The organism is Anaerolactibacter massiliensis, assembly GCF_900290205.1.
GTDB lineage: Bacteria > Bacillota_I > Bacilli_A > Erysipelotrichales > Erysipelotrichaceae > Bulleidia > Bulleidia intestinalis.
On the sequence record NZ_OLMH01000001.1, the window covers coordinates 1 to 55141 of the forward strand.

Below are 55141 nucleotides of genomic sequence, written 5' to 3' on the forward strand. Positions count from 1 at the left end.
CCAGGATCAAACTCTCCATTTGATTTGACTCTATTCTTCGCTGACTTTCGTCAGTCTTCTTTCCTTATCGGAATTTGACGTTCTTTTTCGTTGCTTAATTCCTGTTCAGTTTTCAAAGATCTCTCGCATCGGCTCTCGCCGTGCAATTCAAGAGATTATCACTTCTGCACGCCCCTGTCAATTACTTTCTGAGAAATTTCTTCCTCTTTTGTCCTTGCCCCAGGCTCTCTCGCCGCGTGCTCAAAGAATATAGCATCCCTCTCTCCCTTTAGTCAATTAGTTTTTTTCATTTTTTCAATAAGTGATTGGGTGGCCAATTGCTCAGGCTTTCCGGGTATATGAAAGGCCGGTTTCCCGGCCTCATGATTCATGATTAATTCTTCAGGCTGTTGATCGGGGATGGAATCCTTCCGCCGCGGCTGATCATCACTGCCGGGCTGACGGTTCTGACCGCCATCACCGGTCCGTATCCCATCAGGCCGCCGAACTCGAGCGAATCGCCTGCTTTCTTCCCGATTGCAGGGATGACGCGCACTGCAGTTGTCTTCGTATTGATCATGCCGATCGCAGCTTCATCCGCAATCATCGCGCTGATTGTCTCAGCTGGCGTATCTCCCGGAATGATGATCATATCCAGGCCCACCGAACATACCGCAGTCATCGCTTCCAGCTTTTCCACTGACAGGATGCCTTTTTCAGCTGCTTCGATCATGCCTGCATCTTCTGACACCGGAATGAACGCACCGCTTAAGCCTCCTACGGAAGAACTAGCCATGACGCCACCTTTCTTGACGGCATCATTGAGCATCGCCAGGCATGCAGTCGTGCCAGGTCCGCCAGTGCTCTCCAGCCCGATCTCTTCCAGGATGCGGGCAACTGAATCGCCGACAGCCGGCGTCGGGGCAAGGGAAAGATCTACGATGCCGAATGGCACATTCAGCCGTCTGGCTGCTTCGGTGCCGACGAGCTGACCCATGCGGGTAATCTTGAATGCGGTCTTCTTGATGACTTCGGCAATCTCATCCATCGTGCAGTCTTTTCCGGCTTTGCGGACGGCTTCGCGCACGACGCCAGGTCCGGATACGCCGACATTGATGACGCAATCCGGTTCTGAGATTCCATGGAACGCACCTGCCATGAATGGGTTATCTTCTACGGCATTGCAGAACACAACCAGCTTAGATGCGCCGAAGCAGTTATTGTCCTTGGTCCGTTCTGCACATTCCCGGATGATGGGGCCCATCATCTTCACAGCATCCATGTTGATGCCTGCTCTGGTAGAACCGACATTGACGCTGGAGCAGACGACGTCTGTTTCGCTTAGGGCTCTAGGAATGGAGCGGATCAGTTCTTCGTCTCCCTTCGTCATGCCTTTCTGAACCAGTGCAGAATAGCCACCGATGAAATTGACCCCGAGGTCTTTCGCTGCCTTGTCCAGGGTCTTTGCATAGAGGACCGGATCCCCGCCGCTGACGCTCTGCAGCAGGGCTATCGGGGTGACGGAAATCCGCTTGTTCACGATCGGAATGCCATATTCTCTGGAAATCTCTTCGGCCGTTTCTACTAAGTGCTCAGCTTTGGTGGTGATCTTCCGGTAGATCTTCTCGCAGGATTTCTCAATATCCGCATCCGCGCAGTCCAGCAGCGAAATGCCCATGGTTACCGTACGGATATCCAGACATTCCTCATCGATCATGTGAATGGTTTCCAGAATTTTCTCTTCTCTGATCTGCATCGTTTCTTTCCTCAGATGGTATGCATCGCATTGAAGATATCTTCATGCATGAGATGGATCTTCAGGCCCTGTTCTTCGCCAGCCTGCTCGATTTCTTCCGTGAGCCTTCCGAAGTTGGCTAAGTCTTCCGGAATATTCACGATCATGACCATTGTGAACATATCCTGCAGGATCTTCTGCGTGACGTCTTCGATATTGATATTGCGGTCTGCGCACTGATTTGCCACAAATGCAAGAATTCCCGGGCGATCCTTGCCCACTACTGAGATAACTGCCTTCATCGTTCCATCCTCCAGTCTGGTCAGTCTGCTTCCTTCTGCAGGTCATTCAGCGATACCCCGCAGTAATACAGCTCCATGATAAAGAAATTGCGCACGGTTTTCATCATCTCGACGACATCTTCATCGCATCCGTCGGTATACACCCCGCTGCTGAAATCAATGCTGCAGGAACTGCCGAAACCGCCGTAATCCCCTTTCCAGTTGTAGACATACGAAGTGGAATAATTGCGATAGATGAACTGGTCGTGCTCGAAATCAATCTCATACGATTCATTGTCATTGAATTCGGTGTAATACATGCCATTGTCTTCGACTTCATATCCGAGCCTGGAAATCAGGCGTTTGCGGAAGGTCTCGGTGGCGGTGGATGCCGGTGCATCTGCTTCCAGATCAGCATCGGAAATTGCTTCGGTGTCGATATCGAGATAGCTCACATACGTATCCGGATTCTCTGTGATTTCTGAAGGGATTTCCACTGCGGTCTCATTGCGCATGGAATATTCCAGCGAGGTATCTGTCTTCAGGGCAACCGGACTTCCTTGCACCGAAAAGGTGCACTGGAACTCTGAAGTGCGGCGAATCAGTTTTCCTTCGGAGTCATAGGTTTCTTCAATGACTCCGGAATTCATCTCCAGGTTCTCGTACTGGCTGAGATTGTTCTGGTCATATTCGCTGAGATAGAGACTGAGAGCTGCTTCCGTGGTCAGCGTGATCGATCGGGTATGATCTGTGCCTTCTCCGGAATTCTCTTCCGAAGCGATCTCGTCATCGGAATAGGTTTTCTCTCCGATCGGCACGAGCAGCATCTTTTCGAGATTGCTGAGGGTGAGGTCTTCATAATAGTTCACGCTGTTATACGTGTTATAGAGACGGCCGCCGGTGTACCATCCTTCCATCTTCGATTCCAGTCCGTTGGCATTGATATTCAGAAGCAGATGGGCGTCCGGATTGTCGGAAACGCTGGCTGCTGCCAGCATGCCGTCGAGATCAAACGTCTGCATCGTTCCGTCTTCAAAATCAAATTCTTCTGATCTCTGCACGGATACGGTCCAGGAATCCGGAGACTCGACTATATCTGCTGATGGCTCCTGTGAAGAAGAAGCGGATGAAGATGGAGAGGCAGAAGAAGACGGTTCTGAAACCTGCGTGCATGCACATAAAGAAAGACATAGAACCGCAGGAAGAAGACGCTTCATTCGGATACCTCCGGATAGAGAATCACCGGAACTGCGGCTTCATCATGCATCATGCCTGCATGGTTTCCGCGGAGGTCGGTTCCTTTTCCATAGCATAGCTGCAATGGGGTAACCGCAAAGGCCAGATAGTCTCCTAAGAATGCTTCAAAGTGCTCGGATGGCCTGCCTGGTCCGAACATTGCCTGTGCTTCGGGATCGCTGCTTGGCTTCAGAATGAACTGATCGCCGAAGCGTTCATGGAAGAATTCCGGGAAGCCTGCTTTCTTCTCTTCTCTGATGAAAAAGGCCACGGTTCTTGCTTCAAGAGAAGGGGCTTTGCGGAAGAAGGAACATAATTCTGCATCGTTCTTCATGTCATAACTCTGGACATCGATCTGGCCATGATCGGCAATAATCAGGAGACCAGTATCTTCCGATAGCTTTTCTGCAAAGGATCTGGTCGCTGCGTCGAGATCGTTCAGCATCTCCTTAGTTCCGGGGCTTGATGGCCCGTATGCATGCATATACGAATCCAGTTCGTCCCAGTAGCCGTAGAGAAAACGCATCTCAAAGCCTGATGCTTTCTGAAGGAGATTGTTCAGCAGGTCTTCATAGTCTTTCGAAGGGTTATGGGGTGCCCAGGATGGCCATACGCTGTCAGCCTTGATGCCATTGGCATTGAGCTCGTCATAGATCTTCCGGATCGGCAGATGACGTTCGGCAAAGTCATCCGGATATTCTGCCGTTCCGTACTCGCTGTGATGGCGGAAGAGGATGATCTGATCATCTTCCTCCGCAAAGTACTGATTCCATCCGAGCCAGCCGTTTTCCCTCGGACTTTTTCCAGTCAGAAAAGAAGTCGTTGCGGCAGTGGTGGTCGGCGGATATACCGTAGAAACCGAATCAGAGAGAAAGGTGCGGAAAAAAGAGTTCTCTTTCAGTTTCGGTTTCAGGATCTCAGTCCCCATGCCGTCGATGAGCAGAGCGATGATAGTGCGGAAGTGATGCTGGTTCAGCCATGCATCAACGGATCTGTTTCCTTCATATTCTGATGGCAGGCCATACCAGCGGTGCAGGCTGGCGCTGACGTTCAGAAGATTATGTTCATAATCCCATTTCATTTCGCTGCTCCTTTCTTCCTCCTGATGCTTCTGGCGATCTGATATGCAGCGTCGCAGAAGACGAATACATACAGGGTCAGGCGCGAGAGCCTGATCATGTTCTTCCGGAGAGAAGTTCCTTCATAGGAAAGGACAATCGTGCTTTCACTGTCAAGACCGTCGGGAAGTTCGAAGACGACCTCGCCGGTATCCGGATCGGCACTGGTCTCCGTGGTCTGGTACAGAATGGTATCTCCTTTTTCCACCGTGACGGCGAATCCGTCATACCAGGTCTTCGGGAAGCGGTAGATACCACCGCCGTCATAGTGCCAGGCAAGAGAATTATAGGTTTCATCGAATACGCTGTCGGTCATATCGCCATGGACGATCGTGCGCTTGTCTTCAGAATAGACGATGGATTTGTCAGAAGGAAGATAGTCCGGCGTGGAGAGCTCCATGATGGAATACCATGCATTATCCACGTTGTAGGCAAAGGCATCATTGGTCTTCAGCTGATCCGGAGTCGTGGCATCGGTGAACGAACCACCGTAGCTGTACTGCGAATTGACCTGCAGCAGCATCAGTATGACTGCAGCACCAGTGATGCTGAGACGGATATTTCTGACATCTGCTGCCGGGAAGGGAAACCAGGCAAAGCCATAGCCGGAGGCCAGGGCGAGGAATGGGGCACTGATCGTGAAGAAGCGGTGTGGAAACTGCATGAAGCTCATGAACGGGAACAGGACCCATGGGAAATACTTCAGTGTCATGGCTAACATGACGTAACCGGAAATTGCGATGATCCGGATATAGCGGGATCCTTTCCGTTTCGGCGTGAAGAAGACCAATACAGGCATCAAGAGGAGGCAAACGCCGCAGGTTGCGGTTAAATGATCATGGTCAAACGGAATCAGCGTCAGAAGCCCCGTAAGCGTGTTTCCAAGGCTCTGCAATGACTCGCCCTGGTTGAAGTACGTGCTGATGCGGTAAAGGCCTGTATTGAGCTGCTGCAGCATCGGCAGCGAGAACCATGCAGTAAGCAGGAAGCCGAGGATTCCGGCACATAGAATCTTCACGAGAATCTTCGGATGGCGGATCAGCCTTCTGATATGCAGCAGACAGAAGATCACGAAATAGATCAAGGTCAAAAAGAAGGAGATGTTATGAGACAGCAGCAGTCCGGCAAATCCGAATGCGAGTCTCAGCCATCCTTTCTGACCGCGATAGAAGAGCGTATACGAGGCCTGAAGGACGAGAGGGATAAAGATACCAGCCAGGGCTTCGCCGACGGCTCCGCGGTTGTACAAATCGCTCCAGCAGTAGGTGCAGAAGAGATACAGAGCTGCGGTCAGCACATAAGAAAGCCGGTTCTTCCTGATCACGGTCTCTGCACAGCCGTACATTGTCCAGGCACTTGCAAAGAAGATCAGATAGCAGAACAGACGATAGGCATCCATCATGGACACGCCGTTCATACGGAACCATGCGGGAATGGATAAGAAGAAACTGGAATAGAAAAGCGGGGAGCCATAGCCCCACCCGTAATTCTGTTCCCAGAAAATTCCGGGAAAATAGTCATGATTGGAAAAAGCAGTATAAAGCGCTTCGATCCGGTTGAGATGGAAGGCGGTATCGCTGCCCATCACGATCGAGCCGTTGAGAAACGGAAGCCAGGCCGCAAAGGCCAGGATGGCTGCTGCCAGAAACCGGAAGAGAAATGCTTTTGCTTTTCTGCTTCTATCCGGGTTTCCGGATAAAAAAATAAAGCCTGTTTTCACAGGCTTTATTGTACTAGATCAGTTCGATGATTGCCATCTCTGCAGCATCGCCGCGGCGGACGCCGGTCTTTGTGACCTTGGTGTATCCGCCCTTGCGGTCAGCGTACTTCGGAGCAACTTCATCAAACAGCTTCTTCAGAACAGTCTCTTTCTCAGTCTTGTCAGTATAGACATCACGGAGATAAGCAGCTGCCTGTCTGCGAGCTGCAAGATCGCCCTTCTTGCCGAGTGTGATCAGCTCATCGACAACAGAACGCATATCCATTGCCTTGGAGTAAGTTGTCTCAACTCTGCCATAGAGGATGACCGAAGTAGCGAGATTGCGCATCATCGCCTTGCGGTGATCGGCTGTTCTGCCGAATTTACGATTCCACATGTTGATTTCCTCCTGATTAATCGAAGGACTTGAAGCCCAGACCGAGTTCGGTGAGCTTGTCCTTAACCTCTTTTAAAGACTTCTTTCCGAGGTTGCGGACTCTCATCATCTCATCCTCGGTCTTCTGTGTCAGCTCATCCACGGTCTGGATGCCAGCCCGCTTCAGGCAGTTATAGGAACGGACAGAGAGATCGAGATCTTCGATCATCATCTGCTGTCCCTTATTCGGAGCTTCTGCGCCGCCTTCCTTGATGACGTTGTCCATAGCCAGGACTTCATCATTGATGCCGGCGACGATATCCAGGTGGTCAATCAGAATCTTCGCAGCCAGGGCAAGTGCCTTCTGCGGATTGATGGAGCCATCTGTCGTGATCTCCATTGTCAGTTCATCATACTTGGTGTCCTGACCGACACGGGTCGGTTCTACATCATATGCAACTTTCTCAATCGGAGTATAGATGGAATCGGTGAATACGGTTCCGATTCCCTGAGAGCTTCCCTGATTCAGCTGCTTGTTCAGATCGCTGCCGACATAGCCGCGGCCGTTCTTGGCCTTCAGCTCCATCTCGAGGGTAGCGCCCTTTTCGAGGTGGGCAATCGGCAGATCCTTGTTCAGGATCTCGACCTGGGCCGGGCAGATGATGTCACCAGCGGTGACTGTGCACGGACCCTTTGCAGAAATCTGCAGGGAATAAACTTCATCATCTTCGATCTTCATGATCAGCTGCTTGATCTGCAGGATGATCATGGATACATCTTCGCGGACACCCGGGATTGTAGTGAACTCGTGGTAAACTCCATCTACCTTGATGGAAAATACCGCAGCTCCCGGAAGGGAGGACAGCAGGACTCTGCGCAGTGCATTACCGATCGTGGTGCCAAATCCTCTCTCAAGCGGAGAAAGGACGAACTTCCCATAGTTTTCAGATTCAACGTATTCCTTAACTTCAAAATCGGCGCGTTCGAACTTTTGCATGCAACAATCCTCCTGTTCTATAGATTAACCACGCGGCCTCTTCGGCGGGCGGCATCCGTTATGCGGGATCGGAGTCACATCATTGATTGCAGTGATCGTCAGTCCGGCAGTAGCCAGGGAACGAACTGCAGCTTCACGTCCGGGACCCGGACCTTTGACATTGACTTCAACAGTCTTCATGCCCTGCATAACAGCAGCCTTGGCAGCTGCTTCGCCGCACAGCTGTGCGACATACGGGGTAGACTTTCTGGATCCTTTGTAACCCAGTGCTCCGGCAGAGCTCCAGGAGATGACATTACCCTGTTCGTCTGCAATCGTGACAATGGTGTTATTGAATGTGGAATGGATGTGTGCAACACCCTTGGCCACATTTCTTCTGTTCTTCTTCTTACGAACAGCTGCGCTCTTAGCAGCGGTCTTCTTTGTGTTTGCCATTTTACGACCTCCTGATTACTTCTTCTTGTTCGCAACCGTACGTCTCGGTCCCTTACGGGTACGAGCATTGGTACGCGTACGCTGACCGCGAACCGGTAAGCCTCTTCTGTGGCGCATGCCTCTGTAGCAGCCGATTTCCATCAGACGCTTGATATTGAGAGCGCGCTCACGGCGAAGGTCGCCTTCGGTCTTGATCGCATCAATCTGCTGACGGATCGCAGTCTCCTGCGCATCAGTCAGATCCTTGGTACGGATGTCGCCGCTGACACCAGCTGCTGCGAGAATCTTCTTCGCAGTGGTCGGGCCGATGCCGTAGATATAGGTCAGGGCTACTTCGACTCTCTTGTTAGCCGGAATATCCACACCTGCAAAACGTGCCATATGTGTTCTTCTCCTCCTGAATTAACCCTGACGCTGTTTATGCTTCGGGTTCTCGCAGATGACCATTACAACGCCCTTGCGCTTGATCACTCTGCACTTGTCGCAGATCGGTTTTACGGATGGTCTTACTTTCATGATTGTGCCTCCTGGACTACTTGTGTCTGTAGGTAATACGCCCACGTGTTAAGTCGTAAGGTGAAATCTCCACGGTGACCCGATCTCCCGGTAAAATGCGAATGTAGTTCATACGGATTTTACCAGCAACGTGGGCACGGATCTCCATGCCATTCTGGAGTTTCACTTTAAAATTGGCATTAGGTAGTGTCTCTTCAACAATGCCGTCCATTTCAATGACGTCCTGTTTTCCCATTGATTCTCTCTTTCTTCATAAAACCAGCGCCGATGCGGGTCACTTTATATGTTACCCGCATCACTGCTGATTATGCAACCTTTCCTAAAGCCTTTCGGATCTGTGCAAAGGTAGTATCCCGTTCCCCGGAAGCGTCGATCACCGTCACGAGACCGCGGTCTGCATAATACTGAATCACCGGCTTCGTGCTGCTCTCATACTCTTCCATGCGTACGTTCAGCTGTTCAATGGTATCATCCTTGCGCTGAACAAGCGCGCTGCCGCACACGTCACAGATGCCTTCTCTGACAGGCGGGTGGTTCGGAATGTGATAGATTGCCCCGCACTTCGGACAGATCCTTCTGCCCGTAATGCGCTCCTTGAGGATTTCATAATCGACCTGGAGTGCGAGAACTGCCTGAACCGGGCGGCCGATCCGGGAAGAAATCTCATCGAAGGCCTGCGCCTGCACGAGTGTGCGGGGGAAGCCATCAAGCAGATATCCCTTCTCGCAGTCTGGTTCCTGCAGCCGTTTCTCAACCATGGCATTGATCACTTCATCCGGAACAAGATGACCGGCCTCCATATAGGATCTGGCCTTCTCACCAAGTTCCGTATGGCTGCGCACGTTCTCACGGAGCATATCTCCCGTGGAAATGTGCGTAATGTCGTATTCCTTGAGAATCAGGTCGGACATCGTGCCCTTGCCTGCTCCCGCCGGTCCCATGATCAGAATGTTCATCTCATTGCCTTTCCCGGATTACTTGAGGAATCCGTGGTACTGCTTCTGAGTAAGCTGTCCCTTCAGCTGTGCCATGGTTTCCATGGCAACACCGACAACGATGATGATTCCGGTTCCGCCGACGGATACGCTGGTAGGCAGCGAAGTGAACATCGGCAGCAGATACGGAATCACTGCGATCACAGTCAGGGCTGCAGCACCCAGAACCGTGATGCGGTTGAGAACTTTGTGGAGATACGTACGTGTCTCGGAACCCGGCCGGATGCCCGGAATATAAGCACCGGACTTGCCGAGGTTCTCTGCTACTTTATCCGGATCTACCTGCAGGTCTGTATAGAAGAACGTGAACAGGAAGGTCAGCACTGCATAGATGATCAGTCCTACCGGCTTCTGCAGACTCAGGAAATTGCTGAGTGCTGTGTACTTTTCCGTATCAATGAAGCTGAGGATGATCTGCGGTGCGGTCATGATCGAAGATGCGAAGATGACCGGGATGACAGAAGCAGAATTGATCTTGAAGGGCAGGTAGGTAATGTCCCCTGCTCCTCTCACATTCGAGCTGGAAGTATACTGGATCGGAATCTTGCGGACCGCCAGTTCCATGATGACAACACCGACGATGATCGCAAAATACAGAACACAGTAGAGTACGAACTGAAGCACGCCGGAGAAGACTGCTCCCTGCTGAGAGCCGCTTACCAGAATACTCCAGACTTCCGCGAAGCTGGCCGGCATATTGGAGACGATACCTGCGAAGATGATGATCGAGATACCATTTCCGATACCGAACATGCTGATACGATCGCCGATCCAGACGAGGAACTGCGTTCCTGCGGTCAGGATGGTTGCCGTATACAGATACTGAGACATTGCGGAATTCGTCAGAATTCCATACTGCTTATCGAACCCGTAAACCATGGAGTAGGCCTGAACGAAAGCCAGGACTACTGCCAGATAGCGGGTGATCTTATCCATCTGGATTCTTCCGGTTTCACCGGACTTTGCCATTTCGGTAAGAGCCGGAATGACATCCATGGAAAGCAGCTGGATGATAATGCTTGCGGTAATATACGGAGTAACGCCGAGTGCGAATACGGACATCCTCTCGAAGGCGCCGCCTCCGAGAAGATTCATCATATTCAGGATCGAGTTGTCCGCAATGGAAGATGACAGCGCAGCGCTGTCAACTCCTGGTACCGGGATTGCCGAACCGATGCGATAGATCAGCAGCATTGCCAGAGTAAAGAAGATCTTCTTGCGGATTTCCTTATTCCGGAACAAGCTGGCGAACGTATGCATCATCTCAGAGTACCTCGGCTGTTCCGCCTGCTTCTTCGATAGCTTTCAGAGCTGTCTTGGAGAACTTTGCTGCCTTGACCGTCAGCTTCTTCTCAAGCTTGCCCTGACCGAGGACCTTAACCCCGTCAAGCTTCTTGCCGACCAGTCCTGCAGCCTTCAGTGCATCGTAGTCGACCGTAACGCCTTCGTCGAACTTGTTGAGATCCTCAACATTGACGATTGCGTACTCCTTGCGGGTGTAATTCGTGAAGCCGCGCTTCGGGAATCTCTTGAAGGCAGGGGTCTGGCCGCCTTCAAATCCGATTGCGACGCCTCCGCCGCTTCTGGAGTTCTGACCCTTCTGTCCTTTGCCGGAAGTCTTGCCGGTACCGGATCCGAGGCCGCGTCCGATTCTCTTTGAAACGAAACGGGCTCCTTCAGATGCTTTCATTTCATTCAGTTTCATCTAGAGTCCCTCCTCAGCGAATCTCGCTGATCTTCTTGCCGCGCAGCTTTGCAACTTCTTCAACCGTGCGCATGCTGCGGAGTGCATCCAGGGTAGCATACACAACGTTGACGCTGGTACGGCTTCCGATAACCTTTGATACGACATCAGAGACACCAGCCAGCTCCAGAATGGAACGGACAGCGCCGCCTGCGATGACTCCGGTTCCAGGAGCAGCCGGCTTCAGCACAACACTGGTTGCACCATGCTTGCCAAGCGCATCAGACGGAACTGTGCGGTTGTTATCTGTAAGCTGTACACGGAACACATTCTTGTTAGCAGCTTCTGTTGCCTTCTTGATTGCATCCGGTACTTCTGCAGCCTTGCCCATGCCGAATCCTACTCTGCCTTTATGATCGCCGATGACGACCAGTGCAGCGAAACGCATTCTGCGTCCGCCTTTCACGGTTTTGCTGACACGGTTGATGGAGACTACAACATCATCGAACTCTTTCGGTTCGCGAGGTCTTCTGAACGGTTTCTTTCCTTCGTTTGCCATCTCTGTATTCTCCTTTCCCCTCAGAACTTGAGCCCTGCTTCACGAGCACCGTCAGCCAGTGCCTGGACTCTTCCGTGATAGACATACCCGCCGCGGTCAAAGCGTACGGATTCGATGTTTGCTTCCTTGCACTTCTTCGCAATGTCTTCGCCAACCTTGCGGGCAGCTTCGACGTTGCTGCCGTTCTCAAGCTTCAGCAGAAGGCTGCTGGATGCAGCCAGCGTACGGCCGGTCGTATCATCGATGACCTGCGCATAGATCTGCTTGTTGGAACGGTATACATTCAGTCTCGGGCAGTCGGGAGTTCCGCTGACCACTCTCCGTACACGTGCATGTCTGCGGAGACGTTCTTCATTCTTCTTTGTCTTCTTCAGCATATTACTCTCTCCTTCCCATTACTTCTTGGCAGCAGCAGTCTTGCCTTCCTTACGGCGGACATGCTCATCCTTATAGCGGATTCCCTTTCCTCCATAAGGCTCCGGCTTCTTGTGCGCTCTGACTTCAGAAGCGAACTGGCCGACTCTCTGCTTATCAATACCATTGATGACGATCGTGTTCGCATCCGGGCATGTTACGGTGAGATCAGACGGGACCGTCATCTCAACCGGATGAGAGAATCCCAGTCCCATCGTGAGCTTGTTTCCGGACAGGGATGCACGATAGCCGATACCCACAATCTGGAGGGTCTTCGTATAGCTCTGGTGTACACCTTCAATCATTGTTGCGATCAGAGCTCTGGTTGTTCCATGAAGCTGCTTGGTGGTCTTTTCTTCGTTAGGACGTTTTACTGTGACAGTGCCGTCCTTAGCTTCAATGGTCATCAACGGAGAGAATGTTCTCGTCAATGTGCCCTTCGGACCCTTAACCGTCACCTCATTCCCTTCAGCGACAGTAACTTCGACGCCTTCAGGAATGGTAATCGCTTTATTACCGATACGTGACATTTCTTTTTCCTTTCTCTAATTACCAGACGTAGGCAATGACTTCGCCGCCTGCGTGCTTTTTACGTGCTTCCTTGTCGGTCATCATGCCTTCGCTTGTGGAGATGATAGCGATTCCCAGTCCATTGAGGACAGTCGGGACATTCTCCTGCTTTGCATAGACACGCAGACCCGGCTTGGAGATACGCTTAATGCCGGTGATGACGCTCTTCTTGTCATCTGTGTACTTCAGAGTGACGGTAAGCTTCTTATCAATGCCTTCGCCGCTGACTTCATACTTAGCGATGTAGCCTTCCTCTTTGAGGATGCGGGCAATCTCCAGCTTGACTTTGGAGACCGGAGCAACATCGACTGTGTCCAGGTGAGCACCGACGCCATTGCGGATTCTCGTGAGCATGTCGGCGATTGGATCTGTCATATTCATCTTAGTGTTCCTCCTCTCCTGATTACCAGCTTGCCTTCTTCACACCCGGGATCTGGCCCTTGTAAGCCAGCTCGCGGAAGCAGATACGGCAGACGCCATACTTTCTCAGCACGGAGTGCGGACGGCCGCATCTCTGGCACCGTGTGTATTCTCTGGTGGAATACTTAGCAGGACGGCTCTGCTTTACCTTTAAACTTGTCTTTGCCATAGGTTTCAGGCCTCCTTCTTCGCAAACGGCATGCCGAGCTGAGCGAGCAGTTCATATGCCTCTTTATTGGTCTTTGCTGTGGTCACGATGACGACATCCATGCCGCGCACCTTGCTGACCTTATCAAAGTTGATTTCCGGGAAAATCAGCTGTTCCTTGACGCCGAGCGTATAATTGCCGCGGCCGTCGAATGCTGTCGTGCTGACGCCGTGGAAGTCACGGACACGCGGCAGCGAGATGTTGAACAGCTTGTCCAGGAAGTCATACATGCGTTCGCCGCGGAGCGTAACCTTGGTTCCGATTGCCATGCCTTCACGGAGCTTGAAGTTTGCAATGGACTTCTTAGCCTTCGTGATGACCGGCTTCTGGCCGGAGATCTGCGTCAGTTCGCTGACTGCTTCTTCCAGAGCCTTCGGATTCGTGATTGCGTCGCCGACGCCGAGGTTGATGACAACCTTTTCGAGTTTCGGGCATTCCATGACGGAAGTGTATCCGAATTCCTTCATCAGGGAAGGCTTTACAGTTTCCTTGTATTTCTGCTCAAGACGGTTCATTACTTCTTCTTGCCCTCCTTGATTTCCTTGCCGGTCTTCTTGTTCACGCGGACCTTGGTTCCGTCCTCATTGACCTTGTATCCGATGCGGCAGGTTTCCTTTGCCTTCTCATCATAATACATGACATTGGATACATCGATCGGAGCTTCGTGCTCGACGATCTGTCCTTCCGGATTAGCCTGCGTAGGCTTCACGGACTTCTTGATCATGTTGACGCCTTCGACGATGATCTTTCCCTTGGCCGGGGAAACTGCCTTGACTTCGCCGATGGTTCCCTTGTAGCGGCCAGTGATTACTTTGACCTTATCGCCTGTTTTGATTTTCATCAGACTGACCTCCTTACAGTACTTCCGGTGCCAGGGAGACAATCTTCATGTATCCCTTGTCACGGAGTTCTCTTGCGACCGGGCCGAAGATACGGGTTCCGGCCGGAGTGTTGTCATCCTTGATGATGACTGCAGCATTCTCATCGAACTTGATGTAGCTGCCATTAGCACGGCTGATTCCGTAGACAGTGCGGACGATGACCGCCTTGACTACCTGACCCTGCTTGACAGAGCCGTTCGGAATCGCAGACTTCACGGAGCACACGACAACATCACCGATGTTGGCGCTCTTGCGTGTGGATCCTCCCATGCAGTGGATCACGAGGAGTTCCTTAGCACCGGTATTGTCAGCGACCTTCAATCTTGTTTCATTCTGGATCATTGCTTTCTCCTCCTAGTGCTTAAAGAACAACTGCTTTCTCAACGACGCGGACCAGACGGAAATGCTTATCCTTGGACAGCGGGCGGGTCTCCATGACTTCGACGATATCGCCTACATGTGCTTCATTGTTCTCGTCATGAGCCTTGAACTTCTTGGAATACTTGACGTGTCTTCCGTAAAGCGGATGGCTCTTGGTGGTATCGATCTCAACAACAATCGTCTTATCCATCTTGTCGGACACGACGGTGCCGCGGATTACCTTACGGTTATTTCTCTCTTCCATCATTCATGTCCTCCTTACTGCGCATCCTTTGCGTTTGCACGCTCGGTCTGAACAGTCTTGATCCGGGCGATTGTCTTCTTGATATCCTTCATTCTGGAAGGATTCTCAAGGCTTCCGGTAGCCTGAGCGAAACGCAGGCTGTAGAGTTCCTCAGACAGGGAGCTGATCTCCTTGGTGAGTTCCTCATTGCTCATATCTCTGATTTCCTTAACGTTCATGGCTTACTTTACCTCGCCTTTCTTTGCAAAGCGGGTTTTGACGCCGAGCTTGTTAGCGCCAAGTCTCAGAGCCTCACGCGCGGTAGCTTCATCGACGCCGCCGATCTCGAAGAGAACACGGCCTTTCTGAACAACTGCTACCCAGTGATCCGGAGCACCTTTACCAGAACCCATTCGTACTTCGAGCGGCTTCTTTGTCTTAGCAAGCTGCGGGAATACTTTGATCCAGACTTTGCCGCCACGATCCATATAACGTGTCATGGCTACACGCGCAGCTTCCAGCTGGTTGCTGCTGACATAAGCACCTTCCATCGCAACAAGTCCGTATTCACCGAACGTGATGTCACGGCCGGCCTTGGACTTGCCTTCATAGCTGAGACGGTGAGGTCTTCTGTACTTTACTCGATTCGGCATCAACATAATCAGTTCTTACCTCCCTGTGCTGCTTCAGGAGCTGCTGCCTTGCCGGCATCTGCCGGTTTTGCTGCAGGTGCAGTTCCGTTCGCAGGACGGCGGCCGCTGAAGCGTCTGTCATTGCGTCCGCGGCCATTGCGGCGTCCGTCTCTTGCCGGACGTTCCGGAGCCTTCGGTTCTTCAACCATCTTTCCAGGAAGAACTTCACCGCGGCAGATCCAGACTTTCACGCCCAGCTTGCCATAAGTGGTATGTGCTTCCTCGCATGCGTAGTCGATATCGCTGCGCAGGGTATGCAGCGGAACGACACCCTGGGAATAGCCTTCCTTGCGGGCAATTTCTGCACCGCCCAGACGGCCGGTAGCCAGAGTCTTGATTCCCTTTGCACCAGAACGCATCGTCTGCTGAATTGCCTTCTTCTGGGCAATCCGGAAGGACTGACGTGCTTCCAGCTGTTCGCAGATCTTGCGGGCAACCAGATGAGCATCCAGATCCGGATTGGCAACCTGCACGAAGTCAATCTTGACTGCCTTGCCGCCCGTCAGCTTGACGAGCTGCTGCTTCAGTGCGTCTGCCTTGTCCTTGCCATCAGCATCCTTGCCGACTGCTGCACCAGGTCTTGCACAGCGAACGATGATGTGGCAGTCCTTCTTGGAAGTACGCTCAATCTCGATGCGGGAAACATATGCATCCTTGAGGGTCTTCTCGAGGAACTTACGGATCTTGACGTCTTCGTTCAGAAGATTCGCGTAGTCTGCTTTATCAGCGTACCATCTGGACTCCCAGTCGCGGATGACGCCGACGCGCATTCCGATCGGACTTACTTTCTGTCCCATATTTCGATCTTCCTCCCTTTATCTCTCATCCGATACCACAACTGTGATGTGGCTCGTTCTCTTCAGAATCTGTGCTGCGTTGCCCTTAGCTCTCGGCATGAAGCGCTTCATCACAACGCCGCAGTCTGCGTAGCAGCTCTTGATGTAGAGCTTGCTCTCATCGAGCTGATTGTTATGCACTGCATTAGCTGCAGCACTCTTCACGACCTTCTCCACAGCTCTTGCTGCTTCGTTCGGTGTGAACTTCAGGATTGCCAGAGCTTCTTCAACGCTCTTGCCTCTGACATTGTCCAGTACCAGGCGTGCCTTGCGCGGAGTGACACGAACGGTTTTTGCGGTTGCTTTTACATCCATGCTGTTTCTCCTCCTTACGCCTTCTTGTCAGCTGCAGCAGCGACAGATGCAGCTGCAGCTGCAGCACCAGCACCGCCAGTGCTTACCTTGCCATCGCCGTGTCCGCCGAACTTGCGGGTTGCAGCGAATTCGCCGAGCTTGTGGCCGACCATATCTTCTGTGACATAGACCGGAACGAATTCCTTGCCGTTGTATACCGCGAAGGTATGCTCAACGAAACTCGGGTAAATGACTGAACGGCGGGACCATGTCTTGATGACTTCTTTTTTATTTGCTGCGTTCAGTGCATCAACCTTTTTCAGAAGGTAGGCATCACAGAACGGGCCTTTTTTAATGCTTCTTGACATCTCTTCTCTTCTCCTTTCAGTTATTTACCATTGCGTCTGGTCATGATCAGCGCATTGGAAGCGAGCTTATGCTTGCGGGTCTTGACACCCATAGCCTTCTTTCCCCAAGGGGTCATCGGGCTCTTGCGGCCGATCGGGCACTTGCCTTCGCCGCCGCCGTGCGGGTGATCAACCGGGTTCATCGCAGAACCGCGGACCGTAGGACGGATGCCCATCCATCTGGAGCGGCCTGCCTTGCCGAGGTTGACAAGGGAATAATCTTCGTTGCCGACGATGCCGACCGTAGCACGGCACTGGGAACGGACCTTGCGGATTTCACCGGAGCTCAGACGGAGCGTTGCATACGGGCCGTCAAAACCGAGGATCTGTGCGGAGCATCCGGCAGCACGTGCCATCTGTCCGCCCTTGCCCGGAACCAGTTCAACGCAGTGAACGAAGGTACCTTCAGGCATGTTTCTCAGTTCCATGGCATTGCCGACCTTGATATCTGCTGCTTCGCCGGAGACAACCTTGGAACCGACTGTGAGCTGCTGAGGAGCGATGATGTAGCGCTTCTCACCATCTTTGTAATTGATCAGAGCAATGTTGGCATTGCGGTTCGGATCGTATTCGATTGCAGCAACCGTTCCTTCGACATTGTCCTTGTTTCTCTTGAAGTCGATGATTCTGTACTTCTGCTTGACGCCTCCACCCTGATGACGAGTTGTGATGCGGCCGGTGTTTCCGCGTCCGCCCTTGCTCTTCTTCGGAGCCAGCAGGCTCTTTTCAGGAGTGGTCTTGGTAATGTTAGCCCGGGAGAGGCTGCTCATATTGCGGCGGCCGTTGCTCGTAGGCTTATACTTGATGATTGCCATTTTCCTTTATTTTTCCTTTCGCAGATTTTCCGGAGATAGCGATGTTCCTCCGATAGTTTGAGAACGATTACTTGTTCTCGTCATTGAACAGGCTGATGTCCTGTCCTTCCGGCAGTTTCACGATTGCCTTGCGGACTGCATTCGTCTTGCCGACGTAGCGTCCCATCCGCTTGGTCTTCGGGCGGACATTCACGATGTTCACCTTGACCGGCGTGATGTTGTAGATTTCCTTGACTGCCATTGCAACCTGCGTCTTGTTAGCGCCTTTTGCAACTTCGAATGTAATCTTATTGTCCTGATCGTTGAGCTTCATGGACTTCTCAGTAACGATCGGGCGGATAATCACGTCACGTGCGTTCATTATGCCAGTACCTCCCCAGCTGTTTCTGCAGCCTTCTCGGTGAAGACAATCTTGTCCGCATTAACGATGTCATAGACATTGAGATCGCTGACCGAAATCACGAGTGCATTCGGAATGTTGCGGAAGCTCATGAATGCATTGTCGTAATCCTCAGAAGCGTCGGCGACCAGCAGCGTCTTGCGGTCGAAGCCGAAGGCACCGAGCAGTGCGACTGCCTTCTTTGTCTTGATTTCATCAAAGCTCAGATTCTCAACCACCGTGAGGCTGCTCTCCTTGACCTTCTCACTCAGAGCAGACTTCAGAGCCAGACGGCGAACCTTGCGGTTCAGCTTGATGCTGTATGTTCTCGGATGAGGTCCGAAGGCGATTGCGCCGTGTCTCCACTGCGTAGCTCTTGTGGAACCCTGACGAGCACGGCCGGTTCCCTTCTGACGGAACGGCTTCTTGCCGCTTCCGGAAACGAAGTGTCTGGTCTTGGTGGAATGCGTTCCCTGTCTCAGGCCCGCCTGATAAGCGAGGACTGAGTCATAGATTGCCTGCTGATTCGGTTCGATTCCGAATACGGCGTCGGACAGCTCCATCGACTTCACGACTTTAGCTTCCTGATTGTAAACATCAATCTTGGACATTAGTTAACCTCTACTTTCCCTTGCGGGCTTCGCTTGCAGCCTTCTTCTTGGCAGCTTCAATAGCTTCCTTCTCTGCTGCTTCCTTAGCGAGCTCCTCGTTGATTGCTTCAGAGACCTTGTTCAGCTCATCCTGGACAGAGCCGCCCTTGTAGCTGATGAGTTCTTCGGTGCTGACCTTCTTGACAGGCTTGACTGTCGTGCGGATCTCAACCAGTCCCTTGCGCGGTCCTGGAACGTTGCCCTTGACGAGGATGTATCCCTCTTCTGCGTCAACCTTGACAACCGTCAGGTTCTGATTGGTTGTGGTGTAGCCGCCTTCGTGGCCAGGCATCGGAGCGTTCTTGTTGACGACACCGTTGTTACGGCCGTTGGTAGCCAGGGAACCGACATGACGATGATGTCCGGATCCATGCGACTTCGGTCCGATCGTTCCGTTGTTGCGGACGATGACACCGTTGAATCCCTTGCCCTTGGAGGTGCCGGTGATATCGACAACATCGCCTGCAGCGAAGATGTCTGCCTTTACCTCTGCACCAAGCTCGAGATCGCCGAGCTCTGTTTCGTCAAACTCACGGATGAACTTCTTCGGAGCGGTGTTAGCCTTCTTTGCATGGCCGATCGCTGCCTTGGTAGCTCTCTGTTCCTTGACGTCTTCGTAGCCGAGCTGGATTGCTTCGTAGCCGTCCGTCTCCTTCGTCTTCTTCTGAAGAACGACATTCGGCTTCACTTCGATGACAGTGACCGGAATCAGCGCACCGTCAATGGTGAATACCTGAGTCATCCCCAGTTTTCTTCCTAAGATACCCTTCATTCTTTAATTGCCGGTCCTTTCTTTTTAAAGCTTGATTTCAATGTCGACTCCGCTCGGAAGATCCAGTCTGCTCAGCGCATCAATGGTTTCAGCGCTCGGGCCGATGATCTCGATGAGTCTCTTATGCGTGCGAAGCTCGAACTGCTCACGGGAGTCCTTGTACTTGTGTACTGCTCTCAGAACCGTTACCACTTCTCTGTCAGTCGGCAGCGGGACAGGTCCAGTGATCTTCTTCGCGCCGTGGCTGTTCGCTGTTTCCACAATCTTCTTTGCGGCAGCGTCCAGACTTCTGTTCTCGTAAGCCTTCAAGCGAATTCTTACAGAATTTTTTGCCATGAAATTTTCCTCCTTTATTTCACTCTGTCTCACGACAGATCGCTCGATGTGAGTTCCCCGGTTATCACGGTAGAGTGACAACGTCTCTCAGCGTGCCGGCAATCTCCCATGTCTACGCGAGTGCCTTCCTATAGTAGCATCCGAAAAAGGCCATTGCAAGCATATTTTTCAATATTTTCGTTGGTTCTGAGGCAGGTCGGAAACCGGCCTGTTTTTCATGAAAGATGCTTTCAAATTCTCTCTGATGATTTAAATTTTCATGAATTTCCGGCTATTTGAGAATGGCTCAGGGATATGTAAGCGTTTACTTCTTGCTGTGTAAGGTGCGGAAGCCTCATAAACGGTATAATACTGTTCCTAAGTGAGGATTCTCCATGAGCGATATCAGTCTTGGAACCATGATCGGCATTCCTGCCATTCTTCTTTATTTTGCGGCACCATTTCTGAACAATGCACGGATGGCACTGATTTTCCGGATCCTGAGTGAAGGATTCTGTGCCATGGTGTTTCTTTCTTACGGCTATCTGGCGGGAGTCTCTTATTATGGATTTCTCTTGCTTTCCGTGCTGTTTGAGAAGAAGATCGAGCAGAATCATAGGTTCTCGCTTCTCTTCGGCATTCTTGCGGCAGCCGTCACGATTGCAGTGAACAACAGCGGAGTTACGGGCATCGTGCTCGGCCTGTCGCTGATCCTCGTATTTCTTCATGTCGATGAAGAGAAGATGCTGATGACCTCCAGCTATCTGGAAGTGCTGACTGCACTGATTCTGGCCTGGTACTGCATAGATGCCAAAATCACGGTCATGACGGTGTTTGCTGTGATTCTGCTGATCTTTGCGATCGTCGGCATGATTTCTTCCATCACCCTTTCCCGGCGGCGGTCCGGGCAGAGCAGGCAAAGCTGGCGGCAGAAGCTGCGAAGAAGACAAAGAAAAAGAAGAAGCACTGAACTTCTTCTCATTCATTTCGAAACTGAATCCGCAGATGCGGATTTTCTTCTGCGCTTTTTCCTAATACCATCAGTACCTTATAGGCATAGGGATTCTGGCAGATTGCGTGCACTGCGGCAGGAGTCAGGACAATTGCTGTATCATCTTCCAGTTCCGAGAGAGAATCTCTCAGCGCATCGAGATTCGTGATTCTCTGATCCGGAAAGAAGGTCTGAGTCATGTATTCAGACATGCTCGTCTTATCTCGGATCTTTTCCGGATCCAGTTCAATCGTCCGTTTCATTCGTCATCTCCATATACCAGTTCAAACGAATCATAGTGATCCTGGGTGTAATAAATATTCAGATCTCCGGAAGAATAGATCAGCCGTTCAGAACCGCGGCTGTCTGCACCGATCGTATTCAGATCGCATTCATAGTAGGTTCTTCCGGAAACTTCCGGGAGCTGTTCTTCAAAATTTCCGAACACGTCTCCGCCGATACACCTGCCGGGGACGACTTTCCAGAGCGGGCCGCCTTCCCAGCCATAGCTGCGTGCTTCTTTCTTGGTCATGTAGTTATCCGGAAGATGGTCATAGGTGATCAGATATTCTGTCACGCATGCCTGATCATCGCAGGTCGTATCCTCTGGAAGGACTGATGCAGAAAAAGATGGAACAGCTGCGGGAACTGATGCGGAAGCAGTACTGCTCAAAGATCCGGATGGTGCACATGCATACAGGAAACACGCCAGCAGGCATGCGAAGAAGCGTTTCATTTCAGAAAGATCTTCCTCAGGTCATTGAAGTCATGAGCCTGCAGAACGTTCCACATCGTGACGACGCGGTGTTCATTGTTATACCACACCGGCAGCATCCCGGCTTTATAAGCACCAAGGATATCAGTATCGAAGGTATCTCCCACAAAAGCTATTTCCTCATTGGGAAGATGCAGTTCATGGGCGGCTTCGTCATAGATGGATCTTTCCGGCTTATCAGCTCCGAAGTCATGCGAGATCAGGATAACCTCGAAATACTTCCGAAGATCCAGCACATCGATCTTGCGGCTCTGCAGGCGGCCGTCACCATTGGAGACAATACCGAGTCTGTATTTCTGCAGCAGTTCCTGCAGAACAGGTTCTGCATCGGGCAGCAGTTCCTGGTAGTTGTGGAAGTTCTCATACCAGCGCGGGATCCAGCTTTCCACGTCCAGATCCGGTGCCCATTTCTCTTTGATCTTATTGAATACGTGGCGTTTGTTGATCGTGCCATATTCATCCCAGAGCATGCATCGCTGGACTCTTGCCTCGAAGTCGATGGAATTGACATCCATGTCCGGAAAGATTTCATGGAGACACCAGCGGTACATGTAGTATGCAGATTCCAGCCGGTTGGAAAGGGTGCAGTCAAAATCAAACAGAATTCCTCTGATCATGTTCAATACTCCTGAATGATGTCATTGTAGCATAAGCATGAATCAATGAGGTTTTAACACGCAAGATCGAAACGTAAGCAGAAAATGCACGAAAAGCCTTTATTCATCATATTTTCGGAAACATATTATCCGGATAACTGTCAAACAGAGAAAAAAAGACTACCAGCAGATGATGCCGATAGTCTTGATTCAGTCTGTTAAGAGTGATTACTTAACGATTTCGGTGATGGAACCGGAACCGACAGTACGTCCGCCTTCACGGATGGAGAACTTTGTTCCGACTTCCATAGCGATCGGAGCCAGCAGCTTGACATCCATGACGACGTTGTCGCCCGGCATGCAGAGCTCAGTTCCTTCCGGCAGAGTGATGACGCCAGTGACGTCAGTTGTACGGAAGTAGAACTGCGGACGATAGTTGGAGACGAACGGAGTATGACGGCCGCCTTCTTCCTTGGTCAGAACATAAACCTGAGCCTTGAACTCCTGGTGCGGAGTAACGGAACCCGGCTTGCAGAGAACCTGTCCACGCTCGACTTCATCACGGTTGATACCACGGAGCAGAGCACCGATGTTATCACCAGCCTGAGCATAGTCGAGAGTCTTGCGGAACATTTCAATTCCGGTGACGACAGTCTTCTTGGTCGGCTTGATACCAACGATTTCAACTTCATCGTTCATGTTCAGCTTACCACGCTCAACACGTCCGGTAGCGACAGTTCCACGGCCGGTGATGGTGAAGACATCTTCGATTGCCATCAGGAACGGCTTGTCGAACTCATGAACCGGAGCCGGGATCCAGGTGTCAACTGCATCAAGCAGTTCCTTGATTGCCGGTTCCCACTTCGGGTCGCCTTCGAGAGCCTTGAGAGCGGAACCGCGGATTACCGGGGTATTCTCGCCATCGAAGCCATATTCGGTGAGCAGATCACGGACTTCCATCTCAACGAGATCGATCAGTTCCGGATCGTCAACCATATCGCACTTGTTCAGGAATACTACCATCTTCGGAACACCGACCTGACGGGAGAGCAGGATGTGCTCACGAGTCTGAGGCATCGGTCCATCGGTAGCAGCGACAACAAGGATAGCACCATCCATCTGCGCAGCGCCGGTGATCATGTTCTTGACATAGTCAGCGTGCCCTGGGCAGTCAACGTGTGCATAGTGGCGCTTCAGCGTCTGATACTCAACGTGAGCGGTGTTGATCGTGATACCACGAGCCTTCTCTTCCGGTGCACCATCGATCTGGTCATAAGCTTCGTAAGTAGCCTTGCCAGCTTCCGGATGCGTGGAAAGATACTTGGTGATTGCTGCTGTTAATGTAGTTTTGCCATGATCGACGTGACCGATCGTGCCGATATTTACATGTTCCAGCGTACGGTCGAAATGCTGCTTTGCCATAGTGTAATTTTCCTCCAGTTTTTTAGATTTAGACCGCTATCATTTTATGATAAACAGCCTTGGTTTTCAATGCTTACTTTGATTCGGTAGAACGCGATTCAATGATGGTCTTGGCGATGCTCTTCGGTACTTCTTCGTAATGATCCATATGCATCATGTAGACGCCGCGGCCCTGAGTGAAGGAACGCAGGTCAGTGATGTAGCCGAACATTTCTGCCAGCGGAACGAATGCCTTGACCTTGATGGCGTTGCCGGTTTCTTCCTGTTCACGGATCTGGCCGCGGCGCTTGGTGATGTCGCCCATGACCGCACCGAGGTATTCGGACGGAGCCGTGATATCGACTGCCATGATCGGCTCGAGGATCGTTGGATCGCAATGCTTTGCAGCTTCCTTCAGAGCGAGGGATGCAGCGATCTTATAAGCCTGTTCGGAAGAGTCAACTTCGTGATAGCTTCCATCGAAGAGCTGTGCCTTGATGTCAACAACCGGATAGCCTGCGACAAGACCGTTGTTCAGCGCATCTTCAAGACCCTGCTGGGTAGGCTTGATGAATTCCTTCGGAACGGAGCCGCCGACTGTCACATCCTCAAACTCGAAGCCTTTGCCCGGATTCGGGATGAAACGGATCCATACGTCACCATACTGACCATGACCGCCGGACTGACGGATGAAGCGGCCTTCGACTTCTGCCTGCTTCTTGATGGTCTCACGGTAAGCAACCTGCGGAGCACCTGCGGTTGCCTCAACCTTGAACTCACGCTTCATACGGTCGAGGATGATATCGAGCTGAAGTTCGCCGACACCAGCGATGATCGTCTGGCCGGTTTCTTCATCAGTGTAGGTCTTGAAGGTCGGATCTTCTTCTGCAAGCTTCTGCAGTGCGGAGTCCATCTTCTGTGCGTCTGCCTTGGTCTTCGGTTCGACGGACATCTGGATGACCGGATCCGGGAAGACCATGGATTCCAGAACGATCGGTGCATTCTCATCGCAGAGCGTATCACCGGTTGTGGTGTACTTCAGACCGACCGCACCGGCAATGTCGCCCGTGTAGACATCTGTGATATCAGCCCGGTGATTTGCATGCATGCGGACCAGACGGCCGAAGCGCTCTTTCTTGTTCTTCGTGGAGTTGAGAACATAGGAGCCTGCAGCTGCGTGACCGGAATAGACACGGAAGTAAGTCAGACGGCCGACGAACGGATCGGCAGCGATCTTGAATGCCAGGGAAGAGAACGGCTGATCATCACGCGGATGACGTGCTTCTTCCTTGCCATCTTCCGTATGTCCCATGATGGACGGAACATCGGTCGGAGCCGGCAGGTAGTCAACGACTGCATCGAGCAGCAGCTGAACGCCCTTGTTCTTGTATGCGGAACCGCAGAGAACCGGGAAGAATTCAGAAGTCAGGACACCCTTGCGGATTGCCCGCTTCACTTCTTCGATGGTAGGCTCTTCGCCTTCGAGGACCTTCATCATGACATCATCGTCATAGTCTGCGATTGCTTCGAGCATCGCCTGATGCATTTCCTTTGCCTTATCGAGGAATTCCGGCTGGATTTCCTCGGTATGGATATCCGTTCCGAGATCGTTCTCGTACATTTCCTGCTTCATAGTGACGAGATCGATGATGCCGCGGAAGGAAGCTTCACTGCCTACCGGCATCTGAATTGCAGCGGCTTTCGCACCAAGACGGTTGCCGATGGATGCGACGGACATATCGAAGTCAGCGCCTGTAGCGTCCATCTTGTTGGAGAAGACGATACGCGGAACCTTGTATTCTGTTGCCTGTCTCCAGACGGTTTCCGTCTGCGGCTCAACGCCGGCTTTGGAGTCCAGGACGGTGACAGCACCATCCAGTACGCGGAGGGAACGTTCTACTTCAGCAGTGAAGTCGACATGCCCTGGGGTATCGATGATATTGATCTGGCAATCTCTCCAGTGGCAGGTGGTAGCAGCGGAAGTGATGGTAATACCACGTTCCTGCTCCTGAGCCATCCAGTCCATCTGGGAAGCGCCGTCGTGTGTCTCACCGATCTTGTGAATTTTTCCTGTGTAATACAGAATACGCTCAGTCGTTGTGGTCTTGCCTGCATCGATGTGAGCCATGATTCCGATGTTGCGGATTTTTTCAATCGGGAACTCTCTCGGCATAAATCATTCCTTTCCTTATTGGTTCTGTCCAGATTACCAGCGATAGTGAGCGAATGCTTTGTTCGCTTCTGCCATCTTGTGGGTATCTTCCTTCTTCTTCACGGAAGCACCGGTTCCGTTTGCAGCATCCATGATCTCTGCTGCCAGACGTTCTTCCATGGTCGGCTCATGACGGAGTCTTGCATAGTTGACGATCCAGCGCAGACCCAGCGTGAGTTTGCGCTCTGCAGATACTTCTACCGGGACCTGGTAGTTGGCACCGCCGACTCGGCGGACCTTGAGTTCAAGCATCGGCATGACGTTGCCGAGTGCCTTTTCGAATACTTCCATCGGATTCTGCTTGGTCTTCTCTTCAATGATGTTGAATGCATTGTAGAGAATGTTCTGAGCAGTTCCGCGCTTGCCGTCGATCATGATCTTGTTGATCAGTTTTGTGACGAGCTTGGAGTTATAGATCGGATCCGGAAGTACATCACGCTTTGCTACATAACCTTTTCTTGGCATCTTCTTTTCTCCTCTCTATTACTTGGAAGCCTTCGGCTTCTTAGCTCCATACAGGGAACGGCCCTGGTTGCGTCCGTCAACGCCTGCGCAGTCGAGCGTACCTCTGATGATGTGGTAACGAACACCCGGGAGGTCCTTGACACGGCCGCCGCGGATCATAACGACAGAGTGTTCCTGGAGGTTATGTCCGACACCCGGAATGTAAGCAGTGACTTCCATGCCGTTGGAAAGACGGACACGGGCATATTTACGAAGTGCAGAGTTCGGCTTCTTCGGTGTCATGGTGCCGACACGAGTGCAGACTCCTCTCTTCTGCGGGCTGTTCAGTTTGGTCGGGGCACTCTGCAGAGAGTTGAATCCCCTGTTCAATGCCGGTGATTTTGACTTGTAGACTTTATCGGTACGTCCCTTGCGTACCAGCTGGTTAATTGTAGGCATTCCCTACTCCTTTCCTCATATGCACACGTCTCCGTGTGTTTCCTATCTCAGCCTTAATTTAGGCTTTGCGCATGGCAAAGCCTTTTTTCCGCTAAGCACGAAGATCATATATCAATCTGATCAGGCATGTCAATCATTTTTCTGCAAAATCCACGGGTCCGAGTGGTTCTTAATGAATTCCTGTACGGCTCTGCGGTTTGGAATGCCGGTTCTGCCGCCTGGCTTCAGGCTTTTGAGGGCTGCGGCTGCTTCGGCGAAGGCAATGCAGTCTTCCAGGGGCTGATGTTCCAGATACGCCGTCAGAAATGCTCCGTGAAAGACATCTCCGCAGCCGGTGGTATCAGCTGCCTGTACCTGAAATGCAGGAAAGTGAACCACCCTTCCGTCCATGACTGCATAGCAGCCATCTGCACCATGGGTCGTGATCACGACCTTGCAATGCCGGGCGTAGAACAAGAGTGCTTCTTCCATGGACAGGCCGGTGGTCATCATCGGATATCTGGCATTCATGATCAGAACATCAGCCATGCAGGCAAGGCGGATGTCTTTCTGATGGTCTTCCTGCATATGGCATCCATCCAGAGAAATCAGCACGCCTGCTTCCTGGGCAATCTTGGCAGCGGCGAAGGCATTGTCATAGCGGGTGCCATCCAGATGGATCGCATCGGAGGTACGGATCATGTTCTGGCAGGTTTCATTCCAGTCAATCGACGGCAGGGTATTGTTCTGCACGAATTTCGTGCGGCTGCCATCCGGACTGACCATGATCTCAGAGTGAGGACTGGTTCCTTCATAGATCTGCAGGCAGGAAGTATCGACGCCTTCCTGTTCCAGACCCCGACGGATTTCTGCTCCGGCTTCATCGGTGCCGATGGCGGCGATCATGGCCGCTTTCTGGCCGAGACGTCTGGCCGTGACGATGGCAGTTGCGGCTGCTCCGCCCCCTTGCGTGATGGTGGAAAGAATATGGGTGCTGCCGTCTTCCTTCGGCCAGGCTTCCAACTGATGGATGCGGTCAAGGCAGGCAGAACCAATGCCGGTGATCTTCATAGATGAATGAAGGGAACCTTGCGGTTCCCTGTCTCCTTTAGTTTGCTTTGTAAGTGCACCAGCTGCCGTTATCGGCAATGTACTGGTTCTCACCGATCTGGTACCAGGTATAGGTGCCGTCATTGCTGGTGCTCAGGACATCATAGGATTTGCCGCTCTCAGCAGTTCCCACTTTTTCTCCTGCAGTGCTTGCAGAAGAGCGGATGTTAAGGCCGCTCACATTGACCGTGACGGTGCCGACCACGCTGCTGGTGCTGGTTTCGGCACTTGCAGTAGGTTCAGCAGATGCCGAAGCTGAAGGTTCCGGCGTAGCCGTCGGGGCTGCAGTCGGGGTCGGAGTTGCGGTGGCTGCCGGAGTAGCAGCAGTCGTTTCTGCGGATGGCAGGAACGGCAGTTTTCCGAACGTGCTGTTATAAATGCCCGGAGCAATGAAATATGTGCCGAGACCAAGCGCAATGACTGCCAGGATGACAATCAGCGCAATCAGGACGCCGCCCGGAATGCCTCCGGACTCTCCGCTTTCATCCTCTTCTTCATCGTCCTCGTCATCTTCTTCATAAGTGGATTTCAGCGTGCGGGGCTTCTTCACTTCGGCAGGCTTGCGGCGCGGGGCTTCTTCTTCCTCGTCTTCGTCATCCTCCTCATCATCGTCGTCTTCATCTTCTTCCATGAAGAGGGATTTCAGAGAACGCTTCTTCTTCGGTTCTTCTTCCTGTTTCTTCGGACGGCGGCGGGGAACGGTATCTTCCTCTTCTTCGTCATCCTCTTCCGTTTCCTGATTCAGAGGCTGAACCGGAGTACTTCTCTGCATTGCTGCACTTTCGGCAGGTTCCTGTTTCTTCGCTGCCGGAGCATCGGAGAACAGGCTGTAGAGATCAGACGCATCAATTTCCTTGCGGAATTCCGGGTCGCCAGCCGAAGGCTGCACGCCAGTTTCTTCAGAATTGAAATGAGGCATCTGATAGTTTTCCGGAGCAGATGGCTTGGAGGGTGCGTTATCTGCTTCCTTCACGGCATTGGCGATCGGATTCAGCAGGTGGTTGACAGATTCCTTGCGGACATAGCCATCCAGCCAGGACTCGAAGTCTTTCGGGTTCTGGAGCGTATTGAAATGAGTGAAGGCATTGGCAAATGCCTGGGTCTCAACAGGTTTATAATCTGCTTCATTTCCGATATAGGATCTGATGGTCTGCTTCACGCTGGGATGATAGAGTTTCACCAAGGCAGCAATTGCCTTTTCGTCACCCTGCTTTGCCCGCATGACCAGGTTCAACGTTGACTGTTCCATGAGGTTCCTTTCTCATAAAAATCACAGGATTATTCTACAACGGGAAGAGAATGTTTGCATTACCGACCGGATGTTCAGCCGTGGTGCTTCTTCTCTTCTTCGTTGTTTCTTGCCAGCAGATCATGGAGCCTCTGCTTGAATACGGTCGTGCTGTTGTAGCCTTCATCCTTGAGGATGAAGTTGGATACTGCCGATTCCACCATGGCCCGCATGGAGCGGCCCGGAGATACCGGCAGAGACATGGCAGGAATACTGACGTCCATGATTCTGGTCATGTGGGTCTGTTCATCGCCGATGCGGACATATTCCTCGCTGGAATCGAATTTGACCAGGTTGATGACCAGATCGATGGCACTGCGTTCATTGAGGCTGTTGACGCCGAACATGCGTTCTACATCAATGATGCCGATACCGCGGATTTCCAGCATGCCCTGAAGCAGTTCCGGAGCGTGTCCGAAGAGCTTGTTATGAATCTTCTGCACGTCGACGCGGTCATCTGCGACCAGCATATTTCCATCCCGGATCAGCTCCAGGGCGGTTTCTGATTTGCCCATCCCGCTTTCTCCGGTGATGAGAACCCCCTTCCCATGCACGATGAGAAGATCTCCGGAAATCGTCGCTTCCGGGGCAAGCTGCTCGTCGAGGTAGGTGATCAGATCAACCATCATCTGCGAAGTTGCCTGCGAGGTGCGGAAGATCGGGAAATTGCGGGAATTCGCCACTTCCCCTAATACCGGCGGAAGCGGATTGTTCCGGGTGATGACGATCATCGGGGTCAGCGCATCGGTGATGTTCTGATATCTTGCCCGCTGATCTTCTTCGTTGAGATGCTCGATATATTCAATTTCCTTATTGCCGATGATGACAACCCGGCGCGGCTCGGTCGGCTGAAAGTAGCCGGAAAGCTCAAAGCCCGGGCGGTTGACGTCCGGAACGACAACCCAGCGGTTCAGGGAATCCTGATTTCCGGTGAGCTGTTCCAGCTGAAAGAAATTCACGATATCCTGAATCATTACCTTCTTAGGGTACTGCGGCTGATCCTGATCTGTCATAAAATGAGTTCTCCTGAAACGAATTATATCACGCGCCGGTCTCCGGGTGAGATGCCTCCTGTGCCTTTGTCCATTCCAGGGCTTTCTTCAGATACTGGCCAGTCCAGGATTCTTTGCATTGGGCGACCTGTTCCGGGGTTCCCTGAGTAACGATGGTACCGCCCTGATCGCCGCCCTCCGGACCGAGATCGATGATCCAGTCCGCACACTTGATGACATCGAGGTTATGCTCGATGACAATGACGGTGTTGCCCGTATCCACAATGCGTTCAAGCACGGAAATCAGACGCTTGACGTCATCGGTATGAAGACCGGTGGTCGGTTCATCGAGAATATAGACGGTCTTGCCGGTCGGCTTCTTCTGCAGTTCAGAAGCGAGCTTGACGCGCTGTGCTTCGCCGCCGGACAGGGTGGTGGAAGACTGGCCGAGCTTGAGATAGCCCAGGCCGACATCGCAGAGTGTCTGCAGCTTGCTGCGGATCTTCGGATGGTTGGCAAACAGAGCGAGTGCTTCTTCTACGGTCATATCGAGCACGTCGGAGATGTTCTTTCCTTTAAAGGTGCACTGCAGGGTTTCTTCGTTGTACCGCCTGCCATGACATACTTCGCACGGGACATAGACATCCGGCATGAAGTTCATTGAGATGACTTTGACGCCATCGCCCTGGCAGGCTTCGCAGCGGCCGCCTTTGACATTGAAGGAGAAGCGGCCTTTGTCATAGCCGCGCAGCTTGGCTTCCGGAGTCTGGGCAAAGACATCGCGGATATCATCAAAGACGCCGGTATAGGTTGCCGGATTGGAGCGAGGCGTTCTGCCGATCGGGTTCTGGTCGATCTGCACGAGCTTGTCAATATTGGAGAGACCTCTGATCCTGTCGTATTTTCCCGGACGGATTTTAGAATAACCGAGGTTCTGCTGGACGGCTTTCATGAAGACTTCATTGACCAGCGTTGATTTCCCGGAGCCGGAAACACCGGTAACCAGGACAAGCTTGCCGAGCGGGAACTTCACGTTGATATGTTTCAGGTTGTGTTCGGCAGCGCCGTCGATCTCGACAAACTTGCCATTGCCCTTGCGCCGTTCCTTCGGAACATCGATGCGTTTCTTTCCGGAGAGGTACTGTCCGGTGATGGACTGCTCGCAGTTCAGAATGTCCTGGGGCGTGCCATTGAACATGACATTGCCGCCATGGATGCCTGCACCTGGGCCGATGTCCACGATCCAGTCTGAACTCATCATCGTCTCTTCATCATGCTCGACAACGATCAGAGAATTGCCGAGGTCTCGCATGTTCTTGAGGGTGCGGATCAGCTTGGCATTGTCTCTCTGATGAAGGCCGATGGAGGGTTCATCCAGCACGTAGAGGACTCCGCTCAGGCGGGAGCCGATCTGGGTAGCCAGACGGATGCGCTGAGCTTCGCCGCCGGACAGCGTTCCGGCCAGACGGTCCAGAGTCAGGTATTCCAGACCGACATCCTTGAGGAACTGCAGACGGCTTCTGATTTCCTTGAGGACCATCTCAGCAATCTTCTTCTGCGTCTCGCCAAGTTCGAGATGATCGATCCAGTCGAGGGCGCCGACGACAGACATGGCGGTGAAGTCCATGATGTTCTTCCCGCCGATCTCAACCGAGAGGGCCTGTTCATTCAGGCGTCTGCCGCCGCACTTCGGGCAGGGGCTTTCCACCATGAAGGAGTGATACCAGTCTTTGGACATGGAGCTGGTCGTCTCGGCATAGCGGCGCTCGATCATGTTCTTGACGCCTTCGATGTAGTCATTCCGGGAATACTTGTTTCCGCCGGAGCTGACGATGGTATAGGAAATCGGACGATCGCTTCCGTACAGGATGATGTCCATCTGCTTCTTCGTGAGCTTGCTCAGCGGTTTGTTCAGATCAATCTTATATGCCTTGCACAGGGTTGCGAATGTCTGCCATTCGATATTTTCCGTATCGACGATGTTCTTGTAATAGCGGATGCCGCCTTCCCGGATCGACTTGGAAGGATCCGGAATCAGGAGATTCACATCAACTTCTTCGGTGATGCCGAGGCCATGGCACTGGTCGCAGGCCCCGAGCGGCGCATTGAATGAGAACAAACGCGGTTCCAGCTTCGGAACGGAGAAGCCGCAGATCTTGCATGCATAGTTCTCGGAGAAGAGATTTTCTTTGTCATCTGCCAGCACGACGGCCATGCCATCGGCAAGCTTCACAGCAGTTTCCAGAGAATCGCTCAGACGGCTTCTGGATTCTGCTTTCAGGATGATGCGGTCGATGACGACATCGATATTGTGGCGCTTGTTCTTTTCCAGTTCGATATCATCTTCAAGCAGCTTCACTTCGCCATCCACCCGGATGCGGATATATCCTTCTTTCTGCAGGCGGGCAAAGGTATCCTTGAAGGTTCCTTTCTTGTTGCGGATGATCGGAGCCATGACGGTGAGCTTCGTTCCTTCCGGGTATTCAAAGAGCTGATTGACCATTTCCTGAACGGTCTGGCCGGTGATCGGAATATGATGCGTCGGGCAGTACGGCACGCCGCAGCGCGCATACAGAAGACGCAGATAGTCATAGATTTCCGTGACGGTTCCGACGGTGGATCGAGGGTTGTTCGAGGTCGTCTTCTGGTCGATGGAAATGGCCGGAGAAAGACCTTCAATCAGTTCGACATCCGGTTTGTCCACGCCTCCGAGAAACTGTCTTGCATAAGCAGAAAGAGACTCGACATAGCGGCGCTGTCCTTCTGCATAGATCGTATCAAAGGCAAGACTTGTCTTGCCGCTGCCGGAAAGTCCGGTCATGACTACCAGCTTGTTGCGCGGAATATCGAGACTGATATTCTTCAGATTGTTCTCGCGGGCTCCGCGGATGATGATTTTATCCTGTTCCATCTGATGCCTCCCATCAGTATCTGATTGATTATAATGACACATTCCATAAAAATCCTGCATGACGCATGCAGGATCTGATTATTCTTTCTTTTTCGCTTCTGATGCCAGATCTTCAAGCATCGTCCAGGCTTCTCTTGGCGATAGGTCGTCCGGATTCACGTCTCTGAGTTTCTTCAGGATGTCTTCGGCGGTCGGATCTTCTTTCTTCATTTCCACGAGCTGATAGCTCTGCTGCACGACGCGCTTCTTGGATTCGAGTTCTTTCTGCAGCCCGCGGGCACGTTCCAGGACGGCATCCGGAAGACCGGCGAGTCTTGCAACGTTGATGCCGTAGGAACGATCTGCTGCCCCATCGCGGATCTTATAGAGGAACGTGACTTTGTCGTTTTCCTCTTTGACGACGACGTGCACGTTGCGCACGCAGCCGATGGAGTCAGTCAGCGTCGTGAGCTCATGGTAGTGGGTGGAGAATAAGGTCTTGGCATGGATGCATGCCGCAATGTATTCGATCATTGCCTGGGCCAGGGCCATGCCGTCATAAGTGGAAGTTCCGCGCCCGATCTCATCGAAGAGAATCAGGGAATGCGAGGTCGCTTCCTGAAGGGCGCGGTTGGCTTCCGTCATCTCCACCATAAAGGTAGACTGACCGGAGAGAATATCATCGCTGGCGCCGATCCGGGTGAAGATGCGGTCGAATACTGGCATCCGGCAGGACTTTGCCGGAACATAGCAGCCCATTTGCGCCATGATGATGATCAGTGCGGTCTGACGCATGTAGGTGGATTTACCGCCCATGTTCGGTCCGGTGATCAGCAGGATGGATTCATCCTTGTTCATCTCCACGCTGTTGGCGACGTATTTGGGATCTTTCATCATCTCGTCGAGAATCGGATGTCTGCCGCTTTCGATCTTCAGTTCGTCATCGGTGAATTCCGGTCTGACATAGCCATAGCGGGAAGAGATCTCTGCCAGTGCTGAATAGCAGTCGATTTCCGCAAGGACGATGGAGAGCTTCTGCAGCTTGGCAAGCGACTTGCGGATTTCTGCGGTCAGTTCGGCAAACAGCTGTTTCTCGATGCGGATGGCATTTTCTTCAGCATGCAGAATCATGTCTTCTTTTTCCTTGAGCTGCGGGGAGATGAAGCGTTCATTGCCGACCAGTGTCTGCTTGCGGACATAGCCCCATTCTTCCTTGACCTGGGCTGCGGCTGCCTTGGAGATCTCGATATAGTAGCCGAATACTTTGTTGTATCCGATCTTCAGGGTCTTGATGCCAGTGCGTTCCCGTTCTTCTGCTTCCATGCGGCTGATGAATTCGCGGCCGTTTCGCTGAATGGTTCTGGCTTCATCAAGCTCCTTGCTGTAGCCGTCCCGGAACATGCCGCCTTCGCTGGTCAGCACCGGCGGGTTTTCAACAAAGGCCCCATCCAGTTTCTTTGCCAGATCGCTCAGCGGATCGACGGAACGGCAGAAGTCGAACTCCGTGGAATCTGCTGCCGCAAGAATCTCCGGCACCTGATTCAGCGTCTTGCTGAGGCGCAGGCAGTCGATGGCATTGGCGCTGTTCATCGCAATTCTCGTGATGAGGCGCTGAAGGTCATAGATCTGACCGAGATGATCGCGGAGGTTCTGACGGTTCATGAAGTGCTTCTTCAGGTATTCCAGACGGTCATAGCGCTTTTCAATCTCAGCCTGATTGACTAATGGCTTCTCAATCCACTTCTTCAATAGACGGGAACCCATGGAAGAACGGCATACATCCAGAAAGGTCCAGAGCGTCTGGCCCTTGCTCTGACGATGCAGGGATTCGATCAGCTCCAGGTTCTGCTGGGTGCTGAAATCCATATAAAGGATGCTGTTCTCATCTTCAATGGATACGGTCTGCAGATGAGCCAGCATGTGTTTCTGGGTCGCTTCAAGATAATTCAGCATCCGCCCGTAGGCGATCCGGTCCGGATCTCTGGTCAGGTTCTCGCAGAGCGGAAGATATTCTTCCCGGATCTCTGTCTCATCGCAGTAGGAAATCACGATCTGCATTTCCCTCAGCATCCGGATTACCCGATTATCAAAGTCTTTTCTGACAACAATTTCCCGGGCATTATTTTTCAGGAGGTTCTGGGCAAGGGCAGAAGAAGTATGAGCGACATTCTCGACGAAGTTCTCGCCGGTGCTGACTTCGGCCATGACGACGGAATAGCCGTAGCCATAGTCTTCTACAGACGCCAGATAGACAGACTCCTTCTCATCGCCGATCTCATCGATGACAGTTCCCGGCGTGATGACGCGGATGACATCGCGTTCCACGAGGCCGACTGCTTCTTTCGGGTCCTGCATCTGCTCGACGATCGCGATCTTGTATCCGCGCTGCACGAGTCTCTGGATATAGGATCCGACCGCATGATGCGGAACTCCGCACATCGGAACCCGGTCTTTCACGCCGGCATTCTTGCCCGTCAGGACCAGGTCCAGCTCTCTGCTGGCGGTCTTGGCATCATCGAAGAACATCTCATAGAAATCGCCGATCCGGTAGAATACCAGAGCATCCGGGTAATTCTCCTTCACTTTGAGATACTGCTGCATCATCGGGGTATAAGTTTCTGTCTTTTCTGCCATGTTGTCTTTTCCAGCTTTTTGCGTGTTTCATTATATCAGAGCAATGAGAGAAGAAAAAAAGATCCGTGCGCGCGCACAGATCTATGGATTTCATGATTAGGTTCAGTCGCTGTATCCGCCCTGAACAACCTGAATGTGATCGCTGTCTTCGTCGCTCTTGACGCTGGCTGTCTGCCTGGTTTCATAGACGATGGAGCCATCATCTGCCTTCTCATCCGAGACAAGCTCGATGCCGACGATATTGCCCTTCAGGTATTCATAGTTATTGAAGTTGCCGCTCGATGCAAGTCCGTTCGTGCCGCCGAAGTAGCTCGTTGCGATATCGGAGTCGATGACGAATTCCAGCACGCTGCCATTGGAATTGGCTGTCCATCCGTCGCTGGCATCGACCGCTGCTTTCGCATCAACCTTCACGACCGGAATCGTGATGCCAGTATCGAGTTCAAAGTAATAACGCGTACCGATATCCCCGAAGTTGTATCCGAGGGCGACCCCGATGAAGCCGTCTTCATCATACAGGAGGCCTGTCGTCTGATCGACGGTCATATGGTTGTGAATATACTGATACTGTGCACTGCCGACGGCCGTGATGCCGCGGTAGTCCTCATAGGTCTTGATGGAGCTGCTGCTGGCGACTTCAATCGGAGTAGATTTGAATTCCTTATAATAGTTCTGCAATTTTGCCAGGCTGAAGGAGCTGCTGGTAAAGCCGGCGGAACTGATATAAATAAGTGCACTTCCAAGCACTCCTGCAATCCGTTTCATCATCTTCATAATCAGTGTTCACGGTTTATTTTACCATCCGGAAAAAGTCTGTCAATGAACCGGGAATTAGTTGGATTTCTAACTATTTTCATTTTCTTCTATTATTTTCATTTGTTACATAGGGTACTTATAGGCATGAACCATGCATGTTTCTGCGATTTCTCCGGATTTCTGTTGACAGAAGCTTCTGTTCTAAATATATTTCTGTACTAGTACACTAATACAGTAAGTACTTGCCTGAGGAACTTGAAATGACAGATATTTCTATGAACGCTGAGACAGGAAAAAAGGGACTGACCAGCTTTGATCTGAAGCTGATTGCGCTGATCCTGATGACCCTGGATCATATCGGATATTACTGGGGCTATGTGCTTCCGGTTCCGGAATGGTTCCGGATGGCGGGCAGACTGTCTGCACCGATCTTTCTGTTTGTGCATGGCTGCGGCATGCATTATACCCATGACCGGAAGAAGATGATGCTGAGGCTGTATGTGCTCGGAGCCGGCATGGAGGTCGTTAACGGGCTGATATCAGATCATTTTGCGGCGAATACCAGCATTCCGTTTCTGGACAATGGCATCTTCCAGACCTTCTTTCTGATCACCTGGGAAGTATCCTGGGCAGAGCGCTTCGTCTCGGAAAAGAAGCAGAGAGATGCTCACCGGGGAATCAGTCTTCTGATGACCCTTCTGCCATGGCTTCTCGGAGCAGGGATTCTTCTTCTGCTTGGAAATCCGGCCATCTATGATACCGGGTGGTTCACCCCTGCTCTGAGACTGGTGCTGACGTTTCTCCCGACGCCGTTTCTGCCCGAGGGAGGCGTGATGTGGATTCTGCTCGGCATCGGGTTCTACCTCACCTTCGGAAGCCGTAAAAAGACCGCATGGTTCTACGTGATCTTCTGCGGTCTCTATATCGCCTATCTGATTGTGTCCGGGACATTCCAGACGAACAATCAGTGGATGATGATCTTTGCGCTGATCCCGATTCTGCTTTACAGCGGAAAGAAAGGCAGAGGAATGAAGTACTTCTTCTATCTCTATTATCCCCTTCATGTGTATGCGATCTATCTGATCGGGGTTCTGTTCCTTTCCTGAAGAAAGTACGGGTGTGCAGGTGGGTGATGATCTTCCGGTTGCGGTATACTGTCTGCAGAAAGGAACTTCATCATGCTTGATCTCTGTCTGCTGGGATGCGGGGGCACAAAGCCGCTTCCCGGAAGGTGGCTTACTTCTTTATATATCCGATACAATGGGCACGGCATTCTGATTGACTGCGGGGAAGGGACCCAGATTGCGATGGCTTCTGCCGGCATCAGTCCGCATGATATCGATCTGATCCTGATCACGCATTACCATGGCGATCATATTCTCGGACTCCCGGGACTGCTGATGTCGATGGGCATGTCCGGGCGGACTGCTCCGGTTACCATTGCCGGGCCGAAGCGGCTCACGGAAGTCGTGAACAGCTTATGCATTGTCGCTGGTTTCCCGTTTGATCTGAGCGGCATTGAGCTTTCCGGCAATTCTGCTTCGTTTGATTTCGAAAAAGATTCCCCGCTTCATATTCATGCGTTTGCGGTTCATCACAGCGTTCCCTGCTACGGGTATTCCCTGGCTCTGGACCGGGCTGGAAAATTCGATGCAGCAAAGGCTGCTGCCCTGCAGATTCCGCTGAAGTTCTGGAATATCCTGCAGAAAGGAACTTCTGTTACCGAAGATGGGAAGACATTTACCCCGGATCAGGTGATGGGCAGTGCAAGAAGAGGACTGAAAGTAACTTACTGCACGGATACGACCGTATGCGATTCGATCGTTCTGGCTGCGAAGGGTTCTGACCTCTTCATCTGCGAAGGCATGTATGCCGATGCAGAGAGAGCGGAGGCTGCGGAGATCAAGAAGCATATGGTATTCACGCAGGCTGCCCAGCTGGCGAAAGAGGCAGGCGTGAAGAAGCTCTGGCTGACGCACTTCAGTCCTGCGGAGTCGCATCCGGAGGAAGGCCTGGAAGCAGCGAGAGCAATCTTCCCGGAAACGGAGCTTGGCGAGAACGGAAAGAAAATCACGCTGAACTTCAGAGATGAAACAGAATAAGGATGGCACATCACCATCCTCGTTATTTTATGCATGCATGAAAAAAACAGAGTCAGGTTTAAGCCCGGCTCTGTTTTTCTGCCTTCAGATCAATTACTTGACGTTAGCGAAGTACTTGATGGTACGAACCATCTGAGAAGTGTAGGAGTTCTCATTGTCATACCAGGAGACGACCTGTACTTCATAGGTGTTGTCGTCGATCTTCAGAACCATGGTCTGAGTAGCATCGAAGATGGAACCATGGGTCTCATCGATGATATCGGAAGAAACGATATCCTCTTCGTTGTAAGCGAAGGAGTCAGAAGCAGCAGCCTTCATAGCAGCGTTGATCTTATCTGCAGTGACATCCTGTCCCTTGACAACTGCGAACAGCAGAGTGGTGGATCCTGTAGGGGTCGGTACACGCTGAGCAGCGCCGATCAGCTTGCCATCGAGTTCCGGAAGAACCAGACCGATTGCCTTAGCTGCACCGGAGGAAGCCGGAACAATGTTGCATGCTGCAGCACGGGAACGACGGAGGTTGCCCTTTCTCTGCGGTCCATCAAGAACCATCTGATCGCCGGTGTAAGCGTGAACGGTGCACATAATGCCGGACTGAATCGGATATGTGTCGTTCAGAGTCTTAGCCATCGGAGCCAGGCAGTTCGTGGTGCAGGAAGCTGCGGAGATGATCTTGTCCTCAGCAGTCAGTGTCTTTTCGTTGACGCTGTAAACGATGGTCTTCAGATCCTTTCCTGCAGGAGCGGAAATGACAACCTTCTTAGCACCAGCATTGATGTGAGCCATGGACTTCTCCTTGGAGGTATAGAAGCCAGTGCACTCCAGAACTACATCGATGTCCAGCTTGCCCCAAGGCAGGTTAGCAGCATCCTTTTCCTTGTAGATGGTGATTTCCTTGCCGTCTACTGTAATTGTGCCCTTCTCATCGTCAGCGGAAATCTCATGGTCCCACTTGCCGTGAGTTGTGTCATGCTTCAGCAGATAAGCCAGCATGGAAGGTGTAGTCAGATCGTTGATTGCAACAACCTCATAACCTTCGGAGACAAACATCTGTCTGAAAGCAAGACGACCGATACGTCCAAAACCGTTAATCGCAACTCTTACATCTGTCATGTCAGTATTTATGACCTCCTCTATGTTGCAAAGAAATTATAAGGTTAAGGCATGGGATAGTCAATTGTGAAAACCTGCATAATCAATGGACATTTCCGGGTTTTCGAGTACTTCCGGAAAGGAAAAGCCCGGTCTGCTGCGGATCGGGCTCAGATCACATGGACTCGCTGAGGTTAAGCGGCTTCCGGCTCAGGGCAAAGGCATCCTGAACGGTCTTCACGTCAGCATTGAAGAGTCGTGAGAAGAGTTCCGGGTCATTCAGCCTGGCCAGCGTGGAAGGATAATCTTCGTGGGCCGCATTCGGGAACAGCGAAGAGAGATTCTCTGCTTTCGAAGTATGCAGATGCACGGAAGAACGTTCCTGCAGAGCAGCGTTGAGCACTTTGTTCAGCGCGATGGAATTCAGGTATACGCATTCTTCGACCACTGCCTCGCGGCCGCGGATCAGGATCGCAGCATAGCCCTGGATGACATTTCTGGCATCGTAGTAGGCGACGATCTTGCCGCCGCGGGCATTGATTTCTTTCTTGTAGCGCACGAAGTATTCCAGGTCTCTTGCATAGAAGCCGTTGAAGCGGCGGATGTAGGCGCTGTATACCCGCAGCATATCCAATGGCGATGGTTCAAAAGCACAGCCGAAGTTCGTGATGCGCTTGACATCTTCCCGGGTAAGCAGGTAATCCGTACGCCAGGCAACTGGTTCAAAGCCCCACTGACTGCCGTTCTTGTTCTGATCGGCGGGCATCAGGGTGATGAGCTCAGTATGCGAGCATGCATCGATGACGGTTTCCATCAGATCATGCATGATACCCTGGTTCCGGAAATCCGGAAGCGTGCAGGCCCGGCTGATCATGCTTTCCTGAAGCACTCTGCCGTTGAAGATCACCGCATGCGGAATGCGCATGACGGATCCTGCTACTCTGCCGTTCTCCACATCAGCATAGGCATATTCCGGGCGGAACACATTGCGGAAGAAGTAGTCCGTGAAGCGCGGATCTTCCAGCGTGAAGCTCTTTTTCCAGCAATCGCGGATGCCGCCGGTGAGCGATGGATTTCCCTGTTCAATCATGATCTGAATCCTCTTTTTGCTCCGTATATTCCGCATCTATGATATCACTCTGCTGCATGCGGTCGGCCTGGGAGCGAAACAGATCATCCTGCCATGAAGAAATATCATTGTCCCTCATCATCTTTTTCGCTTCTTCCTCTGCGTTTTTCGTCATGCGGCGGGTCTGCAGGACCCGGAGTGCGATCAGAACTGCTCCGATCAGCAGAACTGGCCAGAGGTAGCGGACTGCAAAACAAGCCACAGCAACCAGGGCGGCAATATAGAGAATGCGGTAGAGCGTGCTCCGGTTCGGGTTCATAGGGTCTGTTCTCCCTTCTCTTTTTCAGCGAGTTCATGAAGCTTTACGAAGCGGTGCTTCATGCCTGATTTGGATACGACGATTCCGGTCATGGACCGGTATTTCTCAGCCAGCTCGTTCAGAGTGGCTTCGGGGTTTTCCTTGCGCAGCTGGACGATGTCACGGATCTTCGGATCCAGGGAAGTGATCTTTCCTGCTTCTTCGAGGACCCTGATGTCCTCGAGCTGACTGTTGGCAGCTTTCATGGACTTCACTTCATTGGCGACGTCGACGTTGTTGAGCCGCTGCACGTTGTTGGCGAAGTCTCTGGAAATCCGTTCATTCTCGAATTCGAGCAGACATTGTTCAGCGCCGATGCAGCGCAGAAAGTCGGCGATCTTCTCAGCTGCTTTGACATAGACGACATATTTGCCGCGGCGTTCGACCTGGCGGGCATTGATGTAGAACCTCGACAGCAGCTCAATGAGAAAGCCGGCATGGGCTTCGTTGGCGGCTTTGATTTCCAGATGGTAGTTCGTGGTGCCGGGGCTGTTGACGCTGCCGTCGGCCATGAAGGCCCCGGCCAGATAAGCCCGGGCACACGAATCCTTCTGAACGATCTTCTGCAGCGGCTTGTCGAGCAGGCCTCTTGCAGAGTAGATGCCGAGGTCTTTGAGAATCTGCGTCACGTTGCCGTATACCCGGAGGTTGTAGATCAGATTCTTGTTCAGGTTCATTCTTCTGCGCACGCCTGGTTCGATATCGACGTCCCAGCATTCTTTCATCATCCGGAAGATAGCTCTGGAGACAGCGGCGTTTTCAGTCGTGACCAGAATGCACATGCCCTGACTGGAGATGGAGAGCGAGGAAGTCATCTGAATCAGCGCAGAAAGTTCTGCGCGTTCTTCATCGCCTGTGATTCTGCGCAGGGATACTTCCTGCTTTACATCCTGTGTAAATGACATCAGTCTTCTCTCTTTTTATCTTTCAGTGATTCTACTGCTTTCTGTATTTTAACCGGATCATGGCGGATCAGGCCATCATCAAATCGCAGCATATGACGCCGGTAGATCTTGTAGGGATGCTTGCGGGAACGGATTTTCACCGGGGTGCTTCCCTGTTTCTCGTAGCGTTCGATGCTTTCTTCAGGCAGCTTGTCGCTGGCATATAGTACGGCATCAACCGGAGCCCCGTGGTCCAGCAGGGCTTGCACATGGTCTTCGAGGCTGTAGCCGTCGGTTTCGCCTGGCTGGGTCATGGCATTGCAGCAGTAGATCCGGTTGGCTTTCGTTTCTTTCAGGGCTTCCTGGATTTCCGGAATGATCACATTCGGAAGGATGCTCGTATAGACCGAGCCGATGCCGTACAGAATCAGATCTGCTTTCCGGATCGCTTCGACTGCTTCCGGAGTTGCGGTGACTTTCTTGTCATAGAAGACCTTCCGGATATGGTTGCTCACATCCGGAATGTTGGCTTCGCCTTTGACGATGACGCCGTCATCCATGCGTGCATAGAGAGAGATGACTTCGGTGGTGGCAGGAATGATTGTGCCTCTGACATTCAGGACCTTGCCGATCATCTGGATCGCTTCCATGAAGGAACCGCACTGCTGGGTGAGGGCAGTCAGAATCAGGTTGCCGAGATTATGTCCCTGCACGTCTTCGCCGGTTCCGTCCGGATCTTCAAAGCGATAGTTCATGAGATTGGTGAGCAGGGTCTCGGATTCTGCCAGAGCGGTCATGACATTGCGGATATCGCCCATGGCGGGAATATGAAACTGCCGTCTCAGACGGCCGGTGCTGCCGCCGTCATCTGCGACGGTGACGATTGCGGTGATATCCGCATTGCGGATGTTCTTGACCCCGCGGCAGATCGTGGACTGGCCATGGCCGCCGCCGATGATGACAATGCGTTTCTTCTTACTCATTTACGGTTATCCATTTCTTTTCATCCCGGTGCTGCTTATAGGAATGATAGGTATTTCTGTAGTGATCATAAAGGAAGTTGGTGATCGCAACGGAGCGATGCTGGCCGCCAGTGCAGCCGATGGCTACCGTGAAATGGTTCTTTCCTTCTTTGACATATTCCTTGAAGGAATAGTCCATGAAGGAAAGCAGGCGCTTCAGGAATTCCTTCGTTTCTGGTTTCTCCATGACATAGTCATAGACGCATTTGTCATTGCCGGAATATGGTCTGAGTTCCGGAACCCAGAACGGGTTGGGCAGGAAGCGGACGTCGATCATCAGATCGGCATCCATCGGAACCCCGTATTTGTAGCCGAAGGAAATAAAGGAAATGGAAAACGAAGGAGCTGCGCCCTTGGCAAAATACTGGTTCAGCGTATTCTTCATTTCCTTTTCGGTCAGGAATGAGGTGTCGATGGTGACAAACGAATTATTGATGACCTTGCTGAGCATCGTACGCTCTACGCCGATGGCTTCTTCCAGTGTGTTTGCCGTATTGCTCAGCAGCATCGGATGGGTTCTGCGGGTACTCTTGTAGCGGTGGATCAGCACGGTATCGCTGGCATCCAGAAACAGCACGCGCACCTCGATGCCTTCTCCTTTAATTCCTCTCAGAAATGCCGGGAAGTCTTCTGCCGAAGTAGATAGAGCAATATAGCTGTAGCGGGGATCGGTGCTGTTTTCGATCATATCGACCAGAAGGCTCAGCAGCTGCACAGGAAAATTATCGATGATGTGGTAGCCCATATCCTCGAGAATCCGGGTTGCAGTGCTTTTGCCTGCCCCGCTCATGCCGCTGACCAGAATGACGCGTTTCGTCTTTTCCATAACTGTCCTTCGCTCTTCAGAAGTATTCTAGCACAAGCACATTCACCTGACCGGAATAGAAGAAATGCACCCCCTGAGGAGGTGCATGCATTCAGAATGAATCTGTTTCTTCGGCCGGCTTCACAGTGATCGTGAAGTCGAAGTCTTCTTTTCTCAGCTCGCTGAGATTATCGCCCGGGTGTTTCACGAGGCGTTCGGACTGCTTCAGAATTGCTTTTTCAATCGTATTGCGGGCCAGGCGTCCGTTGCCTGCTTCCGCTGCGTTGATGGACTGTACTTCATTGAAGAAATCCAGCAATGGCTGTTCTGCTTCTTCCGTGATGGTGAATCCTTTGCCCTCTGCCTGGATCTCTGCGATCTTCAGCAGCTCTTCTCCCGTATAGTCCGGGAAATCGATGATGTTCGGGAAGCGGCTGCGCAGACCGCTGTTGGCTTCGAGGAATGTGGACATCTCTTTCTTGTAGCCAGCCAGGATCACGATCAGATTCTCGCGGTTGTCTTCCATGGCTTTGACAATCGTATCGATTGCTTCAAGTCCGAACGAATCATCCTTGCCGCGGTACAGCGAATATGCTTCATCGATGAAGAGCACGCCGCCTAAGGCACTGCGGATAACTGACATCGTCTGCGGAGCCGTCTGGCCGACATACTGAGCAACCAGATCCTTGCGGGTCACTTCGACCAGCTGGCCCTGGCTCAGCGCGCCGATGGCTTTCATGTAGCGGCTGATCAAGCGGGCAATGGTCGTCTTGCCGGTGCCCGGGTTGCCGGTGAAGATCATATGCTTGGAGACTTCCGAAGTCTTTAAGCCCTGCTGTCTGCGCAGTTCCTGGACCTGCAGATGAGCCTGCAGAGAACGGATGTACTCCTTGATCGGCTCCAGGCCGACAATCGCATCCAGTTCCTTGTTGACGGCAGCGATCTCTTCGCTGCTTGTCTTCGAGCGGGAAAGCTTTGCTGCCTTCCCGGAAATCAGAGCGACGGGAACGTCGTCCTGAATGGTTAATAATGCACTTTCTCCCGGATACTTTCCGGAAAGAGATGCTTCCGAGAGAGAGATGTAATAATCCTCGAACATGCCCATGATTGCATCGGCACCGCGGCTCTTGTCGTAATGGGCAATCACCCATTCTCCGAAGGAGTCTTCGGCAGTCAGGGACAGCTTCAGATTCTTCTTCGCTTTGTTGGTGAGATTCTTCAGGCACAGACTGACATACTCCTTCGCATCTGCCTCGGTCATCGCGGTAAATGAAATGATATCGAGCACATGATAGAGGAAGTCTGCGCCGAAGGCATCCTGAGCTGCTTTGACTCCGCGGGTGGTGAGGAAGACCAGATATTTTCCTTCTGCCGAGAAGGAATCAATCGCATTTTTCACCAAGCCTGTCTGCGTTTCCACGAGAATTCCTTTGTTCAGCACATAGCGCTTGGTCAGGATGCACTTGCCATCTACAGCAAGGGCTCTGACATAGTCGCGGAATTTCGGATAGGCACTCTCGAAGTTCTCGAAGCAGATGATGGCGCTCTTCGAAGAAAGACTCTGATACAGATCCTGCAAGAAGATCGGTTCCTGGGCACTGCCGGTATAGAGGCTGAGATCCAGCGTGCGGACTTCATTGCTTTCAATGGCCTGATGCTGGTACATGGATTCTGCCATCTGGCGGATCATCGTATGGCGGCCGCTGCCGACCGGTCCGGTGACGAGGATGACATTCTTCGGCTTGCCTGGTTCCTCGCCCATGACATAAGGGCGGCGGAAGGCTGCACAGGCAGCGTGGAGGGCATCGTCCTGGCCGACGACTGCCGCATCGAGTTCGTGATAGATCTCCGTGAATACCTTCTCGCTGTCGAGGTTCTTCACCGGCATCCTCGCGTTTACTTCTTCATTGCTCAGATGATATTCTTCCTGCATGTCTTTCTGCATCTGTTCCATGTCCTTGCTGGTATAGCCGGGTTTTGCAGAAAGTCCATTCTGCCTGGAAAGCTCATCGAGCTCCTTCTGCTGGCCATTCAGCACCTTGCGCAGCTGCGCAAAGGCATCGTCTGCGTATCTCAGCATGTCATTGGTCGTATCGGCCGCACTGTTCAGCATGGACGCGAGTGCGGAAGAAGAAGATTCCGGCTCGGTTTTCTGACCGCTTCCCGTGGTCAGGGTAATAGGTTCCTGATCTGTGGTCTGGCTGTTCTTCCGTTTCTCGAGGATTTCCCGCATCAGCCTGGCTTTCTCTTCGTCTTTTGTCTCCCTGCTCATATCTGCTCCTTAACTGCCGGTACGTTCTTTGCGCATTGCCTGCTGAATATCATCGTCTGCGGTCATGCCGTCTTTCCTGAGCATGGCTTCCAGGGTTGACATATCAGCGGAAAGATTGATGGAATCGCTCTCGGACATGCTCGGAATCAGATGATCCCGCATGGCCGCATTGATATGGCCGATGGTCTTCTTGAGGTTCTCTTCGTTTTCCTTGTAGTTCGCATCTGTCTCCACGTGCTGAAGCGTCTTGTACTGGTTCAGGATCTCAACCAGGTACGGAAGATACGTCTTGTACAGCTTGTTGAGACGCGGCTTCTGATCCGGGAAGCGTTTCTCAAGATCGCTAAGCTGCTTCAGAAGAGAAGTCGTTTCATACAGAGAGTTGGAAATCTCTTCATCCGGAATGGCATCATTCAGATCATTGATGGTTTCCCGGAAGGATTCTGCATCGCTCAAAGCTGCCGATCCTGCTTTCTTCGCATTCTGCTGAGGCTTCGGTTCCTCTTTCATTGTTTCGGTGCGTTCCGTGTATTCTGCATCTACCACATCCGGATTGCGGACTTTTCCGTCTTCTTTTGCCGCAGCCAGAAGGCTGTCAAACATCTCATTGTAAAGCGCCGGGTATTTCTGGCGGAAGCTGGCGACCGAACGAAAATAATGTCCGTCGCAGTCTGTTTCCAGGGCATCCAGGTTCGTGAACCGCTCGCTTTTCATCGTCAGCGTGATCGTATGGCCGCCGGAAGTAGAAACCCGGACCGGATTGATGCCATTCCGATACTGCTTCAGAAGCCAGGAATTTACCCATGCCTTCTGGTCGGAAGAATGAGAAGAATCAGACATGCCATAGCGTCTGACGGTACTCCTTCTTCCAGAAGCGCGGGGATTCGTATGCGTGTTTGTTTCGCTGCTTTTCACGGATCTGTAGAGCAGATAGCCGACGACCGCCGCAATGGCAAGAAGAAATAAAGTAGCGAAGGCATCTGAATTAGCAAAAAAGATAAAAAACAGGAAGACCCACCAGAAATTTCCTGAAGACCTACGTCTCATCGCTGCACCTCGTGGCTTTGATTATAGCATAAGGAATAGGTGCTGAATCCTGCCAGATCAGAGCGATCTTGTGTGCACAGTACTCCACCGGGTTCTTTGCCTGATCAAAGATCAGCTATAATGAGGTCATGAAGACAATTCTCTGCAGTTCTTATCAGAAAGATCAGATTTATCATGAGCTCGCAAAGAAGAATCAAGGCATCGTGACCGATATCCGGATGGTTTCTCTCTCTGACCTCATGAAGACAGAAGGAGAAGAGAACCGGGCCGCCGCCTTATTCTCTGCTGCGCGCCTGCTTCAGGAGCATGCCTCCGAGTTTCCGCTGTTCCGGAACATGTTTGCTTTTCCTGCCTTTTCAGAAGAGGTTGTATCCTTTGCCCGCCAGCTTGCCCTGTACCAGATTCCGGTCGAGGACCTTCCGAAGCGGAATCCTTCCGAAGCAGAGCTTTCCCGCATCCTGGCTCTGATCATGCGTCTTCCGATGAAGGAGAAGGAATATGGAAAGAATCGGAAACAATACCTGGAACAGATTTCCGCGATTGAGAATCTTTCTCTGTATCCTGCGTTTGAGACAGACTATTTCAGCTATGCCTTCCGCAGGGATCTGAAACAGAGTGGCATTCCGGTCGTGAAAGAAGAGCAGCCTTCTCCTTCCCTTTCTCTCTGCTATGCACTCAATGCCCGCCAGGAACTGGAATCCATTGCCCAGGATATCTGCCGGAAAAATGTGTCATGCACGATCATCCTGGCATCTTACAGCACGCAGCTGCCTGTGCTGAAGCAGGTATTCATGCGATACGGCATTCCATGGTCAGCTGTGAAGGAAAATACGGAACTTCATATTCCGAAGATCTTTGCGGCGGCTGCCCGCTTTGCATGGAAGAAAGATGTTTCTTCTCTCCTGGAGATGTTCCGGATTGATGCGTTCCCTTCGTTCTGCCCGGATTCTCTTTATCCATTCCTGAGACAGACCATGACAGATCCGGAAGCACCCAGTGGCATTGCAGAAGCTCTGCAGAACAGTCCCCTTTCGAAAGACGCTCCTTACTACGCAGACAAGCAGAAGCAGGTTGCTGCATATTTCAGAACGATTGAGGAAGAACTGCAGCTGCTGAAGCAGGCGGACAGCCCGAAAGAGATACTGAAAGCTGCTTATGCGGTCATGAAGAGAAGTCCGTTTCTGAACAGCAGCCCGGAGCTGCAGGCTGCCCGTTCGATCATGGAGCTTCTGCAGGAAGTGCTTCCGGATGTTCAGAGCGAAGCAGATCTGTCGTTTGTCATTGAACTCATGGAATCCATCCAGGATTCGGAATCCGGAAAGCCGCAGGATTTCTGCATGGTCACGGATCAGACGCATCCGGTCCGGATTGCCGAGAATACGTACGTGGCAGGATGTTCCGGGCAGAACTGGCCGGGATTTCCGGTGTGCAAGGGTCTGTTCGATGAATCGTATGTGAGCTGCCTGAAGCAGTATCCGTCCATGGAGCAGCGGCATGATGCCTACAGCAGCCAGCTGGAATGGGTCATGCACAGTGCCAGAGAACATGTGTATTTCTCCTGCCCGACCAATGATTACCAGGGCAGAGGCATCGAGCTGGCGTTTGAGATTGAATCCATGTTTCCCAAGCACAGTGCACTCAGATGGAAGCTTGAAGTTCTGAAGCCGGCACAGCCTGGCAAGCATGAGCTGAGTCCGGATACTGCAGCCGCGCTGTTTGAACAAGACGAAAAAATCCATGGATCGATTTCTTCGATTGAGCGCTGGTTTGCATGTCCATATTCTTATTTCATTGAGAGCGGGCTGAAGGTCAGACCTTTAAGGCTGACGGATCGTGATTCGGCAGGGACCGGAACGATTCAGCATGCGGTGCTGGAGCATTCCGTGAAGCGATACGGAAAGAACTATGCAGAGATCTCAGAAGAAGAGATTGCGCAGATTCTGCATCCGTATTATGAAGCACTGAAGACTGCATATCCGCATTCCGAGGAAGAACTCAGTCTGAGTGAAGCTCGCATGATGGAAAATCTGAAGCAGTCATTCTGCTTCTTGAAAGACATGGAAGCCAATACCAGCTATGTGCCCGCAGAAGAAGAACATGCCTTTGCGGATGAGATTATTCCGGGCATCGAGCTGCGCGGGATCATCGATCGTATCGATACATGCGGAAACCTGATGCGGATCGTCGACTACAAGTCTTCTGACAAAACGCTGAACGAGAAGAAGGTCAAAGCAGGAATGCAGCTGCAGCTGCTGACATATCTCATCATTGCCAGAAAATACCGGCATCAGATTCCTGGCGGGGCTTATTATTTCTCGCTGAAGCCTTGCACGTATCCGCTCTCTGCTGCGAAGCTCTCCAGAGGAGCCATCACGGAGACGATGATGGATGAAGAATCGCTGAAGAAGCAGTTTCTCAATGTGCGCAGGATGGCTGGATGGACGTTTGACAGAGAACATATGACTGAGCTTGATGCGTCAGAGACGCATATCGTATCCGGAACGAAGACGTTCTATGACTTCGGCCTGAGTGAGAAATGCATGGAAGAGGTATATGACTATTTCAGGAACCATCTGCTGGATGGCTCGATCGAGCTGTCGCCGGCAGAGAATGCATGCATGTTCTGCAGGTATCGGTGCATCTGCAGGTTCCAGGGAGATTTCAGAGTCCCGGTTCCGCTGGTCATGCAGGATACGGAGCTGAAGATCGGAAAGGAGAATGGCTGAGATGACGTTTGATGAACAGCAGTCGGAAGCGATTGCCACGACTGGTACCAGTATCCTGGTCTCGGCCAGTGCCGGTGCCGGAAAGACCGGTGTTCTGGTTGCACGGCTTCTGAAGCGGTGCACGGAAGATCATGTTCCCCTTTCGAGAATCCTTGCCCTGACGTTCACATCTGCGGCGGCTGCCGAGATGAAGAAGCGGCTTGCGGCAGGGCTGCACGAAAAGGCACAGAAGGAAACGGATCCGGAACAGAATGCATATCTGAATCAGCAGCTGGTGGAACTGGAGAATGCCAGCATCACGACGATTGACAGCTACTGTCTCTCCATCATCAGGAAATATTACAGCGTGATCGGTCTTGATCCGGCAACGGCTGCGAATATTCTTTCGGAAGGAACGAAGACTTCGATGGAGCAGGAAGCCTGGACGTCCGCGCTGAAAGAATATGATCATGCACATCATGAAGAACTGCTGACGATGCTGAAGGCGTTCAGCCCGCGCAGTGAAGATTATGAGGAGCTGCATGGCATCGTGAATACGCTGTGTGCACATGCGGACTCAAGTATTGATCCGGATGAATGGTTTCATCATGCGGCGATGTCTTATACGCCAGTCACGAAGTTCCAAGACTTCCCGGAAGGAATTCTTGATTTCTTCTTCGATCAGTGGAAGCAGGATTGTCTCAGCATTCAGGATGACCTGAATGTCATGAGCCGGACAGCACTGGATTCTGAAAAAGTGAAACCGGAGCTCATTGATGAAAAGCGCAATGCCCTGGAAGCCTGCATGCAGGAACTGGATCATCGCAATTACAGCGGCTTCTGTCTCCGGCTCGATGAGCTGGCAGCGAGAAAGACGACTGCCGATAAAAAGGCAGAGAAATATACCGCAGCAAGGGATCATATGGAAGCGACGCTCAAGGAGATGATTTCTCTCCGGTATGATGAGAAGACATTCATCCAGGATGCGGCGCAGATGGATCCGATCTGTCACAGTCTCTGCGAGCTGGCTGAGCTTTCTCATCAGAAGTTTGCAGAGATCAAGAGATATCATGCGTGCATGGATTTCTCCGATATGGAGAGATTCGCGCTGAATATCCTGGAAGCCAATGATGGTGCAGCTGCTTCTGCCATCCGGGATTCCTTGGATGAGATCATGATCGATGAGTTCCAGGATACGAGTGAGCTGCAGAATCTGATCCTCGAGAAGATTGCGAAACCGGATAATGTGTTCCGGGTCGGCGATGTGAAACAGTCGATCTACCGGTTCCGTCAGGCAAAGCCGGAGCTGATGCGGGGCCTCATGGAGAAGCCGGAGATCAGAAGAATCACGTTAAGACATAATTACCGTTCGAAGGACAGCATCGTGAGATTCACGAATCTGCTGTTTGAACGGCTGATGAATGTACCTGGTCTGAAGGATCGGTATGCAGAGGAAGATCATGTGACGATCGGAAGAAGTGCACAGGAAGAGCCTGCTCCGGTTCCGGTGGTCTTTGAAGAGATTCTTTCTCCAGAAGTGATGGAAGGTGAAGAGACGCCTGGTTCCAAGGAGCTCAAGGCTTCGTGGATTGCCGGAAAGATTCTGGAGATGAAGCAGAAAGATCCGAGTCTGAAGTTCCGGAATTTTGCTGTGCTGGTCAGGAGTCATGGCGATAAGCGGTATCTCCGATCGGTATTTGATCAGGCCGGGATTCCGTATGACATCGACGCAAGAGAAGGTTTTTTCCAGTCTGAGCTCTGTCAGACGATTCTTGCGATGTGCAGGCTGATGTGCGATCCTTCGGATTCCGTGTCGCTTGCGGCGGTATGCACCTCTTCGTTCTATGCAATGGAAGATGAAGAGCTTGCCAGGATGAAGATCGGACATCCTTCATTCACAGAGGGAGTTAAAGCGCTGCATCCGGAAATTCTGGAAGAGTCACAGGAACTGAGAGAAATTGCAAGGCAGAGAGGAATCTCTGCAATGCTGGATGAGATTGCGCTTCGGCATGATTTCTTCGAACGGCTTCCGGACAGTCAGAAAGCGAACTTCGATTATCTATCTGAACAGACTGCTGCTCAGCAGCCTCAGAGTCTCCGCGATTTCATCGACCTGATGGAAGCGAGTCAGGAAGAGAAGTCTTCGGAAGCGATGTCCCATGGCAGCGATGATGATGTCGTTCTCGTAACGACGATTCATCAATCCAAGGGACTTCAGTATCGGATTGTGTTCCTGTGGAGCACGTCGCAGAATCTGTTCCGGGATAAGAGTTCCCCCGTTCTCGCTGATGACAGTCTGTATCTCGGCATGAAATACCGGGTACCGTTCTGGAATGCAGAGCGGCCGACGATTCAGGAGATTGCGATCAGTCATAAAGGTGATCTGGAAGATCTCGAAGAGTTCACGAGACTGCTCTATGTTGCATTGACCAGAGCAGAAGAACGGCTGTTCATCGTCGATGTGGTGAAGAAGACGATTGATCCGGAGCCGATTACTGCTTCCGTGCTTGCAAGACGTCATGGCATGACGGGATTGATCCTGTCTGCCCTCGGAGAATCAGAATTATTCCATATTGAACAGACGGTTCCGGAGAAGATCAAACCAGCTCATTCTTCTGGTTCTGCTTATGCAGAACGTCTTCCTTCTTATCAGGGAGACTTTCCGGAAGAGAAGGTCTGGATCACTCCTTCCAGCAGAGAAGTTTCCGGATTGCCTGACCTGGAAGAAGAGGACCATGTGCGCGGCAGATCATTCGGAACAGAGGTTCATGAAGTGATTGAACAGCTGCCGGACCGCATCTGGACCATGGAGGATCTGAAGGATACCGGGCTTGATGAAGATGCGTGCAGGATGGTGCTTGCCTTCGGAAATTCAGCACTGTATCAGAAAGCGCTGACTATGGAGATTCATAAAGAGTATCCGTTCTATATCGAAAGAGATAAGTTCTGTCTCCATGGTACGATGGACTTCATCGCAATCAGCGATGCTGATGTGATTCTGATTGACTTCAAGACAGACCGGATTTCTGATGCTGCACTTAAGGATCGGTACCAGGAACAGATTGATGCGTATCGTTCTGCTCTGGAGATCCTGTATCCGGAAAAGAGAATCACTGCATATCTCTGGAGCCTGCCGCAGAAACATGAAGTAGAAATTGTCTGAAACACAAAAGATGATGGTTCCCTTCACTCGATAAAGGGTTGCCATCATCTTTTCTGTATCTCAGAATGATGTCAGCGAACAATGGATGATGTCCTCGCCATCTGCGACAAGGGCAACTGCAGAACTGGGACAGCTGCGAGCATCGATCGCGGTAAGTCCAAGCTGTTTCAGCTGAGAAACGGAGTATTCGTCCAGAGTCTTTCTGGTGATTCCATGTTCCTTCAGGATATCTTTTGCCTGTTTCGTGATATACACTTCGCTCACCCTCCTTCTGCATTGGAAAAACGGGATGTTTCATCAATGCGTTGGTATTATAATCAAAGAAAATTTCTTTTGCACGCATTCTGAACATTCTTAATTAAAGCGTTTTCATGTTTTTAAGAAGGGTACCAGAAAAAGGCGGAAAGAAAAAAGCATTCTGAACAGAATGAGATCTGGTTCAGAATGCTCTGCAATCACTTCCGATTGGTGCCGTGATAGACAACAGCCATGAAGCCCGGGCCGACATGTGCGGTAATGACCGGGCCGAGCAGGTTGACGGTCACTTTCTTCAGCTGCGGATAAGTTTCCAGGATCTTTGCACGAAATTGCTCTGCGTCTTCAGGGGTTCCGGAGTGGATAACCGCAACTTCTTCTTCAGGGGTCTGTTCGTTCATCGTGTCTTTCATATCTGCGATGAGTTCACTCCAGGCTTTGCGCTTTCCGTGGGCTTTCTTGTAGGCAACCAGTTTTCCTTCGTCATCGACGATAATCAATGGCTTGATGGAAAGCAGCGTGCCGATCCAGGCTGAAGCGTTGGAAAGGCGTCCGCCTTTTCGCAGCCATTTGAGGTCATCGACCATGAATCTGCCGATGTATTCCAGCTTATGGCTTTCAAGCCAGCTGATGACTTCATCCAGAGATGCTCCGGCTTCTTTCATCGAGACTGCTTTCTTGACGAGCAGTCCGAGGATATCGGTGACAGCATAGGTTTCCAGATAGACAAAGCGCTGCTCAGGATATTCTTCGCGGATCATGTTCGCTGCCATCTGGGCATTCTTCAATGAAGAAGAGATCGCGCTGGTCATGTCGAGGTAGAGAATGTCCTTCTTTTCCTGCATCAGTTTCACGAAGAACTTATGGTAGTCATAGATGGAAATGGCGGAAGTGCTGACTTCGGCGCCATTGCGCATGGCTTCATACATCTTCACTCTGGTTTCCGGGCGGCAGTCATCGCGGTATTCCTTTCCATCAAGGACATAAGGATATGAAATGAACGGAATATGGTGCTGCTGAAGGTATTCCGGAGTCAGGTCTGCAGTGGATGCAGTCGCAATAATATAATCGTTCATAGAATTCGGGGATTATCGTAACACATCCCCTCAAGCTTTTCGATGCCGCGGATGATTCTTGGACAGGGGTCCGAAAAGTGTCCGCCTTCACGCAGTTCATAGAATACGTGCCTGTTCTGCGATTCCAGAATCTCTTTTGTTTCTATGGTCTTTTCCTCCACCGTGCTGAGAATCGGGGACCTGGAATTCTTCTCGGCATTGCCGATGGAGAGATAGAAGAACTCCGCATGAGATGGATTCTGTTTCAGGAATTCCGTGAAGCCTGGATACCAGAGGGATCCGGAGGCAGACATCACTCCATCAATGCCCTCGATTCTGGCAGACGCATACAGAGCGAAGAGACCGGCAAGAGAATATCCGCAGAGGAAAATCTGAGAATAGTCTTTCTGTGCTTCCAGCAGAACCGGTTCCACCTGGTCTTTCAGGAAGGAATCCGCATGGCCGCTGAAGTCCGTTCCTTTCCGGAATACTTTCTCTGCGGGCCATGGCGAGAGATGATCATTCCAGTCCTTCTCTGATACAGGAATCTGCAGAATGGAAATCTCCGGCAGGGCTGTGCTGATGCGATGAATGTCTTCTTCTCCGATCAGAACTGCAAGGACTCTCCTGCCTGGATTGAACGCGTTCATCAGTCTTCTATGCGGAGAATCGTCATGCCTTCTTCCTGTTCCAGCATCTGCTTCGGTGCTGCCAGTACTTCTGCGCGATTCTCTGCAGATTCAATCTGATCAGCGAGCTGAACCAGATCTTCCGGAACGGTAGACAGAATCTCCTGTCTGCGCACCTGTCTGGACTCATAGGTCTGACCGCGGAACCAGAGGCTGTCCCCGGTTCTCTGTTTCTGGCCAGGAGTCATCAGCGGTTCTGCGGAAGCGATGGTGCCGATGATGTAGTCGG

Annotated in this window: 63 protein-coding genes (1 of these 63 cut by a window edge); 4 read left to right on the forward strand and 59 right to left on the reverse strand. The window is 51.8% G+C overall.

Features of this window, described 5'->3' with window-relative positions; genetic code table 11:
• Nucleotides 1–373 precede the first annotated feature (373 nt).
• The 47 genes from C7E00_RS00005 to C7E00_RS00240 all read right to left on the reverse strand — a co-directional run bounded on the left by C7E00_RS00005 (nt 374) and on the right by C7E00_RS00240 (nt 36412).
• Entirely contained in the window at nt 374–1735 is a 1362-nt protein-coding gene (locus C7E00_RS00005; RefSeq protein ID WP_105302321.1) for a PFL family protein, read from the reverse strand.
• An 11-nt stretch (nt 1736–1746) separates the two neighbouring features.
• Nucleotides 1747–2016, reverse strand: coding sequence for an ACT domain-containing protein (locus tag C7E00_RS00010; RefSeq protein WP_105302322.1), 270 nt, complete (start codon nt 2014–2016; stop codon nt 1747–1749).
• Between the two features lie 20 nt (nt 2017–2036).
• Entirely contained in the window at nt 2037–3212 is a 1176-nt protein-coding gene (locus C7E00_RS00015) for a hypothetical protein (RefSeq protein WP_105302323.1), read from the reverse strand.
• Nucleotides 3209–4312: an alkaline phosphatase family protein gene (locus tag C7E00_RS00020; protein WP_105302324.1), complete on the reverse strand. Its 1104-nt coding sequence runs from the start codon at nt 4310–4312 to the stop codon at nt 3209–3211. Before C7E00_RS00020 ends, C7E00_RS00015 begins: the two co-directional genes overlap by 4 nt.
• Complete coding sequence (locus C7E00_RS00025) at nt 4309–6069, reverse strand: glycosyltransferase family protein (protein ID WP_105302325.1); 1761 nt, start codon at nt 6067–6069, stop codon at nt 4309–4311. Before C7E00_RS00025 ends, C7E00_RS00020 begins: the two co-directional genes overlap by 4 nt.
• Nucleotides 6070–6082: 13 nt before the next feature.
• The gene (gene rplQ / locus C7E00_RS00030; RefSeq protein ID WP_105302326.1) at nt 6083–6445 is read right to left on the reverse strand and encodes a 50S ribosomal protein L17; all 363 of its coding nucleotides are present in this window, start codon (nt 6443–6445) and stop codon (nt 6083–6085) included.
• 16 nt (nt 6446–6461) lie between these two features.
• Nucleotides 6462–7421, reverse strand: a complete 960-nt coding sequence (locus tag C7E00_RS00035) for a DNA-directed RNA polymerase subunit alpha (RefSeq protein ID WP_105302327.1) — start codon at nt 7419–7421, stop codon at nt 6462–6464.
• 24 nt (nt 7422–7445) lie between these two features.
• Nucleotides 7446–7856 carry a 30S ribosomal protein S11 gene (gene rpsK, locus C7E00_RS00040; RefSeq protein ID WP_105302328.1) on the reverse strand — a complete coding sequence of 137 codons (411 nt, stop codon included), beginning with the start codon at nt 7854–7856 and terminating at the stop codon, nt 7446–7448.
• Nucleotides 7857–7871: 15 nt separating this feature from the next.
• On the reverse strand, nt 7872–8237 hold the full coding sequence (rpsM, locus tag C7E00_RS00045) for a 30S ribosomal protein S13 (RefSeq protein ID WP_105302329.1): 366 nt from the start codon (nt 8235–8237) through the stop codon (nt 7872–7874).
• A gap of 21 nt (nt 8238–8258) precedes the next feature.
• A complete protein-coding gene (gene rpmJ / locus C7E00_RS00050; RefSeq protein WP_006525027.1) occupies nt 8259–8372 on the reverse strand; it encodes a 50S ribosomal protein L36 in 114 nt (37 codons plus the stop codon).
• A 16-nt stretch (nt 8373–8388) separates the two neighbouring features.
• Nucleotides 8389–8607, reverse strand: coding sequence for a translation initiation factor IF-1 (gene infA / locus C7E00_RS00055; RefSeq protein ID WP_105302330.1), 219 nt, complete (start codon nt 8605–8607; stop codon nt 8389–8391).
• Nucleotides 8608–8677: 70 nt separating this feature from the next.
• Nucleotides 8678–9328, reverse strand: coding sequence for an adenylate kinase (locus tag C7E00_RS00060; RefSeq protein ID WP_105302331.1), 651 nt, complete (start codon nt 9326–9328; stop codon nt 8678–8680).
• 18 nt (nt 9329–9346) lie between these two features.
• A complete protein-coding gene (gene secY, locus C7E00_RS00065; RefSeq protein WP_105302332.1) occupies nt 9347–10630 on the reverse strand; it encodes a preprotein translocase subunit SecY in 1284 nt (427 codons plus the stop codon).
• 1 nt (nt 10631) lies between these two features.
• Nucleotides 10632–11072, reverse strand: a complete 441-nt coding sequence (gene rplO / locus C7E00_RS00070) for a 50S ribosomal protein L15 (protein WP_105302333.1) — start codon at nt 11070–11072, stop codon at nt 10632–10634.
• A gap of 13 nt (nt 11073–11085) precedes the next feature.
• On the reverse strand, nt 11086–11610 hold the full coding sequence (gene rpsE, locus C7E00_RS00075; protein ID WP_105302334.1) for a 30S ribosomal protein S5: 525 nt from the start codon (nt 11608–11610) through the stop codon (nt 11086–11088).
• 20 nt (nt 11611–11630) lie between these two features.
• Nucleotides 11631–11987 carry a 50S ribosomal protein L18 gene (gene rplR / locus C7E00_RS00080; RefSeq protein ID WP_105302335.1) on the reverse strand — a complete coding sequence of 119 codons (357 nt, stop codon included), beginning with the start codon at nt 11985–11987 and terminating at the stop codon, nt 11631–11633.
• 18 nt (nt 11988–12005) lie between these two features.
• The gene (gene rplF, locus C7E00_RS00085; RefSeq protein WP_105302336.1) at nt 12006–12554 is read right to left on the reverse strand and encodes a 50S ribosomal protein L6; all 549 of its coding nucleotides are present in this window, start codon (nt 12552–12554) and stop codon (nt 12006–12008) included.
• Nucleotides 12555–12573: 19 nt separating this feature from the next.
• On the reverse strand, nt 12574–12975 hold the full coding sequence (gene rpsH / locus C7E00_RS00090; RefSeq protein WP_105302337.1) for a 30S ribosomal protein S8: 402 nt from the start codon (nt 12973–12975) through the stop codon (nt 12574–12576).
• Nucleotides 12976–12997: 22 nt separating this feature from the next.
• Nucleotides 12998–13183 carry a type Z 30S ribosomal protein S14 gene (locus C7E00_RS00095; RefSeq protein ID WP_105302338.1) on the reverse strand — a complete coding sequence of 62 codons (186 nt, stop codon included), beginning with the start codon at nt 13181–13183 and terminating at the stop codon, nt 12998–13000.
• Nucleotides 13184–13188: 5 nt separating this feature from the next.
• A complete protein-coding gene (rplE, locus tag C7E00_RS00100; RefSeq protein ID WP_105302339.1) occupies nt 13189–13737 on the reverse strand; it encodes a 50S ribosomal protein L5 in 549 nt (182 codons plus the stop codon).
• A complete protein-coding gene (rplX, locus tag C7E00_RS00105) occupies nt 13737–14063 on the reverse strand; it encodes a 50S ribosomal protein L24 (RefSeq protein WP_105302340.1) in 327 nt (108 codons plus the stop codon). Before rplX ends, rplE begins: the two co-directional genes overlap by 1 nt.
• Before the next feature lie 13 nt (nt 14064–14076).
• Nucleotides 14077–14445: a 50S ribosomal protein L14 gene (gene rplN, locus C7E00_RS00110; protein WP_105302341.1), complete on the reverse strand. Its 369-nt coding sequence runs from the start codon at nt 14443–14445 to the stop codon at nt 14077–14079.
• 19 nt (nt 14446–14464) lie between these two features.
• A complete protein-coding gene (gene rpsQ / locus C7E00_RS00115) occupies nt 14465–14728 on the reverse strand; it encodes a 30S ribosomal protein S17 (protein ID WP_204378551.1) in 264 nt (87 codons plus the stop codon).
• A 14-nt stretch (nt 14729–14742) separates the two neighbouring features.
• Nucleotides 14743–14946: a 50S ribosomal protein L29 gene (rpmC, locus tag C7E00_RS00120; RefSeq protein WP_105302343.1), complete on the reverse strand. Its 204-nt coding sequence runs from the start codon at nt 14944–14946 to the stop codon at nt 14743–14745.
• A 3-nt stretch (nt 14947–14949) separates the two neighbouring features.
• The gene (gene rplP / locus C7E00_RS00125) at nt 14950–15366 is read right to left on the reverse strand and encodes a 50S ribosomal protein L16 (RefSeq protein ID WP_105302344.1); all 417 of its coding nucleotides are present in this window, start codon (nt 15364–15366) and stop codon (nt 14950–14952) included.
• A 2-nt stretch (nt 15367–15368) separates the two neighbouring features.
• On the reverse strand, nt 15369–16196 hold the full coding sequence (gene rpsC, locus C7E00_RS00130; RefSeq protein ID WP_105302345.1) for a 30S ribosomal protein S3: 828 nt from the start codon (nt 16194–16196) through the stop codon (nt 15369–15371).
• 18 nt (nt 16197–16214) lie between these two features.
• Nucleotides 16215–16550 (reverse strand): 50S ribosomal protein L22, encoded by a 336-nt coding sequence (gene rplV, locus C7E00_RS00135; protein WP_105302346.1) that lies wholly within the window; start codon nt 16548–16550, stop codon nt 16215–16217.
• A 14-nt stretch (nt 16551–16564) separates the two neighbouring features.
• The gene (rpsS, locus tag C7E00_RS00140; RefSeq protein WP_105302347.1) at nt 16565–16897 is read right to left on the reverse strand and encodes a 30S ribosomal protein S19; all 333 of its coding nucleotides are present in this window, start codon (nt 16895–16897) and stop codon (nt 16565–16567) included.
• A 20-nt stretch (nt 16898–16917) separates the two neighbouring features.
• On the reverse strand, nt 16918–17751 hold the full coding sequence (rplB, locus tag C7E00_RS00145; protein ID WP_105302348.1) for a 50S ribosomal protein L2: 834 nt from the start codon (nt 17749–17751) through the stop codon (nt 16918–16920).
• A 67-nt stretch (nt 17752–17818) separates the two neighbouring features.
• Nucleotides 17819–18112, reverse strand: coding sequence for a 50S ribosomal protein L23 (gene rplW / locus C7E00_RS00150; RefSeq protein ID WP_154504289.1), 294 nt, complete (start codon nt 18110–18112; stop codon nt 17819–17821).
• On the reverse strand, nt 18112–18741 hold the full coding sequence (rplD, locus tag C7E00_RS00155) for a 50S ribosomal protein L4 (RefSeq protein ID WP_105302350.1): 630 nt from the start codon (nt 18739–18741) through the stop codon (nt 18112–18114). The genes rplW and rplD overlap by 1 nt, the downstream gene beginning before the upstream one ends.
• A 10-nt stretch (nt 18742–18751) precedes the next feature.
• The gene (gene rplC, locus C7E00_RS00160) at nt 18752–19552 is read right to left on the reverse strand and encodes a 50S ribosomal protein L3 (protein WP_105302351.1); all 801 of its coding nucleotides are present in this window, start codon (nt 19550–19552) and stop codon (nt 18752–18754) included.
• A 24-nt stretch (nt 19553–19576) separates the two neighbouring features.
• Nucleotides 19577–19888, reverse strand: coding sequence for a 30S ribosomal protein S10 (rpsJ, locus tag C7E00_RS00165; protein WP_105302352.1), 312 nt, complete (start codon nt 19886–19888; stop codon nt 19577–19579).
• 257 nt (nt 19889–20145) lie between these two features.
• Nucleotides 20146–20853 carry a hypothetical protein gene (locus C7E00_RS16700; protein ID WP_135358116.1) on the reverse strand — a complete coding sequence of 236 codons (708 nt, stop codon included), beginning with the start codon at nt 20851–20853 and terminating at the stop codon, nt 20146–20148.
• Entirely contained in the window at nt 20846–21121 is a 276-nt protein-coding gene (locus C7E00_RS16705; RefSeq protein ID WP_105302355.1) for a barstar family protein, read from the reverse strand. The genes C7E00_RS16700 and C7E00_RS16705 overlap by 8 nt, the downstream gene beginning before the upstream one ends.
• Nucleotides 21118–21594 (reverse strand): ribonuclease domain-containing protein, encoded by a 477-nt coding sequence (locus tag C7E00_RS00185; protein WP_105302356.1) that lies wholly within the window; start codon nt 21592–21594, stop codon nt 21118–21120. The genes C7E00_RS16705 and C7E00_RS00185 overlap by 4 nt, the downstream gene beginning before the upstream one ends.
• A complete protein-coding gene (locus C7E00_RS00190; protein WP_105302357.1) occupies nt 21591–22250 on the reverse strand; it encodes an HAD family hydrolase in 660 nt (219 codons plus the stop codon). Before C7E00_RS00190 ends, C7E00_RS00185 begins: the two co-directional genes overlap by 4 nt.
• 207 nt (nt 22251–22457) lie before the next feature.
• Nucleotides 22458–23651: an elongation factor Tu gene (gene tuf, locus C7E00_RS00195; RefSeq protein ID WP_105302358.1), complete on the reverse strand. Its 1194-nt coding sequence runs from the start codon at nt 23649–23651 to the stop codon at nt 22458–22460.
• Nucleotides 23652–23724: 73 nt separating this feature from the next.
• Nucleotides 23725–25803 carry an elongation factor G gene (gene fusA, locus C7E00_RS00200; RefSeq protein ID WP_105302359.1) on the reverse strand — a complete coding sequence of 693 codons (2079 nt, stop codon included), beginning with the start codon at nt 25801–25803 and terminating at the stop codon, nt 23725–23727.
• 33 nt (nt 25804–25836) lie between these two features.
• Nucleotides 25837–26307 (reverse strand): 30S ribosomal protein S7, encoded by a 471-nt coding sequence (rpsG, locus tag C7E00_RS00205; RefSeq protein ID WP_105302360.1) that lies wholly within the window; start codon nt 26305–26307, stop codon nt 25837–25839.
• Nucleotides 26308–26325: 18 nt separating this feature from the next.
• The gene (rpsL, locus tag C7E00_RS00210) at nt 26326–26745 is read right to left on the reverse strand and encodes a 30S ribosomal protein S12 (protein ID WP_105302361.1); all 420 of its coding nucleotides are present in this window, start codon (nt 26743–26745) and stop codon (nt 26326–26328) included.
• A gap of 129 nt (nt 26746–26874) precedes the next feature.
• On the reverse strand, nt 26875–27795 hold the full coding sequence (locus tag C7E00_RS00215) for a carbohydrate kinase family protein (RefSeq protein WP_167836401.1): 921 nt from the start codon (nt 27793–27795) through the stop codon (nt 26875–26877).
• Between the two features lie 37 nt (nt 27796–27832).
• Nucleotides 27833–29083 carry an SH3 domain-containing protein gene (locus C7E00_RS16080; protein ID WP_105302363.1) on the reverse strand — a complete coding sequence of 417 codons (1251 nt, stop codon included), beginning with the start codon at nt 29081–29083 and terminating at the stop codon, nt 27833–27835.
• A gap of 74 nt (nt 29084–29157) precedes the next feature.
• Nucleotides 29158–30135 (reverse strand): HPr(Ser) kinase/phosphatase, encoded by a 978-nt coding sequence (hprK, locus tag C7E00_RS00225; RefSeq protein WP_105302364.1) that lies wholly within the window; start codon nt 30133–30135, stop codon nt 29158–29160.
• Between the two features lie 28 nt (nt 30136–30163).
• Entirely contained in the window at nt 30164–33025 is a 2862-nt protein-coding gene (gene uvrA / locus C7E00_RS00230; RefSeq protein WP_105302365.1) for an excinuclease ABC subunit UvrA, read from the reverse strand.
• 78 nt (nt 33026–33103) lie between these two features.
• Nucleotides 33104–35638: a DNA mismatch repair protein MutS gene (gene mutS, locus C7E00_RS00235; protein WP_105302366.1), complete on the reverse strand. Its 2535-nt coding sequence runs from the start codon at nt 35636–35638 to the stop codon at nt 33104–33106.
• 102 nt (nt 35639–35740) lie between these two features.
• On the reverse strand, nt 35741–36412 hold the full coding sequence (locus C7E00_RS00240) for a hypothetical protein (RefSeq protein ID WP_105302367.1): 672 nt from the start codon (nt 36410–36412) through the stop codon (nt 35741–35743).
• 242 nt (nt 36413–36654) lie between these two features.
• On the opposite strand from C7E00_RS00240, the gene C7E00_RS00245 reads away from it, so the two are divergent.
• Both C7E00_RS00245 and C7E00_RS00250 read left to right on the forward strand, forming a co-directional pair.
• Nucleotides 36655–37500, forward strand: coding sequence for a TraX family protein (locus C7E00_RS00245; RefSeq protein ID WP_105302368.1), 846 nt, complete (start codon nt 36655–36657; stop codon nt 37498–37500).
• A gap of 72 nt (nt 37501–37572) precedes the next feature.
• On the forward strand, nt 37573–38496 hold the full coding sequence (locus C7E00_RS00250; protein WP_105302369.1) for a ribonuclease Z: 924 nt from the start codon (nt 37573–37575) through the stop codon (nt 38494–38496).
• A gap of 93 nt (nt 38497–38589) precedes the next feature.
• On the opposite strand, the gene gap is transcribed toward C7E00_RS00250, so the two are convergent.
• The 8 genes from gap to C7E00_RS00290 all read right to left on the reverse strand — a co-directional run bounded on the left by gap (nt 38590) and on the right by C7E00_RS00290 (nt 47045).
• Complete coding sequence (gap, locus tag C7E00_RS00255) at nt 38590–39609, reverse strand: type I glyceraldehyde-3-phosphate dehydrogenase (protein ID WP_105302370.1); 1020 nt, start codon at nt 39607–39609, stop codon at nt 38590–38592.
• Nucleotides 39610–39763: 154 nt separating this feature from the next.
• Nucleotides 39764–40678 (reverse strand): GNAT family N-acetyltransferase, encoded by a 915-nt coding sequence (locus C7E00_RS00260; protein WP_105302371.1) that lies wholly within the window; start codon nt 40676–40678, stop codon nt 39764–39766.
• Nucleotides 40671–40976, reverse strand: coding sequence for a hypothetical protein (locus tag C7E00_RS00265; RefSeq protein WP_105302372.1), 306 nt, complete (start codon nt 40974–40976; stop codon nt 40671–40673). Before C7E00_RS00265 ends, C7E00_RS00260 begins: the two co-directional genes overlap by 8 nt.
• The gene (gene whiA, locus C7E00_RS00270; protein WP_105302373.1) at nt 40973–41920 is read right to left on the reverse strand and encodes a DNA-binding protein WhiA; all 948 of its coding nucleotides are present in this window, start codon (nt 41918–41920) and stop codon (nt 40973–40975) included. Before whiA ends, C7E00_RS00265 begins: the two co-directional genes overlap by 4 nt.
• Nucleotides 41920–42882 (reverse strand): gluconeogenesis factor YvcK family protein, encoded by a 963-nt coding sequence (locus C7E00_RS00275; RefSeq protein WP_105302374.1) that lies wholly within the window; start codon nt 42880–42882, stop codon nt 41920–41922. Before C7E00_RS00275 ends, whiA begins: the two co-directional genes overlap by 1 nt.
• Complete coding sequence (rapZ, locus tag C7E00_RS00280; RefSeq protein ID WP_105302375.1) at nt 42875–43747, reverse strand: RNase adapter RapZ; 873 nt, start codon at nt 43745–43747, stop codon at nt 42875–42877. Before rapZ ends, C7E00_RS00275 begins: the two co-directional genes overlap by 8 nt.
• 91 nt (nt 43748–43838) lie before the next feature.
• Nucleotides 43839–45998 (reverse strand): AAA family ATPase, encoded by a 2160-nt coding sequence (locus tag C7E00_RS00285; protein ID WP_105302376.1) that lies wholly within the window; start codon nt 45996–45998, stop codon nt 43839–43841.
• 9 nt (nt 45999–46007) lie between these two features.
• Complete coding sequence (locus tag C7E00_RS00290; RefSeq protein WP_105302377.1) at nt 46008–47045, reverse strand: hypothetical protein; 1038 nt, start codon at nt 47043–47045, stop codon at nt 46008–46010.
• Between the two features lie 128 nt (nt 47046–47173).
• Between C7E00_RS00290 and C7E00_RS00295 the strand changes: the two genes are divergently transcribed.
• The gene (locus C7E00_RS00295) at nt 47174–49771 is read left to right on the forward strand and encodes a PD-(D/E)XK nuclease family protein (RefSeq protein ID WP_105302378.1); all 2598 of its coding nucleotides are present in this window, start codon (nt 47174–47176) and stop codon (nt 49769–49771) included.
• A 1-nt stretch (nt 49772) separates the two neighbouring features.
• Complete coding sequence (locus tag C7E00_RS00300) at nt 49773–52913, forward strand: UvrD-helicase domain-containing protein (RefSeq protein WP_167836402.1); 3141 nt, start codon at nt 49773–49775, stop codon at nt 52911–52913.
• A 60-nt stretch (nt 52914–52973) separates the two neighbouring features.
• On the opposite strand, the gene C7E00_RS00305 is transcribed toward C7E00_RS00300, so the two are convergent.
• The 4 genes from C7E00_RS00305 to C7E00_RS00320 all read right to left on the reverse strand — a co-directional run.
• The gene (locus C7E00_RS00305) at nt 52974–53168 is read right to left on the reverse strand and encodes a hypothetical protein (protein WP_135358117.1); all 195 of its coding nucleotides are present in this window, start codon (nt 53166–53168) and stop codon (nt 52974–52976) included.
• Nucleotides 53169–53368: 200 nt separating this feature from the next.
• On the reverse strand, nt 53369–54244 hold the full coding sequence (locus C7E00_RS00310; RefSeq protein WP_105302381.1) for a DegV family protein: 876 nt from the start codon (nt 54242–54244) through the stop codon (nt 53369–53371).
• Entirely contained in the window at nt 54241–54873 is a 633-nt protein-coding gene (locus tag C7E00_RS00315; protein WP_105302382.1) for an alpha/beta hydrolase, read from the reverse strand. The genes C7E00_RS00310 and C7E00_RS00315 overlap by 4 nt, the downstream gene beginning before the upstream one ends.
• Nucleotides 54873–55141 carry the 3' portion of an insulinase family protein gene (locus C7E00_RS00320; RefSeq protein ID WP_105302383.1) on the reverse strand. It continues 2602 nt past the right edge of the window, so 269 of the gene's 2871 nt are visible here — the last part of the coding sequence; the start codon falls outside the window, past its right edge; it ends in the stop codon at nt 54873–54875. Before C7E00_RS00320 ends, C7E00_RS00315 begins: the two co-directional genes overlap by 1 nt.

What these genes read in the sequence shown, in the direction of transcription:
- C7E00_RS00005 (WP_105302321.1), bottom strand. Translation starts at nt 1,735, where the DNA reads ATGCAGATCAGAGAAGAGAAAATTCTGGAAACCATTCACATGATCGAT.
- C7E00_RS00010 (WP_105302322.1), bottom strand. Translation starts at nt 2,016, where the DNA reads ATGAAGGCAGTTATCTCAGTAGTGGGCAAGGATCGCCCGGGAATTCTT.
- C7E00_RS00015 (WP_105302323.1), bottom strand. Translation starts at nt 3,212, where the DNA reads ATGAAGCGTCTTCTTCCTGCGGTTCTATGTCTTTCTTTATGTGCATGC.
- C7E00_RS00020 (WP_105302324.1), bottom strand. Translation starts at nt 4,312, where the DNA reads ATGAAATGGGATTATGAACATAATCTTCTGAACGTCAGCGCCAGCCTG.
- rplQ (WP_105302326.1), bottom strand. Translation starts at nt 6,445, where the DNA reads ATGTGGAATCGTAAATTCGGCAGAACAGCCGATCACCGCAAGGCGATG.
- C7E00_RS00035 (WP_105302327.1), bottom strand. Translation starts at nt 7,421, where the DNA reads ATGCAAAAGTTCGAACGCGCCGATTTTGAAGTTAAGGAATACGTTGAA.
- rpsK (WP_105302328.1), bottom strand. Translation starts at nt 7,856, where the DNA reads ATGGCAAACACAAAGAAGACCGCTGCTAAGAGCGCAGCTGTTCGTAAG.
- rpsM (WP_105302329.1), bottom strand. Translation starts at nt 8,237, where the DNA reads ATGGCACGTTTTGCAGGTGTGGATATTCCGGCTAACAAGAGAGTCGAA.
- rpmJ (WP_006525027.1), bottom strand. Translation starts at nt 8,372, where the DNA reads ATGAAAGTAAGACCATCCGTAAAACCGATCTGCGACAAGTGCAGAGTG.
- infA (WP_105302330.1), bottom strand. Translation starts at nt 8,607, where the DNA reads ATGGGAAAACAGGACGTCATTGAAATGGACGGCATTGTTGAAGAGACA.
- C7E00_RS00060 (WP_105302331.1), bottom strand. Translation starts at nt 9,328, where the DNA reads ATGAACATTCTGATCATGGGACCGGCGGGAGCAGGCAAGGGCACGATG.
- secY (WP_105302332.1), bottom strand. Translation starts at nt 10,630, where the DNA reads ATGATGCATACGTTCGCCAGCTTGTTCCGGAATAAGGAAATCCGCAAG.
- rplO (WP_105302333.1), bottom strand. Translation starts at nt 11,072, where the DNA reads ATGAAACTGAATGAAATGAAAGCATCTGAAGGAGCCCGTTTCGTTTCA.
- rpsE (WP_105302334.1), bottom strand. Translation starts at nt 11,610, where the DNA reads ATGGCAAACGAAGGAAAGAAACCGTTCAGAAGACCTCGCGAACCGAAA.
- rplR (WP_105302335.1), bottom strand. Translation starts at nt 11,987, where the DNA reads ATGCTGAAGAAGACAAAGAAGAATGAAGAACGTCTCCGCAGACATGCA.
- rplF (WP_105302336.1), bottom strand. Translation starts at nt 12,554, where the DNA reads ATGTCACGTATCGGTAATAAAGCGATTACCATTCCTGAAGGCGTCGAA.
- rpsH (WP_105302337.1), bottom strand. Translation starts at nt 12,975, where the DNA reads ATGAATATGACAGATCCAATCGCCGACATGCTCACGAGAATCCGCAAT.
- C7E00_RS00095 (WP_105302338.1), bottom strand. Translation starts at nt 13,183, where the DNA reads ATGGCAAAGACAAGTTTAAAGGTAAAGCAGAGCCGTCCTGCTAAGTAT.
- rplE (WP_105302339.1), bottom strand. Translation starts at nt 13,737, where the DNA reads ATGAACCGTCTTGAGCAGAAATACAAGGAAACTGTAAAGCCTTCCCTG.
- rplX (WP_105302340.1), bottom strand. Translation starts at nt 14,063, where the DNA reads ATGAAAATCAAAACAGGCGATAAGGTCAAAGTAATCACTGGCCGCTAC.
- rplN (WP_105302341.1), bottom strand. Translation starts at nt 14,445, where the DNA reads ATGATCCAGAATGAAACAAGATTGAAGGTCGCTGACAATACCGGTGCT.
- rpsQ (WP_204378551.1), bottom strand. Translation starts at nt 14,728, where the DNA reads ATGGAAGAGAGAAATAACCGTAAGGTAATCCGCGGCACCGTCGTGTCC.
- rpmC (WP_105302343.1), bottom strand. Translation starts at nt 14,946, where the DNA reads ATGAACGTTAAGGAAATCAGAGATATGAGCAATGAGGAACTCACCAAG.
- rplP (WP_105302344.1), bottom strand. Translation starts at nt 15,366, where the DNA reads ATGTTGATGCCGAATCGAGTAAAGTACAGAAGACCTCACCGTCTCAGC.
- rpsC (WP_105302345.1), bottom strand. Translation starts at nt 16,196, where the DNA reads ATGGGACAGAAAGTAAGTCCGATCGGAATGCGCGTCGGCGTCATCCGC.
- rplV (WP_105302346.1), bottom strand. Translation starts at nt 16,550, where the DNA reads ATGGATGTAAAAGCAACCGCAAAAACCGTTCGTGTCACTCCGCGCAAG.
- rpsS (WP_105302347.1), bottom strand. Translation starts at nt 16,897, where the DNA reads ATGTCAAGAAGCATTAAAAAAGGCCCGTTCTGTGATGCCTACCTTCTG.
- rplB (WP_105302348.1), bottom strand. Translation starts at nt 17,751, where the DNA reads ATGGCAATCATCAAGTATAAGCCTACGAGCAACGGCCGCCGCAATATG.
- rplW (WP_154504289.1), bottom strand. Translation starts at nt 18,112, where the DNA reads ATGAACGCACGTGACGTGATTATCCGCCCGATCGTTACTGAGAAGTCC.
- rplD (WP_105302350.1), bottom strand. Translation starts at nt 18,741, where the DNA reads ATGTCCAAGATTGATGTTTACAATCAGGAAGCTAAAGTCGTGAAGTCG.
- rplC (WP_105302351.1), bottom strand. Translation starts at nt 19,552, where the DNA reads ATGAAGGGTATCTTAGGAAGAAAACTGGGGATGACTCAGGTATTCACC.
- rpsJ (WP_105302352.1), bottom strand. Translation starts at nt 19,888, where the DNA reads ATGGCAAAAAATTCTGTAAGAATTCGCTTGAAGGCTTACGAGAACAGA.
- C7E00_RS16700 (WP_135358116.1), bottom strand. Translation starts at nt 20,853, where the DNA reads ATGAATGAGAAGAAGTTCAGTGCTTCTTCTTTTTCTTTGTCTTCTTCG.
- C7E00_RS16705 (WP_105302355.1), bottom strand. Translation starts at nt 21,121, where the DNA reads ATGAAACGGACGATTGAACTGGATCCGGAAAAGATCCGAGATAAGACG.
- C7E00_RS00185 (WP_105302356.1), bottom strand. Translation starts at nt 21,594, where the DNA reads ATGAAACGCTTCTTCGCATGCCTGCTGGCGTGTTTCCTGTATGCATGT.
- C7E00_RS00190 (WP_105302357.1), bottom strand. Translation starts at nt 22,250, where the DNA reads ATGATCAGAGGAATTCTGTTTGATTTTGACTGCACCCTTTCCAACCGG.
- tuf (WP_105302358.1), bottom strand. Translation starts at nt 23,651, where the DNA reads ATGGCAAAGCAGCATTTCGACCGTACGCTGGAACATGTAAATATCGGC.
- fusA (WP_105302359.1), bottom strand. Translation starts at nt 25,803, where the DNA reads ATGCCGAGAGAGTTCCCGATTGAAAAAATCCGCAACATCGGAATCATG.
- rpsG (WP_105302360.1), bottom strand. Translation starts at nt 26,307, where the DNA reads ATGCCAAGAAAAGGTTATGTAGCAAAGCGTGATGTACTTCCGGATCCG.
- rpsL (WP_105302361.1), bottom strand. Translation starts at nt 26,745, where the DNA reads ATGCCTACAATTAACCAGCTGGTACGCAAGGGACGTACCGATAAAGTC.
- C7E00_RS00215 (WP_167836401.1), bottom strand. Translation starts at nt 27,795, where the DNA reads ATGAAGATCACCGGCATTGGTTCTGCCTGCCTTGACCGCATCCATCAG.
- C7E00_RS16080 (WP_105302363.1), bottom strand. Translation starts at nt 29,083, where the DNA reads ATGGAACAGTCAACGTTGAACCTGGTCATGCGGGCAAAGCAGGGTGAC.
- hprK (WP_105302364.1), bottom strand. Translation starts at nt 30,135, where the DNA reads ATGACAGATCAGGATCAGCCGCAGTACCCTAAGAAGGTAATGATTCAG.
- uvrA (WP_105302365.1), bottom strand. Translation starts at nt 33,025, where the DNA reads ATGGAACAGGATAAAATCATCATCCGCGGAGCCCGCGAGAACAATCTG.
- mutS (WP_105302366.1), bottom strand. Translation starts at nt 35,638, where the DNA reads ATGGCAGAAAAGACAGAAACTTATACCCCGATGATGCAGCAGTATCTC.
- C7E00_RS00240 (WP_105302367.1), bottom strand. Translation starts at nt 36,412, where the DNA reads ATGAAGATGATGAAACGGATTGCAGGAGTGCTTGGAAGTGCACTTATT.
- C7E00_RS00245 (WP_105302368.1), top strand. Translation starts at nt 36,655, where the DNA reads ATGACAGATATTTCTATGAACGCTGAGACAGGAAAAAAGGGACTGACC.
- C7E00_RS00250 (WP_105302369.1), top strand. Translation starts at nt 37,573, where the DNA reads ATGCTTGATCTCTGTCTGCTGGGATGCGGGGGCACAAAGCCGCTTCCC.
- gap (WP_105302370.1), bottom strand. Translation starts at nt 39,609, where the DNA reads ATGACAGATGTAAGAGTTGCGATTAACGGTTTTGGACGTATCGGTCGT.
- C7E00_RS00260 (WP_105302371.1), bottom strand. Translation starts at nt 40,678, where the DNA reads ATGATTGAACAGGGAAATCCATCGCTCACCGGCGGCATCCGCGATTGC.
- C7E00_RS00265 (WP_105302372.1), bottom strand. Translation starts at nt 40,976, where the DNA reads ATGAACCCGAACCGGAGCACGCTCTACCGCATTCTCTATATTGCCGCC.
- whiA (WP_105302373.1), bottom strand. Translation starts at nt 41,920, where the DNA reads ATGTCATTTACACAGGATGTAAAGCAGGAAGTATCCCTGCGCAGAATC.
- C7E00_RS00275 (WP_105302374.1), bottom strand. Translation starts at nt 42,882, where the DNA reads ATGAGTAAGAAGAAACGCATTGTCATCATCGGCGGCGGCCATGGCCAG.
- rapZ (WP_105302375.1), bottom strand. Translation starts at nt 43,747, where the DNA reads ATGGAAAAGACGAAACGCGTCATTCTGGTCAGCGGCATGAGCGGGGCA.
- C7E00_RS00285 (WP_105302376.1), bottom strand. Translation starts at nt 45,998, where the DNA reads ATGAGCAGGGAGACAAAAGACGAAGAGAAAGCCAGGCTGATGCGGGAA.
- C7E00_RS00290 (WP_105302377.1), bottom strand. Translation starts at nt 47,045, where the DNA reads ATGAGACGTAGGTCTTCAGGAAATTTCTGGTGGGTCTTCCTGTTTTTT.
- C7E00_RS00295 (WP_105302378.1), top strand. Translation starts at nt 47,174, where the DNA reads ATGAAGACAATTCTCTGCAGTTCTTATCAGAAAGATCAGATTTATCAT.
- C7E00_RS00300 (WP_167836402.1), top strand. Translation starts at nt 49,773, where the DNA reads ATGACGTTTGATGAACAGCAGTCGGAAGCGATTGCCACGACTGGTACC.
- C7E00_RS00310 (WP_105302381.1), bottom strand. Translation starts at nt 54,244, where the DNA reads ATGAACGATTATATTATTGCGACTGCATCCACTGCAGACCTGACTCCG.
- C7E00_RS00315 (WP_105302382.1), bottom strand. Translation starts at nt 54,873, where the DNA reads ATGAACGCGTTCAATCCAGGCAGGAGAGTCCTTGCAGTTCTGATCGGA.